General features: G+C 44.6%; 32 protein-coding genes (2 of these 32 only partly in view). 11 read left to right on the top strand and 21 right to left on the bottom strand.

What is annotated here, in order from left to right; all coding sequences use genetic code 11:
* Positions 1–318, top strand: the 3' portion of a protein-coding gene (locus tag K429_RS0111605; protein WP_026367031.1) for a four helix bundle protein. It extends 45 nt beyond the left edge of the window; the window shows 318 of its 363 coding nt (coding positions 46–363); its start codon lies beyond the left edge, outside the window; it ends in the stop codon at positions 316–318.
* A gap of 40 nt (positions 319–358) precedes the next feature.
* Positions 359–1,114: a succinate dehydrogenase/fumarate reductase iron-sulfur subunit gene (locus K429_RS0111600; protein WP_007211613.1), complete on the top strand. Its 756-nt coding sequence runs from the start codon at positions 359–361 to the stop codon at positions 1,112–1,114.
* Positions 1,115–1,207: 93 nt separating this feature from the next.
* Here K429_RS0111600 and K429_RS0111595 read toward each other — a convergent pair whose 3' ends face one another.
* From K429_RS0111595 to K429_RS0111555, 8 genes are all read right to left on the bottom strand, one after another.
* Positions 1,208–3,394: a glycoside hydrolase family 3 N-terminal domain-containing protein gene (locus tag K429_RS0111595; protein ID WP_155923430.1), complete on the bottom strand. Its 2,187-nt coding sequence runs from the start codon at positions 3,392–3,394 to the stop codon at positions 1,208–1,210.
* A gap of 158 nt (positions 3,395–3,552) precedes the next feature.
* The gene (locus K429_RS0111590) at positions 3,553–4,962 is read right to left on the bottom strand and encodes a hypothetical protein (RefSeq protein WP_026367029.1); all 1,410 of its coding nucleotides are present in this window, start codon (positions 4,960–4,962) and stop codon (positions 3,553–3,555) included.
* A 6-nt stretch (positions 4,963–4,968) separates the two neighbouring features.
* Positions 4,969–6,516: a RagB/SusD family nutrient uptake outer membrane protein gene (locus K429_RS0111585; RefSeq protein ID WP_026367028.1), complete on the bottom strand. Its 1,548-nt coding sequence runs from the start codon at positions 6,514–6,516 to the stop codon at positions 4,969–4,971.
* A gap of 59 nt (positions 6,517–6,575) precedes the next feature.
* Complete coding sequence (locus tag K429_RS0111580; protein WP_022208620.1) at positions 6,576–9,596, bottom strand: TonB-dependent receptor; 3,021 nt, start codon at positions 9,594–9,596, stop codon at positions 6,576–6,578.
* Positions 9,597–9,748: 152 nt separating this feature from the next.
* Complete coding sequence (locus K429_RS0111575) at positions 9,749–12,166, bottom strand: glycoside hydrolase family 3 N-terminal domain-containing protein (RefSeq protein WP_026367026.1); 2,418 nt, start codon at positions 12,164–12,166, stop codon at positions 9,749–9,751.
* An 89-nt stretch (positions 12,167–12,255) separates the two neighbouring features.
* Positions 12,256–14,562 carry a glycoside hydrolase family 3 N-terminal domain-containing protein gene (locus tag K429_RS0111570; protein WP_026367025.1) on the bottom strand — a complete coding sequence of 769 codons (2,307 nt, stop codon included), beginning with the start codon at positions 14,560–14,562 and terminating at the stop codon, positions 12,256–12,258.
* A gap of 216 nt (positions 14,563–14,778) precedes the next feature.
* Positions 14,779–18,681, bottom strand: a complete 3,903-nt coding sequence (locus K429_RS0111565) for a hybrid sensor histidine kinase/response regulator transcription factor (protein ID WP_081750870.1) — start codon at positions 18,679–18,681, stop codon at positions 14,779–14,781.
* 87 nt (positions 18,682–18,768) lie between these two features.
* Positions 18,769–21,120 (bottom strand): HAMP domain-containing sensor histidine kinase, encoded by a 2,352-nt coding sequence (locus K429_RS0111555; protein ID WP_026367023.1) that lies wholly within the window; start codon positions 21,118–21,120, stop codon positions 18,769–18,771.
* 100 nt (positions 21,121–21,220) lie between these two features.
* Between K429_RS0111555 and K429_RS0111550 the strand changes: the two genes are divergently transcribed.
* Positions 21,221–23,986 carry an outer membrane beta-barrel protein gene (locus tag K429_RS0111550; RefSeq protein ID WP_026367022.1) on the top strand — a complete coding sequence of 922 codons (2,766 nt, stop codon included), beginning with the start codon at positions 21,221–21,223 and terminating at the stop codon, positions 23,984–23,986.
* On the opposite strand, the gene K429_RS0111545 is transcribed toward K429_RS0111550, so the two are convergent.
* From K429_RS0111545 to K429_RS0111530, 4 genes are all read right to left on the bottom strand, one after another.
* A complete protein-coding gene (locus K429_RS0111545; protein ID WP_026367021.1) occupies positions 23,964–24,848 on the bottom strand; it encodes an AraC family transcriptional regulator in 885 nt (294 codons plus the stop codon). The two genes, K429_RS0111550 and K429_RS0111545, sit on opposite strands and share 23 nt — an antisense overlap.
* Positions 24,849–24,979: 131 nt before the next feature.
* Entirely contained in the window at positions 24,980–25,975 is a 996-nt protein-coding gene (locus K429_RS0111540; RefSeq protein ID WP_026367020.1) for a fimbrillin family protein, read from the bottom strand.
* Between the two features lie 42 nt (positions 25,976–26,017).
* The gene (locus K429_RS0111535) at positions 26,018–26,956 is read right to left on the bottom strand and encodes a DUF5119 domain-containing protein (RefSeq protein WP_007211606.1); all 939 of its coding nucleotides are present in this window, start codon (positions 26,954–26,956) and stop codon (positions 26,018–26,020) included.
* 2 nt (positions 26,957–26,958) lie between these two features.
* Positions 26,959–27,927: a DUF3575 domain-containing protein gene (locus tag K429_RS0111530; protein WP_026367019.1), complete on the bottom strand. Its 969-nt coding sequence runs from the start codon at positions 27,925–27,927 to the stop codon at positions 26,959–26,961.
* Positions 27,928–28,939: 1,012 nt separating this feature from the next.
* On the opposite strand from K429_RS0111530, the gene K429_RS0111525 reads away from it, so the two are divergent.
* From K429_RS0111525 to K429_RS0111490, 8 genes are all read left to right on the top strand, one after another.
* The gene (locus tag K429_RS0111525) at positions 28,940–29,539 is read left to right on the top strand and encodes an RNA polymerase sigma-70 factor (protein WP_007211602.1); all 600 of its coding nucleotides are present in this window, start codon (positions 28,940–28,942) and stop codon (positions 29,537–29,539) included.
* A gap of 61 nt (positions 29,540–29,600) precedes the next feature.
* A complete protein-coding gene (locus K429_RS0111520; RefSeq protein ID WP_026367018.1) occupies positions 29,601–30,602 on the top strand; it encodes a FecR family protein in 1,002 nt (333 codons plus the stop codon).
* A gap of 96 nt (positions 30,603–30,698) precedes the next feature.
* The gene (locus K429_RS0111515; RefSeq protein ID WP_044096797.1) at positions 30,699–34,208 is read left to right on the top strand and encodes a TonB-dependent receptor; all 3,510 of its coding nucleotides are present in this window, start codon (positions 30,699–30,701) and stop codon (positions 34,206–34,208) included.
* A gap of 13 nt (positions 34,209–34,221) precedes the next feature.
* A complete protein-coding gene (locus K429_RS0111510; RefSeq protein WP_007219135.1) occupies positions 34,222–35,988 on the top strand; it encodes a RagB/SusD family nutrient uptake outer membrane protein in 1,767 nt (588 codons plus the stop codon).
* Between the two features lie 17 nt (positions 35,989–36,005).
* Complete coding sequence (locus K429_RS0111505; protein WP_197031240.1) at positions 36,006–36,911, top strand: glycerophosphodiester phosphodiesterase family protein; 906 nt, start codon at positions 36,006–36,008, stop codon at positions 36,909–36,911.
* Positions 36,912–36,923: 12 nt separating this feature from the next.
* Positions 36,924–38,369: a PQQ-binding-like beta-propeller repeat protein gene (locus K429_RS0111500; RefSeq protein WP_026367014.1), complete on the top strand. Its 1,446-nt coding sequence runs from the start codon at positions 36,924–36,926 to the stop codon at positions 38,367–38,369.
* A 36-nt stretch (positions 38,370–38,405) separates the two neighbouring features.
* Positions 38,406–39,305: a glycerophosphodiester phosphodiesterase family protein gene (locus K429_RS0111495; protein ID WP_026367013.1), complete on the top strand. Its 900-nt coding sequence runs from the start codon at positions 38,406–38,408 to the stop codon at positions 39,303–39,305.
* Between the two features lie 10 nt (positions 39,306–39,315).
* Positions 39,316–40,674: an MFS transporter gene (locus tag K429_RS0111490; RefSeq protein WP_007219131.1), complete on the top strand. Its 1,359-nt coding sequence runs from the start codon at positions 39,316–39,318 to the stop codon at positions 40,672–40,674.
* A gap of 352 nt (positions 40,675–41,026) precedes the next feature.
* Here K429_RS0111490 and K429_RS0111480 read toward each other — a convergent pair whose 3' ends face one another.
* The 9 genes from K429_RS0111480 to K429_RS0111440 form a co-directional block, all read right to left on the bottom strand.
* Complete coding sequence (locus K429_RS0111480; protein ID WP_026367012.1) at positions 41,027–44,605, bottom strand: alpha-L-rhamnosidase; 3,579 nt, start codon at positions 44,603–44,605, stop codon at positions 41,027–41,029.
* 87 nt (positions 44,606–44,692) lie between these two features.
* Positions 44,693–46,636, bottom strand: a complete 1,944-nt coding sequence (locus K429_RS0111475) for a RagB/SusD family nutrient uptake outer membrane protein (RefSeq protein ID WP_007211590.1) — start codon at positions 46,634–46,636, stop codon at positions 44,693–44,695.
* Positions 46,637–46,649: 13 nt separating this feature from the next.
* Positions 46,650–50,021, bottom strand: coding sequence for a TonB-dependent receptor (locus K429_RS0111470; RefSeq protein WP_231501845.1), 3,372 nt, complete (start codon positions 50,019–50,021; stop codon positions 46,650–46,652).
* Between the two features lie 219 nt (positions 50,022–50,240).
* A complete protein-coding gene (locus K429_RS0111465; protein WP_026367010.1) occupies positions 50,241–51,188 on the bottom strand; it encodes a FecR family protein in 948 nt (315 codons plus the stop codon).
* 74 nt (positions 51,189–51,262) lie between these two features.
* Positions 51,263–51,823, bottom strand: coding sequence for an RNA polymerase sigma-70 factor (locus K429_RS0111460; protein ID WP_007211587.1), 561 nt, complete (start codon positions 51,821–51,823; stop codon positions 51,263–51,265).
* Positions 51,824–52,051: 228 nt separating this feature from the next.
* Positions 52,052–52,264: a hypothetical protein gene (locus K429_RS0111455; protein WP_131797082.1), complete on the bottom strand. Its 213-nt coding sequence runs from the start codon at positions 52,262–52,264 to the stop codon at positions 52,052–52,054.
* A 160-nt stretch (positions 52,265–52,424) separates the two neighbouring features.
* The gene (locus K429_RS0111450; protein ID WP_026367008.1) at positions 52,425–54,938 is read right to left on the bottom strand and encodes an alpha-L-arabinofuranosidase C-terminal domain-containing protein; all 2,514 of its coding nucleotides are present in this window, start codon (positions 54,936–54,938) and stop codon (positions 52,425–52,427) included.
* 169 nt (positions 54,939–55,107) lie between these two features.
* Positions 55,108–56,676: a glycoside hydrolase gene (locus tag K429_RS0111445; RefSeq protein WP_026367007.1), complete on the bottom strand. Its 1,569-nt coding sequence runs from the start codon at positions 56,674–56,676 to the stop codon at positions 55,108–55,110.
* Positions 56,677–56,787: 111 nt separating this feature from the next.
* On the bottom strand, positions 56,788–57,671 hold the 3' portion of the coding sequence (locus tag K429_RS0111440; protein WP_007219121.1) for a BT_3987 domain-containing protein. It continues 460 nt past the right edge of the window; only the last 884 of its 1,344 coding nucleotides appear in the window; its start codon lies off the right edge, out of view; it ends in the stop codon at positions 56,788–56,790.

Below are 57,671 nucleotides of genomic sequence, written 5' to 3'. Positions count from 1 at the left end.
CTTGTTAAGGACTTATATCAAATAACTCAAGTATTTCCTAAAGAGGAAATCTACGGCATTACTTCGCAAATGCGCAGAGCTGCTGTTTCTATACCTTCGAATATAGCAGAAGGATATGGAAGAGGGCATGATAAAGAGCTTATTCAGTTTTTATATATATCTTTAGGTTCAGCTTCTGAGTTAGAGAGCCAACTCATTATTTGTAATGACATACATTACTTATCTACTCAAAGCTTTGAAGAACTTAACAGCTTAAACAATGAAATCATACGTATGTTGTCATCACTTATTAATAAGCGGAACATTCTCCCTTGTTAACTGAAGCCTTGTCAACTCGTCAACTTAAAAATCAAAGACAATGGATAAAAATATAAGTTTCACACTGAAAGTATGGCGCCAGAAAGGCCCAAAGGCAAAAGGCGCTTTTGAAACATACCAAATGAAAGATATCCCCGGTGACACTTCATTCCTCGAAATGCTGGATATCTTGAATGAACAACTGATTTCTGAAGGTAAAGAACCGGTTGTATTCGATCATGACTGCCGCGAAGGTATCTGCGGTATGTGTTCGCTCTACATCAACGGACATCCTCACGGTCCTGCAACAGGTGCTACTACCTGTCAGATCTATATGCGTCGTTTCAACGATGGTGACACTATCACTGTTGAACCTTGGCGTTCTGCCGGTTTCCCGGTCATCAAGGACTTGATGGTAGACCGTACGGCTTACGACAAGATTATGCAAGCCGGTGGTTACGTTAGTGTACGCACAGGCTCTCCTCAGGATGCCAATGCTATCCTGATTCCGAAGCAAATCGCTGACGAAGCTATGGATGCAGCAGCTTGTATCGGTTGCGGTGCTTGTGTAGCTGCTTGTAAGAATGGTTCTGCCATGTTGTTCGTTTCCGCAAAAGTTAGCCAGTTGAACTTGCTGCCGCAGGGTAAACCGGAAGCATTGCGTCGCGCAAAAGCTATGTTGAGCAAGATGGATGAACTCGGATTTGGTAACTGTACCAATACTCGTGCTTGCGAAGCCGAATGTCCGAAGAACATCTCTATCAGCAACATCGCCCGTTTGAACCGCGATTTTATCATCGCAAAACTGAAAGACTAATCAGCCCTTTCTACATTTGATTAATATCACAAGAACTCCTCTACCGGGAAACCGGCAGGGGAGTTCTTCTTATGTAAGTCTGGGAAGTAACTTTCACTTCAATGATATAATTGTCTTCTTCACCTCTTTCGAATTAGTCCCTATCATTATCTCAAATTTACCAGGCTCCGTGATATATTTCAAGTTCCTGTTCATGAAACTAAGATCTGCCGATGAAAGAATAAACGTCACCTCTTTTTCTTCACCCGGATTTAATTCTATTTGCTGAAATCCCTTTAGTTCCTTAACAGGACGTGTTACGGAGGCAACCAAGTCACGGATATAAAGCTGTACTGTCTCCTTACCTCTATATACCCCGGTATTTTTCAACTTCGCAGACACCCGGATCGTATCCTCCATTGTATATACATTGGCGGAAGTCTTAGGCTCCGACAACTGAAATGTAGTGTAACTCAACCCGTAGCCAAACGGATAAGCAGGTTCAAAATCAATATCCTGATACCGGCAAGAATAGGCAACTGTTTTACTTTCCGGCCTTCCGGTACTTTTATAATTATAATAGACAGGAATCTGCCCCACATGTGCAGGAAAAGTCATAGGCAGTTTACCGGAAGGATTATAATCACCCGAGATGATATCAGCTATGGCGTTCCCGCTTTCGGTCCCCAACCACCAGGTCAGAAGAATTGCATCAGCATGAGGCTCCATATCATTAAAAATCATTGGCCTACCGCCCATCAGTAAAACAATAACCGTCTTACCCGTCTTCTTCAACTCCTTCACCAGCAATTGCTGATTGGCATTGACGGTAATATCAGCTCTCGACTTTGCTTCTCCACTCTGATTAAATCTTTCGCCAACAACCACTACTATAACATCGGCGCGATTGGCAGCCGCACGGGCCTCAGAAAGCCGTAAATCATTTGTTTCCAAATCATATCCATCGGCATAATTGACCGTTACATTGGGAAAACGTCTTTTCAAGCCCTCATACACGGTCACGACTTCTTTCTCTACACCTTCATTCGCCCAAAAGCCCATCATATCCTTTTGAGAATTGGCCAAAGCTCCTATCAATGCAATTCTTCTACACGACGGAGATAAAGGAAGTGCTTGCTTCTCATTCTTCAATAGGACAACGGACTTTCTTCCAGATTCCCGGGACAAATCCCTGAGACGGGTGCTCAATACGATTTTCTTTTCCCGCTCTTCGTCACAATAACGGTACGGATCATCAAAAAGTCCGAGTTGAAACTTTTTCAGCAAAATACGCTTTACGGCTTCATCAACATATTTAATGTCCACAACACCCTCTTCCACCAACTCTTTCAAGTGCTTATGATAAGCTCTCGACTCCATATCCATATCACATCCGGCATGAATAGCAATCTCAGCCGATGCCTTCAGATCGGATGCATATCCATGGGCAACCATTTCTTTGACCGATCCCCAATCGGAAACAATAAACCCGCTGAAAGCCCATCCTTCTTTAAGGATATCGCGCTGTATATATGCATTTCCCGTAGCCGGAATACCGTTTATGTCATTAAAGCTATTCATAAAAGTAGCCACACCGGCATTTGCCGCCGCCCGGAAAGGAGGCAGATAAGTATCGTGTAGCGTCAGGTCAGAAATGTCTACTGTATTGTAGTCCTTACCTGCAATGGCCGCTCCGTAAGCCGCAAAATGCTTGGCACAAGCCATTACCGTATGAGTATCCGCCAAATCATCTCCCTGAAAACCCCTTACCCGTGCTTCGGCCACTCTGCTACCATACCAGGTATCTTCGCCCGCTCCTTCCATAACACGCCCCCAGCGTGCATCACGGGTTATATCTACCATCGGAGCAAAAGTCCAGTGAATACCTTGTGCAGAAGCTTCCTCCGCAGCACCGGCTGCTGTTCTTTCCATCAAATCCAGATCAAAACTTGCCGCTTCACCTAAAGGAATGGGATAGATGGTACGCAGACCATGAATCACATCCTGCCCGAATAATAATGGAATGCGAAGGCGGGACTGCATCGCATAATTCTGCATCTCACGCGTATATTTCACCCCTTTGATATTGAGCATAGCTCCGACTCTACCCGCCTTGATCTGCTCTATTTTAGTAGAATCCTCCACCACCGGTCCTGTTGCCTGCCAATTACCGGTATATTGATTTAACTGTCCGATTTTCTCATCCAGTGTCATCAGGCTGAGTACAGAATCGACCTTCGAACTATAGTCGTACATAGAGTTATTTCCCGACTGGGCACTACATGCCAACCAACACATCATTAATACAAAGAATACTCCTGTATTTCTGTATAAGCAAACGCTTTTATTCGTAATAAACACCATAGATAAAAATGATTTATTGAATAGAACCGTTTCAACTTTAACTTGTCCTAAAGCCGAAACGGTTCTTATATGAATACCTATCAAAATCCAACTATTTACTTCTGCGAATCAAAGTAACGAGTGAGTGTGTAAGCCTGCTTGTTTACTTTCTCCATTCGCCGCAATAAAGGTAACCAGGGAGAATATTCGCTGTCTACAATTCCTTTGTTGGAATCCCTGTTGGAAGGGTCTGTTGTCAAATCCTCCGGATCATTATCCTGATACCTGAACCAGTGCCACCCTACCGAGTATGGATTGCGGAGCAACTGTAAACAGAAGTTTTCGTAAAAAATTCCCCGGTCATCCTGAGTCGGCACATTCCATCCCGCACCGGTTGCATTGGGCAAACCGGAATCTTCTCCTTTCACATACCATTCGGTAATCAGAAAAGGTTTACCCGACCATTCTCCCCAGTTATTCATCCGCTCCTGTTCCGGCTGCCACTGGCGGTAATGATTTATAGAAATAATATCCATATACTTACCTGCTACCTTAAAGATAGCCGGATTGGTAAGTTCCTGATTCTTATCCTGATTAAACCGGCAGCCGAGATACATGTGATTAGGATCTATACGACGCAACACCGAAGTCACTTTCTGCATATACGTCTCGAAGAAGAAGGCGGAAAATGCAAGACGGTCTTCCTCGGTAATATCCGCCACGGTTGCTTCCTTGCCTTTTCGTTCAGCCAACCATTTCCGTGCTGCTAGGTATCCCGGTTCATCTTTAGCCAGAAAGTTAAGATGGCGGTCCAAAGCATCAGTATACCAAGGCAATTCATTGTCTGTAAAATAGCCTAACAGGCAAGGATCATCTTTATACCGTGCCAACGGAGCAAGAGCCTGCTCTACATATTTGTCAAATTCATCATCGAATACCATAGGCAGATTGAATCGATACCCCTGCCAGCCGGCCACCTTATAGGTACCTCCATATTTCTTCACATGTTCATGCTTATAGTTCCCCATAGGGTTGACAATCAGTGTATAGACCAATGGAGCTTGACTGGTACGGATATCTTCCACTGCCGACCAGGCTCCGGCACCATTAAATCCATACGAACGCAACATTTCCGTCTCTGCCTTCACCCACTGGGCACGCGTTCCGAATTTCTCCTGAAATGCAGACTGTTGCTTCTTCGAGGTTCCAGGCCCAAATGCTACTACTGCCCGGTGATGGAACGGATACCCTTCGGGATCAATAATCCACCATCGCCCATTGATCTTCTCTGTACGGAAAAAGCCGGTTGCTTCCTGGCGGTTCGTCTTATACCCTCCGAACACAGACAGAGCTGGCTCCTTTTTCTTTTTGAATCCTTTCAGGTTATCCACAGTATGCGCCTCGTAAGGTGTCCAGTTCTCCACAGTGCTGTTGGCACGTGTCTGTACCTGGACTGTTTTACCAGACTGGGCAAACAGCACTGAAGAAGCAAAAAGAGATAACAAGAGTGTGGTTACTATTTTCATACTCATTTAATATTGCGGATTCTGTGGGAAAGTTCCCATTGCATCTATTTGTGCCTGCGGGATCGGCCAACGCACCATATAATCTTTCATTGTGGTACCCTGAATACTACTGGTTGTACTACCGAAGCGATGGTATTTATTCACCTGTTCCACCAACTTACCGATACGCTTGAGGAAGAACCAACGTTTGCCTTCAAAGCACAACTCACGCGCATATTCATCCATGATAGCCTGAAGATCAATAGTAGTAGCCTCTTCAAGTCCGGCACGCAAACGTATAGCATTGAGATATTCCAGTGCCTTTTCCGTATTTCCTTTTCTCCAATGTGCTTCGGCACCCAAAATATAAGTATCCGCCAGACGATAAGCTATAAACGGCTTGTAAGACAAGGCGCGTTTGGCCGGTTTACTCAGATCCCGATACTTCATCAAGCTCCATGTATACTGGCGCAGCTGAGTAGAATACGGGGGATCACCCGGTAATTTCTTTTCATAATAGGCAGAAGCAGGATTGTTCCCGTACAGCGTATCCGGATAGAAATAGAATTGTAAACGCTTATCTTTATCCTTGTCATACAATGAACGGAGATACTCATTCGGATACGTCCACCCGTAAGCATTTCCTCCATAGTTAGCTTCCTCAATGATAGGCGCTACAGGATCTCCCGGAATGGTGATCTCATAGAAACGGGCTTGGAAACAAGCTCCCAACACATGACCATCACCTCCAGCCAGTGTATGGCTACCTCCAGATACCTCATCGAACTGCCACGCCATCAGACTCTCGCTATGGTTTACATTATTACCGAATATTTCGCTGATACCTACCAGTTTATGGTGCCCGCCTGTAATTATCGCATCAGCCTGCGCTGCTGCCGTAGTGTAATCTTCCTGCCACATAGCCGACTCAGCACGCAACTGACGGGCCAAGCCCAACCCGATAATTCCCGGATCTACTTTATATTGCAAGTGTTTGATGGCATAATCGAGATCGCGGTCAATAAAGGCATATACATCTTTCTGGCTAGCCGGTTTATACTCTACTTCGTCAAACGCATTGTCCGGAGTTGTCGGTATGCTATCCAACAAGATATTGTCGTAAGTAGAAATCAGCCTGAGGTACGCCCAAGCACGAATTACACGGGCTTCCGAAACGATTCGCTCACGGGTTTCAGTTTGCATACTAATACCGGGTGCGGCATCAATAATGGCGGAAGCACGATCAATCATCTGATAGGGACGGTTCCACATCTCAGCCGGCATGGCATTTGCACGCATATTGGAACGATACATTTCCGCTTCATTCCACGTACGCACCATAGCCAGGTCGGTAGCACAATAAAACCAGTAAGCTCCGCGTGCATCCGAATCATTAAAACGGAAAAAGCGGCGAGAGAGGCCATATAGTCCATTCAGACCGATTTCCAATCCTTCTTCACTCTCATAGAGCGTTGAACTATTAATCTTGTCGAACTGTGTTTCTTCCAGCCAGGAATCACAAGAGGTATTGACTACCAGTAATCCGATGATAAGAAATAATATATAATTTTTCATTATGGTTATATCATTAAAATGTTGAATGTATGAAATTATATCTCTTGACTGCCTTCCGATCAGAAACCAAGCTGCAAGCCGAAAGTCAACGTACGGGCTTCGGGATACTTGTCAGCGGGCTGTTCGGGACTGTACGACTCATAATCTGTCAATGTTAACAGGTTTTGTCCGGTAAAGTAGAACCTGACATTGCTCAAGTGTACTTTTGCAAGCCATGTCTTCGGCAAGGTATATCCTATCGTTATATTCTGTAAACGCACATAAGAGGCATCCTGACGGGCTATACTTCCCATTTCGAGGGCTCCATTGGTTGTGGGCCGCGGGAAGTTACCGGTAGGATTTTCCGGTGTCCAGTAATTCACCTTCACACCGTTGAACACTGCACGCATATTACCACCATAATTATAATCTGCCAGGAACGGATTGTATTTGGTTATTCCCTGTACAGTATAAATATCCATGGAGAAGTCAACATTCTTATATCTTACCGATGCATTGAAAGAACCATTCCACTTAGGGAATTGTGAAACCAGTATTTTGTCATCATCGTCCAGCTTGCCATCGCCCGTACGGTCTACAATTTTAATATCTCCGGGTTGAGCATTGGGTTGTGCTGAATTAGGAATCTCATCAATCTCATCTTCCTGCCAGATACCGGCTACTTCGTATATTTTGGATACATTGATAGGCTGCCCGATATACCAATTATTAATAGGATAATCATCTTCTTTGCCGTCACCATCCAAGTCACCGAACAGTTTTATAATTTTATTGCGATTGCGTGCAAAAGTCATTCCCAATTGTACATCCCAATCCTGACTCTTTACCACAACACCTTCCAACTGTATTTCAAGACCTCTGTTCTGAATCTCTCCGATATTGTCCTTGATGGTAGAATATCCGGTAACCGAACTGATAGACCGGTCTATCAGCAAATCCTTCGTACGAGTATTATACCATTCCACAGTACCGGACAAACGATTATTGAAGAATCCAAAGTCCACAGCCAAATTCAAGGTTGTAGAAGTCTCCCACTTCAACTTAGGATTCGAAAGAACAGCTCCCGGCGTATATCCTGTCAGTTTCTTCGTGGTGTAATAATCCCACTGGTCGGCAGATGCAATACTACCATAAGGCTGTATAGCTTCATTTCCTACACTACCATAGCTACCACGTAACTTCAAGTTCGTAAGTTGCTCAAAGTTTTGCATAAACTCTTCCTGATACACATTCCATCCCAATGCCATGGCAGGAAAAACAGCCCATTTGTTTTTAGCACCGAACACAGATGAACCGTCACGACGTCCGCTTATGGTTACATAGTATTTCGAAGCAAAATCATATTGCATACGCAGAGCGGTAGACACAAGACGGCGTTGAGACGCACTTAAAGTAGGTATTACTTTCCCGGCCGCTTCAATGCCATAGACACCCAATAAGTCATTCGGAATCAGCGATCCATCCATCTGATTGGAATGTTGGTTACGCTCATTCCAGCTCTGAATCAACGTACCGGATACGTGATGTTTGCCAAACTGATTATCATACGAAAGGATGTTATCAAGCGTCCATTCATTCTCATCCTGATTTTTAATAGTACCACTTCCCATACCTGTGTAACTTCCTGCCTTCGAATTGGCTGTACTATAGGTTTCTACCTTTGCATTCCAGCTACGACGGCTCACATTCAATCGATAGGTCAGTCCTTTAAAAATCTTGAAGTCAAAGAAAAGATTCACCAAGTCATTACGGCTCTTAGTGGTCGATGTTTTTTCCTGCAAGTCAATCAGCGGATTCCAATTCTCCTGCAATCCGGTGGGATGCATATTAAGGTTACCTTCAGCATCATAAACCGAGCCTAAAGGTGAACAAGTTACAGCATCACGCAACAGGCCGGCTACCCCCGGATCATTCTTGGTCGAAATGCTCAGGCTGGTATTTAAACCGACTTTAAGCCAACGGGTAATCTCCTGATCGAGATTAAAGCGAAGCTGCCCCTTTATAAAATCCGTAGCAGGCACCACACCGGTTTGCTTCATAAAGTTACCACTCACAAATACCTTTGTTTTCTCACCTCCTCCGGTCACCGTGAGGTCATGATTCTGAATAGTACCGGTACGCATCAACTCTTTCTGCCAGTCAATGAACTGTCCATTCTGAATAGATTCGAGTTCTAATTGGCTGAATACATCAGAATCGGCACCATACTGGTTATTATTGGTGGTGCGGTAAGCCTCACGTTTATACTGTATAAATTCTTCAGGCGTGTAAACATCAAAGTTACGGTCGACGTTTTGGATACCATAATACCCCTGATAACTTACACGCGCTTTTCCCGCTTCTCCTCTTTTGGTGGTAAGTAATATGACACCATTTGCTGCACGTGCACCATAGATAGCCTGAGCGGCAGCATCCTTCAGAATTTCCACAGATGCAATATCGTTCGGATTCACATCATTAATGGAACCGATCACCACTCCGTCAGCTACAACAATAGGAGTAGTTCCTCCCGAAATAGAGTTTGTACCACGTATCTGTATATTCGAACTACCACCGGGGCCGGCATTTTCTGAGGTTGTAATTTTCAAGCCGGCAGCTCGTCCGCGAAGCATTTCACCAATATCCAGGGTGGCGGCTTTCGTCATTTTATCTGTCTTTATCGTGGTTACAGAGCTGATCACATCACTCTTTTTCATCACTCCATATCCCACAACCACCACATCATCAAGAGTATTTGAATCTTCCTGCAACTTTACAGTGAAATGATTCTTTCCGTTTATCGCAATCTCTTGTGCATGAAAGCCGATGTAAGAAATCTGTAAGGTTCCTTGCAAAGGTGCATTCAATGAGAATTTACCGTCAAGATCCGTAATCACACCTATAGACGAGGATCCTTTCAGTACTACATTCGCGCCAATCAGTGGTTCGCCTTTATCGTCGGTCACCAAACCGGTGATCTGCTGGTTGGCTGTTCCGGATGAAATGTTCTGTGCAGAGAGTGGCATCGCAACGATGACCAACACGGCACACATAAGAAGATGAACATAAGTTCTCTTCACAAATGTAAAAAGTGTATTCATAATTAATTGTGTATTAATCAAATTTTCAGTATTAGTTTCTCTACTCATAAACTCAAACGAGCTCTTTTAATCAGTTTCATTGTTTCTCATGGTTATAAATTTAAGATAAATAATGGGATTAATTTATTGTATTGAACGTTCATTATACAGTTTCAGGGTTGCATCATTTCAAACTTTCCTTTCAGTCGGATATCTTCGGAACTGCTACCAATCAGGACCTCAAACTCACCGGGTTCTACGATCCAGTGCATATCTTTGTCAAGCATTTCCAGATCCTCGGGAAGAAGAGTGAAATGAATACGCCTGGTTTCCCCCGGTTGCAAGGTGACCCGTTGGAAACCTCTCAACTGAGAATCATAGGTAATCACGGAACTTAACTTATCACGCACATACAACTGCACTACTTCATCACCCGCCCGCTGTCCGGTATTTGTCAGATCCATAGATATTTCTATCTTCCCCTGCACTCCCTGTTTGTCAGGGGTAATATGCAAATTCTTATATTCGAAAGTGGTATAACTCAATCCATATCCGAAAGGATAAAGAGAACCTACTACCGCTGTTTTACCATAGCCATTGGGACCGTCACCCGGTTGTCCGGCATGTGAACCCGGCTTGAAGGGAAAGTTCAACTCAATCTGTCCCAAAGTCTTAGGAAACGTTACCGGCAACTTTCCTCCGGGATTATATTCTCCGAAAAGAGTTTCCGCTATCGTCTGCCCACCGATGGAATTTGGGAACCAGGCTTCAAGAATAGCAGGTATGTAGCGATTCTCCCAATTAATGGTAAGCGGCTGTCCGTTGATAAGCACCAGAACAATAGGTTTCCCGGTTTCGTACAAAGCCTGCAAGAGTTGCAGCTGGCGTCCGGGCAAAGCCAATCCTGTACGCGATTTACTTTCACCTACCCGGTGTTCGTCCTCACCCAATACGGCAATTACCACATCACTCCGGCGAGCTTTCTCCACAGCTTCCTGAATTTCCAAGCGTTCTTCCTCCGTCAAAGGAGTCGGAATGATTTCACTTTCCGGCCAAGTGGCATCCACTACTTCGCATCCTTTGGCATAATGCACAGTTGCCGCCTGTCCGACGTAATCTCTGACACCCTGCAACACGTGGGTTACCTGCAAATTCTGCGGCCCATAGCGACTAACGTAAGCGGTAGTATCCGTAGCTAAAGGACCCGTAACCAAAATATTCCGAAGATTACTCAATTGGAGAGGCAAGAGATTGGCTTCATTTTTCAATAGCACCAGTGATTCTCTGCCCATCTGTTTCTCAAACTCCCTGGTATCAGACGAAGCGACAATCTTGTCAGCTGCTTTTGTATCCGTGACATACGGACTGTCAAAAAGCCCTAAGCGGAATTTAACCCGCAGTACATCTGCTACATTCCGATCCAGTGTCTGCATGGATACACTTCCTTCTGCAACCAGTTCACGCAAGGGCAATACGAAATCGGAAGGTTGCGTAAAATTCGTTTTCACGTTGAGTCCTGCTTCTACCACCTGCTTCACTGCTCCTTTCATATCCTGAGCCACACGATGCTTGCTATAGACAAACTCAACTGCTTCACTGTCGGAAACTACATAACCGTCGAAACCATATTTTTCTCTCAGCAACTCAGTCAGGAAATAATAACTGCCGGATACGGGAATACCGTCCCAATCATTATAACTGCTCATCACTCCCATCGGATGAACCTCACGTATAATCTTCCTATAAGGATAAAGATGCAACTGGTGCATTTCGCGGGGAGCGACATGCGGGTCGGTACGTGCATGTCCATCACGTCCACCTTTGGGGACACTGTACACAGCAAAATGCTTCAACGTTGCAGCAACTCCCTGCGACTGGATACCTGCCACCATTTCCTTGCCCAATGTGGTTACATGAAAAGGTTCTTCACCGTAACATTCAAGTACGCGCCCCCAGCGCGGATCGCGTGCCAAGTCCAGAATAGGGGCATATACATTGGTGTAACCCAAAGCTTTAGCTTCACGGCCTACAATCTCTCCCGCCTGTCTGACAAGAGCAGCATTCCAGGTGGAACCGATGGCAATAGGAGCAGGAAGCGGAGTCGCGCGGTCGTGATTGAGTCCATGAATCCCCTCGTTGCTGAAATCAACAGGAATGCCAAGGCGTGTTTCTTCAATAAACCAACGTTGCACTGTATTAATGGCTTCAGCATGTTTACTGAAAGGGTACGAATATTGAGTCTTTACAAGCCCATTGAGATGTTCGTCGATATTGGCAATACCATCTTTCCATAACTCCTGTTTCCAGGCAGGAGTGGGCAATTCGTCTTTAGCGACTCTCTTATATCCATATAAGGTAGCTAATTGACAGGTTTTCTCCTCAACGGTCATCTGCGAAAGCAAATCGGCAATGCGAGCTTCGATAGGAGCTGTCGGAGTTTCGTAGATGTCTTTCTTCCCGTTTTTATTCAGATCTATCCAGTCTTTATGATAGATCGTTTTAGACTTTTGCGCCAGTACCGGTTGAGATACAAAGGCACTTAGAAAACAAGCGATACTTATTATAATCAGTTTTTCAGTAGGTGTTCTCATAGACTTATTTATTGTTTTTATTTTCGGCAAAGATATGGGGGAGAGGGACTTGCTACTCCCCCAATTCATCTAAAAAGGTGCACTATTCATCATTTTATGGTAAACAACTCCCTTTGCAGGTCAATATCACGGGAAGAATTCCCAATCATAACCTCGAACTCACCTTTTTCCACACCATAGTTCATATCGATATCGTAAAAACTAAGTTCTTTGGCGGTGATATTAAAAGTGACTGTCTGGCTTTCTCCGGGTTGCAAAGTAATTTTATGAAAGCCTTTGAGCTCTTTCAATGGACGTACTACCGAACTGTAGCAATCGCGTATATACATCTGTACCACTTCCGTTCCGGCTCTTTCACCTATATTCCGGACTTCAACAGAAGCACGCAAGGTATCCTGTTCATTCATCGACCTGGCAGATAACTTCACAGGGCTGAATTCAAAAGAAGCATAATTCAATCCATATCCAAACTCAAACAGATTAGTACTTTTTCCCGTACCGTACGGGAACCATTTGCTCGTTTGCTTGTGGTTATAATAAGTCTGAACCTGACCGGCAGAACGGGGAATAGTGATGGGAAGCTTTGCTTCAGGGTTCACTTTCCCGTATAAAATTTCCGCAACAGCCTGTCCGCCAAATGAACCGGGCTCCCAGGCCTCAACCAATGCAGGAATATTTTCAGCAATCCACTCAGTGCCTAACGGACGACCGTTGACCAATACGACAATAGTGGGAACTCCCGTAGCATAAATCTCCTCTACCAACTGTTGTTGCAAACCTACCAATGACAATTCATAACGGTCCACATTCTCACCGCAAGTTTTGTCTTTCCACATATAACGCATGGAGTTCTCACCCACCACTACAATAGCCAGATCGGCTTTTCGGGCTCTGTCTTTCGCTTGCAACACACGAGACATTTCCATAGTGCGCAAATTGGTGGCAAAAGGGAAGAAATCAAAGTCAGTCTGGGGAGAAACCATTCGCAATCCCTCAATGACTGTAGTCACGCAGGAGTCCGGCTGTTCAAAAGCCCAGTCACCCAAAATAGTCTGGTTGTCAGCATTGGGGCCGGTTACAAAAACCTTTTTATAACGGTCGCTATCCAAAGGAAGCAGATTATTATCATTCTTCAGAAGCACAATACTTTTTCTCGCCATTTCGAGTGCTGTTTCACGATGTTCGGCACTGAACAGAACTTGGGAAACTTTCTTTTCATCTATATAAGGATTCTCAAACAAGCCCAGTTTGAATTTGGCAGTCAGTATCTTGCTGACAGCATCATCTACGCGGCTCATGGGGAGTTCCTTTTCATTAACCAGTTCTATAATGGCATCCGCAAACTCAGGACCATGCATGTGCATATCCATTCCATTCTTTACGCTTTGCAGATACGCGTCTTTCAGTGTAGCGGCAGTGCAATGCTTTTCGTGCACTTGCTCAATATCCATCCAGTCGCTCACTATAAACCCGTTGAATTTCCAGGCATCTCTCAGGATATCCTTCATCAGGTATTTACTGGTATGGCAGGGCACTCCGTTAAGTTCATTATGTGCCATCATGAAAGTATATGTGCCCGCATCCAGACAATCTTTAAAAGGAGGCATGAAAACCTCGTGCAATGTACGGTCGGAGATATCGCAAGGAGCACCATTGATACCATTGACAGGTTGGCTTCCACCGATAAAATGTTTGGTACAGGCCAGTACTTTATCCTGTCCGGTAAAATCACTTGTCTGAAGTCCTCTGACGGTAGCTGCTCCCATCTGTCCTACAAGAAAAGGGTCTTCACCAAAGGTCTCTCCCACCCGTCCCCAACGGGCATCACGAGCCACTTCTACATTGGGAGTAAATGCCCAATGGGTACCGGTGGCACGCATTTCAAGAGCAGTCTGGCGAGAAGCTTTTTCAGCCAGTTCCGGTTCGAAGGTTGCAGCCTGTCCGATGGGAGTAGGATAAATGGTAGCTCCTCTGTAGAGTCCGGTACCATGAATGGCATCAATGCCGATAAGTAAAGGGATTTTAAGGCGCGATTGCATGGCATATGATTGTAATCGATTGGCTTCTTCACTGGTAATTACATGCAGAAAAGATCCGATAAGCCCTTGTTTGGTCATTTCAATCAGTTCGGTAGAATGCAGATCAGGATAAAATCCTTTGGCATGGCTTTTCTTCATTTCCTCCACCGTCATGTCTTTTTCGGCAGCTTTCATGTGTTCTATACCAACGTATTGTGACATCTGTGCTACTTTCTCCTGCAATGTCATACGATTCATCAAATCATTCACCCTTTTCTCCACAGGTTGGGAAGCATCCAGATAAAGCGGATCTTTATCCTTATCAGAGCACCCTGAAAAGAAAATCGGAAGCATCATAACTAATAAATAAATTCTCATATATAATAAAGGTATTAAATTTATCCGGCCTTACATAAAACCATTCGATTTACAGCTGCAAATGTAGCGGGAAGGGAAAAAAAAGAGGTACATTATACGTCATTCCAGGTGCACAGATGTTCATATATTGCCTTCTACAAGGCTTATATGACACAAAAAGCGGTGTAACCATTAAAATCACACCGCATTTTTATTTCTTTTATTCAGTAGCGTTACTTATTCTCTTTTTGCCAGATACTCTTTGGGAGATACACCATAAAATTCCTTGAAAATACGACTAAAGTATTTCGGATTGTCAATTCCCACCTTAAAAGCAACATCCGTCACCGAGTACTCTCCCGAAAGGAGAAGCGCAGCCGCCTGCTTGAGCCGGAAAATCCGGATAAATTCAGTGGGAGACTTACCGGTCAGTTGGGTAATCTTATTATATAGCAACGTACGGCTCATGGCGAGTTCACTGCACATCATCTGAATATTTAATTCCGGATTATCTATATTAGTCTCTATCAACTTCAAAAGCTTTTCCATAAATTCATTGTCCGCCTTGTTCGACAATTCCACGGCATTGTTGTTTTTCAGTTCTTCCAGACATTGCCTTTGGGCGGCTTGCCGCAATTCAAAGATATTGGCTATTTTGCTTCGCAATACTTCTTTGTCGAAGGGCTTGGCAATATAGTCGATAGCTCCCAGACGCATACCTTCCAATATGCTTTTCTTATCCGTAACTCCCGTAAGCAGCAGGAATGGAATATGAGAAGTCTTTATATTACCTTTCACCTTCTGGCAGAACTCAAACCCCGTCATTCCCGGCATCAACACATCCGAAATAATAAGTTGAGGTGAGAAAGCATCTATACCATCCAAAGCTTCAACGGCATTATTGAAGGTCTTTACATGATAGACATCACTCAACGACATCTCAATGTAACGGGACATTTCGGGATCGTCTTCCACCACCATAACGCGATTTACGTGAGGATCGCTAACAGAGACGTCATGACCAAGTGGAACATTCTCACTATTTTCCGAATGATCCACTGCATTCTCGTATGTCAAAGGAAAGGACAAAAAGAATTCCGTACCTTCATCCACTTTGCTTCGGAAAGAGATTTTGCCCTGATGCAGTTTAACAAGCGCTCCTACCAACTTCAATCCGATACCACTGCCTATTTCACCGGAATTTATTGCATTATCCGCTCTGAAGATATGTTTGAAGATATGCCTCTGTTCGCGGGCGGAGATTCCGATACCGGTATCCTTGATGCGCAAATACCACTTATGCTCGTCTACCGATGCTTCAATACTAATCTTTCCTCCATAAGGAGTATATTTGATTGCATTGGATAGAAGATTATCCAATATACGCGTTATCTTCTCCTTATCGAACCAGATTTCCTGCCGGGTAGAATCTTCCAGTTTGTTTTCTATATGAATATACTTGTTTCCTGCTACTAATTTAAAGGAATCCAGTCGATGACGCAGGAAAACCTCAAGCATTTGTTTGGAAACGACCAATCGGCTTGCATTCAGTGATACACGCTGAAAGTCCAGTAGTTTCTCCACATAATGCGCCAACTTGGATGAATTATTCAAGGCCATTTGCAACAACTGAGCGCCTTGTCCCGAAGGCGGAATCTCATTCTCCAAGTCCTTCAATGGAGCCTGTATCAGGTTGAGCGGTGTCAACAGATCATGAGCCGTGGTGACAAAGAAATCTATTTTGACTTCTGTATTCCTCTTCTCCTGCTTCTGTTTGATCATCCTGTAAATATAGAAAAGAAACAGGGAAAACAAAGCCAGATAGACCAGGCGTGCCCAAATCGTATTCCACCACGGTTCAGCCACCGTAACATAAATTATCCGCTCCTTCTGATCCATTCCATCTATCACCGATTTTACATGGAAGACGTAACTGCCCGGTGCCACCTTAGAATACGTAGCCACATGAGTCGAAGCCGGAAGCGACCACGAAATATCATGCCCTTCCAGATAATAAGAATACTGTGTCTTTTGCGGTGTCTGATAATTAGGTGTAACAAAATGGAAAGAGAAGAAATTCCTGTTGTAAGGCAATTCTATCCGGTCTGTCTTATAGATCGGTTCACGCAACAGATTTGATGCATCCGTACAATATACCGGTTCGTTGAACACATCAAACTGATAAACGATTGTCTCGTAATCTGTGGGAAGCTTCGTCTTTCTTATCTCATCCGGCTTGAACAAAATAGCCCCGTCGGTACTTCCCAACAGTATATCTCCGTTACGGCAAACCCAACAAGCCGACTTATTGAACTGATTGGATGGTAAACCGTCCTGTTTGTCGAATACTTCGATAACACCCGTATCAGGAGACAGTTTATTCAGACCATTTTCCGTGGCAATCCACAAATGACCTTCCGCATCGGGAGCTATCCCATAAATATAGTTAGATGAAAGATGGTCGTCCACTGTGTACTGGCGTATGGAATCGTTTTCCATATCATAATAATACAGTCCATAGTTTCTTGTTCCCACCCAGTAGGCTCCATCCCTGATCCGATAGATAGTTGTTACTTCTTTGGTGATAGCTGTTGATTTTATCTCACTGGTTTCTTTGTTGAGAATAAAAAGTCCGCTATACAATCCCATCACCAGCAGTCGGTCCGACTGTCTTTCAAACTGATTCACCTTACTTATATTATACTTATTTACCAGCCCGGTCTTTATATTCAGTGAAGTGATATCTCCCATAATTCCTCCAAACCACAACAGATCACCATCCGGATAAATGGAGTAAATATAATTGGTGGAGATAATAGGATTCCGGTCCTCAACGTGATATCTTTTCACATCTCCCCTTTTCCAGTCGATGCAGGCAACACCGAAAGAGTATCCTCCCGCCCATATACGTCCTTGCGAATCTTCGGCAATGGTGAGTATCGCGTTTCCTTTTTCACCGGAAATATTCCTGTTAAAGTAATGCGTCCAGGTGTGCGTGTGCACTGAGAGCATACTGACACCACTGTTTGTTCCAAACCAGAAATTACCTGAAGAATCTTCCAGCACTGCATTCACCACATCATTTCCGATGCTTTGCGAATCACCTGTCCGATGCTGGAAATAGTCAAAATTCAATTTGTAAGAGTCTTGAAAAGAGATTCCCCCGTGATAAGTTGCCACCCACAGATTGAACTGATTATCGACAAAAAGTCCCCGCACATTATTCGTAAAGATAGAAGTGGAAGACGTTTCATTGTAGGCATATTGTTTATCTATTGTCAGGTTAGCCTTATCTATGACAAAGACACCTTCCAAATCCACTCCTACGGCAATTTTATCCGGTGTATAGGAAACAATGGAGCGTATGGGCTTCGTAATTGGCAGAGGCAATTTCTGTAAGTCCTCCATTTCTAAGGAACGGCTATACAGACCTGCATCCAGGGTACCGATCAGTATTCTGCGATTTTCCATATCCACATAGGTCGATAATACATTTTTCCCTTCCAGACAACGGAAGCGTACTTCCATAGGACCGGTTTTGGGGAAGATGCTTATATAAAGTCCGTCACGGGTAGAAATATAATATCGGTCATCATTCTTGTTCACTTGATTTACAGACAACTCTTCGGTTCCGGGAAGCAGTAAAGCCATTCTGTCCGGCAAGTTCAACTTCAAAACCCCTTTGGAGGTTGACAAGAAAGCTGTTTCAGGGGAATCGAACATAACATCATTCAGAATAATAGAATGATTATTGAAGAAGTCACGTACAGCATATATCAGTTCAAACTCATCCTTCCGTTCGTCATATTGAAAAAGAAGCCCTGCTTCGCTAAATACCCAGAGTGTACTATCCGGTGAACAACGCAGATAATTTACCCCTATCCGGTTATACCCCTGGTCGGGAAATAGATTCAAAGGATAATGCCTGAAATTTTTCCCATCAAACCGGTCTACCCCCAGTTTGGTAGAAATCCACATAAAGCCATGCTTATCTTGCTGGACAGAGAAACACCTTCTATTACTCAGACCGTCATCTTCTGCTATCCGGTGGAAAAAATCAGAAGAAAAAACGGAGGTAATGCAGGATAGGAGTAGAATAAGTAGAATGAATCGTTGCGTTCTGATTTTGTATGTTCTCATATTTAAAGATTAATGCCACAAATATACAATACCCTGAGAGCGATATCAAATGTTTCGGCTATTATTTTAAAGAACCCGTCAGAAGTCTTATACCTCATCCGCCAAAGATAGAACAACCGTAAAACGACTTCCTTTTCCTACTTCAGACCGTACCTCTATACGTCCGCAAAGCTTCTCAATAATGACTTTACAGATAGAAAGTCCAAGCCCGCTTCCTTGTTCAAACTCGTCAGTCTTATAAAAACGGTCAAAGATCATCATGAGTTCTTTCTCATCAATACCTTTCCCGGTATCCTGTACATACACACTGACCTTCCGGTCTTTTTTATCCACTTTGCATCCTAATGTAATAGAACCACTCCGGGTAAACTTATCCGCATTGCCCAGGAAATTGGAAATGACCTGAATAAAACGCATACGATCTATATTGACAGGCAAAGAGAGATTTTCATCCAAAGCCAGATGAAACTGCAACGAGGGCTTGATTAATGCCTGATAAGCCATATAAATCTCTTTCACAACCGTTGCCATATCCCATTCTTTTATTTCAAGATCCATGTTGCCGGAATCCAGACGTGATATTTCCACCACATCATTGACCAATTTCAAGAGTAATTCGTTGTTACGGTTAATGATCTCAAGCATGGCCTTCTTCTCATCCGGTTCAATCTCATCGCCACCCTCGCCAACCAACAAATTGGTGAAACCGACAATGGCATTCAGCGGAGTACGGATTTCATGGCTCATATTATTCAGGAAAGATTGTTTCAACTCAGCATTTTCAGCCATCTGCTTAGCCTGAATAAGCTGTTCTTCATGCTCTACCTGTATCTGAATATCCTGCATAATGCCCGCCAGCATTATCCTTCCCTTTGCATCTTTCAGACTGCGACACCGAAGTTCATACCAACGATAATCTTCTTCACTGAAAGAGAAACGTACACGCCGAACCTGCATATCCGTAGATTGATGCAGCGTTTCGTACAATGAATTCAGAAGAGGTACATCATCAGGATATGCATACTTCAAGAAATCGGTTCGTACAAATGTTCTCTGTTCCATTCCCACCAAACGCGTATAATTCTCATCAAACTCGATATTCTCTCCCTGTATATCCCAAAGTGAAATCCGCCCTCCATCTGTAGAAAGCATCAACCGCCTATGAGTTTCCTCAAGCATCTCCATATTCTTACGTTCCACACGCGAACGTCGGCGCATACGTAGCAGACTGATCAATACCAGAATAAAAGTAAGTATAAACAATCCGGTCAGGAAATAAAGCTCCTTCCGATACCGGTCATAGAAGGAGTAATTGATAATACGGACATCTTCAGGTACATTTTTCACATCAAAGTCCGTATAGGATGAAAAATAGGTCCAATCCAGTACATACTCCTTTTCCATATCCCTGATTTTCGGCATACCAATTTTCTCCTTATTCATCAGACGAACAGAAAAATCAGCCGCAGTACGCGCAGAAATCTCATCAGTAGCCATGTAGCCGCCCACAATCTTGGCATCCTCCCCAAATCCCTGGCGGATGCAACTAAAAGAGGGAATATTTAAAGCTTTAGTGATCGGAAGCGACATCTGATCAAACTTATCCAACAGAAAAAACTCTCTCCTCTGTCCGCTTTTTGATTTTTCCATGTCTACAAACAAAGAAGTCCCTTTGGTATAACGGAAAGGGCAAAGACTAATGGTTAACTCATCCTTTTCAATATGACTGTTTACCTTGGCAGGCATCAGATTATAATGCTCAACCATTTCCTGCAATTTTCTGTATTCAGATTCCACAGAAAAGGCAGACTCATAGCCTAAAAGCCTGATTTCCTTTCTATCAGCAAACCGGGTTAACAAATCAAACGATTTATATCCAAGAGGAGTCAGATCAATATTATAAATGACATCTATCCCTACATGTGGTTGTAAAGCCCTTATAAAATCAATGTTACGCTTAAAATCCGGTGCATCACGCAGCACATATACCTTTCTACGCTCATATTCTTTTATAAGTTTCTCATCGGGAAAATGTACGTTGCAAGCTACTACAGGAATGGAAGAAAGTAGCCGATGGCGGGTAGAAAACAAAGCAGACGCAGCTTGATCGCCCACAGTGAGCATCAGTGCTATCGGTTTATCTCTAATTACCTCAAGATATACCTCCATATTTTTTATCCCATCTTCCGGCGTAACCGTATTGAAATCCAGATAGAATTTTTCAAATATCGGTTCTATGCCTTGTTTTCTGAACTCCTTCACCAAGAGTTCTTCAAAGTTTCCGTAACAATCATACTGGGGAGAGGAAGAATAAACAAGAGAAATCATTTTTTCTATCCGGTGGTTAATAGTGTACCACCGTTTAAAATTGACTCCGCACCAAAAAGCACACAGCAAAAAGATAAAGGCTAAAACATATTTTAGTTTGTCGGTTTTCATTGTATCACTTATATTGAGCAAAAGTAGCATAATATCTATAAAAAAAGAAGATTTTATGACGAAAACTCTCTAATTTTGTGACTGCCATAAAAAGACAGACATGAACGTGCACAAAATCTGGTTACTATTGCTATTCTTACTGATTCCGACTATTCTATTCGCCCAAAAAACAAGGACAGTCAAAGGACTGGTGTGCACTACATCAGAGACAAAAAAAGGAGAAGAACCTCTTCCCTATGCAAGTCTTGTTATCCTGGAAGGCAAAGATTCCACCTTTGTAAAAGGAGTTGCAAGCGATGCGGACGGTCGTTTCAATCTCCAGTTCACTCCTCAAAAAGGAACGCAATATTTACTGAAAGCCTCTTATACGGGAATGCAGTCTGTCTTCCGCAAACTGGACAGCAACGCTTCAACAATCAACCTGGGCAGCATTTTACTGGAAGAAGGTATCGAATTGGACGAAGTGACAGTAAACGCCCGGATGCGCGACGTAGACCAGGTGGGAGATACCACCGTCATCAATGCAGCAGCTTACAAAACACCGGAAGGTTCGTATCTGGAGACACTTGTCAAACGTATTCCCGGAATGGAATACGACAGCGAAACCAAAACACTGAAATACAACGGACTGCCTATTAACGAAATCAACGTAAACGGTGAAGCTTTCTTCTCAGGTGACAACAAGATGGCGCTGGAAAATCTTCCTGTGGAGTTAATTAGCAAGATAAAAGTGTACGATAAGAAAAGCAAGCTGGAAAAGCTGACGGGTGTCAGCACGGGGAAAGAGAACTATGTGCTCGACCTGCAAACCAAAGAAGAATTCAATGGTACCCTTCTTGCATCGGGAAAAGCCGGATACGGCAATAACAACAAAAAGGATTTCAACCTGCAAGGCAACTACTTCAAAAATAACGGAAACAATTTCTCAGTCATCGCCAATTCCGGTAACCTCCATATGCGGACCAGCTACAAGGACAACATACAGGAGAACGTTGCCATAAATTTCACCCAAAAGTACAATCAGAAACTAACACTCAACGGAAATGTATCCTATCACCACAACGAGCAGGGCAATATTTCGACATCCTACAACGAGCAATATCTGACAAGTGGCAATAAGTACCAGTATTCTTCCGGCAACAATACGAACCGCAATCGCAATATGAATTCATCATTGGGCTTAAACTGGCAGGTCGATACCCTGACTTTTGTCAATTTCTTCGGTAATTTCAGCTTTGTCCGGAATAATAATGCCAATAATAACCGCCAGGCCACATTCAATGAAAATCCTCATCTGGATATCCTCGATCCTTTCAGTCATATCAACAATGTACCCGATGAGCTGAGAATCAATGACATCGCCATGGGATCACTAATGCAAGGAGAGCAACACCGATATTCCTTCCATGCAAATATCATGCGCCGGATCAATAAAAAAGGAAGTTCTATCGGCCTGACTGCACAATACAATGATAGCAAGAATGACAACAATAACTTCTCTATCTCATCAACCACATATTATCAACTGAAAAACAGTGCAGGAAACGACTCCATACTCTACCGTAACCAATACTCGTCGAACCTGTCCCCCAATCGTCAACAGGGCATCGGGCTGATGTTCAGCCATCCTTTTTCCAAAAAGTTGCACGCACAGATTTCATATAACCTCAACTACAGTAAGCAGAAGAATGATCGTAATACCTACGACCTGTCCGGCTTTATGGAAGAAACGGCAGTACAACCCGGCTATCTGCCCGAAAGATATGAGACGAGCTACATCGACAGTCTGAGTAACCGGAGCCATAGCAGTACCCTGCAACACGGAATCAACCTGCACTTTAATTATTCCGACACCATTTGGAACATCAATGCCGGAGTATCCGTACAACCCGAGCGGCGCAGCCTGAACCAGAAAACAGGTCTGCATAGAGCTGATACCACCCTCCACTCAGTCGGCTTCCAGCCTATGCTCTTCATCTCATGGCAGAAAAAGAAAAATAGGATAACCCTGAATTATTATGGAAATACCTGGCAACCATCATTATACGATCTGATCTCACCAACCAACAACAGTGATCCGCTCAACATCACGCGGAGCAATCCTAATCTGAAGCCTACTTACAATCAGTCTGTACGATTGGAAGCACAAAATACGAAGGAAGGACTTTTTGCCACACTAAACTGGAACAACAGAATCAATAGTCAGACCCGTGCAGTGATCTACAACCAGCAAACCGGTGGACGTGAAACTTATCCGGTAAATATTAACGGCAACTGGAACATAAGCGGTGTGTTCCGGTATCAGAAGCGCATCAAGGACTTTAATCTGAGTGCAAATGCCGGAGGCTCCTTTGCACAGGATGTCAACCTCATCAACGAAAACCAAAGCGAGCAACCTGAACGCAGTGCCACGCATAACACCGGCCTCAACAGTGACCTGCGCCTATCCTACCAACCTAAATGGGGTAATCTGGACTTAAACGGTAGGTGGAACTTCCAACATTCTTCCAACTCACTTTTAGAGACGGATACATACACACGCAATTATACCTTCGGATTGAACGGTTTTGCCGATTTGCCGGGAGGTATACAACTAAGAACAGATGCAAATTATTCCTTCCGAAACGGTACGAACATAAAAAAGGGAGAAGATGACCAAATTGTCTGGAACGCAAGTATCACATGGCGATTCCTGAAAAAGAAACAAGCTGAGATATCAGCCAACTGGGTGGATATACTCAGCCAACAAAAGAATTATTTCCGAGGCACAATGGCCGACGGACTTTATGAAAACCATACGCAACAGATAGGCAGCTACTTCATTGTCTCAGTGAAGTATCGCTTCAACCAGCCTCTTCACAAATAGTTTGCGTTTCTTGTGGAGGAACAGACTGCACTGAACGTAGGCCACGGGGTGAAGTCCCGAAATTCTTCTTGCAGAAGTTAGAGAAGTGAGGTAAAGACTCGAAACCATATTTATAACAGATCTCAGAAATAGTGGCATCCGTATAGCGGAGTTCGTAAACAATGTTCTCTTTACGTTTCTCCATCATCCATTCATAAACAGGTTTATGGAATACAGAATTGAAGATACGCCGGAAGGTAACAACAGTGTATCCGCCTAATTGGGCTAATTCTTCTACCGTCTTCACTTTCAGATGATTTTGCAGGACAAAATACTCAAAGCTGGACGTATAACGGGAAAGAGTATGTACCAGTATCGAGAGATCATAATCGGAGTAATATTCTCCTAAAAGAAAGGCAAGTTCTTTTCGCTTGAACGAAAGCAGTTCCCGGCAAATCTTCTCTTTCGCCAGATAGGATTTGGAAGCGTCCAGAAAGAAACGCAATTCCGGAATAATCTTTAATGGGGTGAATATCAGCGGTGGAGTTATTTCTTTCATAATGTATTTATAACGTTCCTCACAGAAAAACTCCGGCTGATTAAAACGATAACAAACACATTCCACATCCGTCAGAGCAAGGATCTCATATTTTGAACCAATGGCTTGAAGAATAAATTCCCCCGCACGCAGTATGGTTCCGGCATACTCCTGGCTATTGACAAGTACTTCTCCTTCCAATAAAAAAATCATTATATTTTCTTCGCATTTTTGAGCTGGAAGGTGGAAGCCTCTTGAATGAGAGGCATAAATGATAGCATTACCCACAGCCTTAGGGCACTGCTGGCACGATATAGCCGCACCACATGCAGAGTAAGTTTGCATTGCAGATTGAATGTTTTTTTGTTTGTTTTGTGCAGCAAAAGTAAGAATATTCCGGGAAGAAACAAAAAAATCCCCGAAGACTTTGTGGGAAGAAAGTCCTCGGGGAGGGAGATTATAGGATAATGAAAGATTTATTCAACAGAAGCAGGAGTAACAGGGGTATTAGGAGTCACTTCATTACCAGTATCTTCAGTATTCCAATTATTGACATCAGTATCGAGATCAATAGCCTCTCCACCTACAGGCAAAGTCAGCTTATAACGAATATTTTGTCCAATTTTCCATGCTTCCGTCCCTGCAGGGAGAGTAACAGCCTTTGTACCAGTAAAGAAAGTATGATCTCCCGATTTTGTCGTATAAGTTACTTCTATAGTTATACCAGCAACAGCTTGAGGCAATAACATAAGTGAACCGTCTGTATCATCTAATTTATAATAGCCACCCTCTAGTGTAGACGAAGAAGCAATAGAATAAGAATAACTTTTATCTTTCGTAGCATTGGTAGTATCCCATACTCCATCACTTTCATTAAAAGTATATTTAGCAGTTCCACCTAAAAGTCCCTTAATTTCTATTTTGGATATAGTATAAGTATAATCAGTACTTTCGGGTTTATAAGAGAAATTTACACGAGTTAAAATATGCTTAAATTTAAGTGTATATGCCCCATTATCTACAGGTTTAGTTACATCAGAATGGTGGGCCACAACTAAATCAAGCTGACTTGCAGGCGAATCATTTACAGCAAAAGAAAAAGTAGGATAATTAGTCCCTTCAGTCGCAAAATCTGTTATCGAAGAGGGATAAGCAAAAAACTGCATTTTTTCATCTATAGGCCAATAATAAGCCTTCGCTGCCACCCATGTTCCTTTTTCACCCGTGTATTCAACTCCATCCATATAAGCACTGCCCAATCCTCCGGTTGAAATAGTTGCTGCATCAACAATATAAGCATTTACTTTAAAAGCCTTAAAGTTGTCGTTTTCTGTCACAGCTGCTCTTGTAGTCTTGCTAACTACTGTCCCAAAGTTAATCTCCGCCTTTTCACCAGCCTTCTCAATCTCTTCATTCTGTGAGCAACCTACGATTGCCAACGCAGCAACTGCTGCCAATAAAATCTTCTTCATAATCGTTTGTTTTATAAGTTAATATTTTGTTCGTTTTGCTTTTCAATTTACAGGTAACTCAACATTCGTTTCGTCGTCCCAGTCTCCTACATCACCGCCAATACCTCCGCCTCCACCGGGAGGAACTTCCACATCCTCCACTTCAATTTCCTCTTCAATCGGTATCTCGATATCCGTTACCGGATCTTCTTCTTCCTCGGGTGGGGGAGGAACTACAGCCGCCGTGATGTCAACCTTGGTTTCTTGAACCGTATTATCCACCTTAACTAGCAATAGCTTCATTACCACCCCTCCGGTAAAACGTGTATTCGCAGACTCCGATACAGAAAAAGCAGAGAAACTACCACGTATCACATCCTCTCCTTTATGAGCCTCCACATAGATAGGAGCAATGCTTGCCGTACATGAGCCATTACTTACGCAATATGCCCCATTCATTCCATCCACATTACAAACAATGCTTGCCACGTTCTTCAATCCTTTCACCTTTATTTCAAAAGAATAGTTCTTGACTACCAGCTTCGGTTGAAACTCCATCAAAAGCACATCTTCACTCTTTTCTATCCTCATATCATTCATACTTACTACATATAGAGGGTCCGGTGACCACACCATCTTCTCACTTGTTTCAAGCCCTTTGCAATAATCAGTATAAGCCTCAATCGTCTCATACGCATCATCATTGCGAATCAACACACTCTCCGTATTGTAATTGTAGATCACCATGTCATAACGTCCGGGCGGCACTTTCACCTCTCCCCCTTCCACCGAGAGATAACTCTCCACCTTTCTACCTTCTTCACTCTTCGGGTAGAAAATCACCCTCATCCCTTCGGGCAACTTATCCACTCCCTTCCAGTTAAACTTTATCTTTACTCCGCTGACGGGATAATCATCCAGTATGTCTCTGAAATCACATCCTGCTAACAGCACCGACAGCACGAACAGAAGTAAAAGAAACACATATTGCGTACACCTCATAGCTATCGCCTCCTTCCCTTAATGAGCCACACCAAAGAGATTTTGGCTTTTGTAGGCCCCATAAAATGATAGCGTCCGCTGCTCGTCCATATCAAATCGCCTTCGTAAGTGGTGTATTTGCGGTATTCTGTTGCCAGATAACCAATGCCCAAACTAAATTCAAGAGCCAGATGCCGTGCCAGCTGATGACTATATCCATACGTCAGACCGGAAGCTGCATAGTAGTTTCCCCGATATCCTTTGTCTTTGTCAAATTGAAAATCGTACACTCCCCCTTCGGCATATATTCCCAGAAAATGTCCTGTCAGCCGCTCACGATTCTTACGTTTTCCAAGCCAGCAACGTGCCTCAACGCCTCCCGAAAGAAGCTGGTAACAAAAGCCATGCTTGCTATTCGACCACCAGGGACATTTATATTCCATATTCAAAGACCACCGCTGCCCTACGGGCAATTCCACCTCCACATTCGGAGCCAAAGCTAAATCATAAAGTATATTGTTCTTCAATGCAAGCACTGTTCTGTGCGGGGTTTCCCGCTTACTTTCCACTTCAAGCCAAGGAGCGAAAGCCATAGTTTCCAATTGCTCCTCCGGCAAAGTATTCGCAGGCAATGTTAATGCAGCTACCGGCAAACTGTCCTTCATCTTCCCTGTCCGTTCTATCTTCCGGAACTGATGTTCCGATAAATAAGCGTAAGATCTGCCACCATCCAAATAGCGTAACAGCTTTCTCAGCTTTTCAAAGTTCCCGAAGTGATACCGGATCAACATCAACACATCTTCTTTATCCGGCACTTGCGGGTCGTCCATCACCCATTGGTAAATTTTGCTCCAGGTTTCCGGCTGATTCATCCGGTCCGATACTCTACAAGTATCTCCTTTCGCCGCATATCTTCCAGCCCGCGCCTCTTCTTTGCCTGATATCAAAAGAAAGAGTATCAAAAGTATATATAAACCGACGCGAACCTTCATAACTTTGCTTTGTATGGAGGCAAATATATATTATTATAATTGAAGAAATTACACGTTTTACAACTCTTTTCGGGGGATGAAAGGTTCTGTGAAACGAATGAAACAGATTTGCAACTTTTCCCTTTCCTTCATACCCTTCCACACTCCCGTATTTCCTTATCCATCAGCCTTAGCGGGTGGAAGGGTATATCCACATATTTTCTGCAACATTGCCAACGGATATTTTTCAATCACGGGTCATTAGCTATTCAACTAATCTAGAATACATTATATTATTTTGCATAGGACATCCATAGCGTTTGATTACTGTCAGTAAGTTTACTGACAGTAATCAGCATGCTTGCTGACAATAGTCAAACGACTTACCGACAGTAATCAACATGCGATTATCCATATAGCAAAATAAACGTATCTTATACATGTATGTCACCTATGTACTATGGTTATTCCCCTTTCCGCCCGATAATCATTTAGCCACTATCCATCCCTATATTATCTCAAAAAGACAGTTCGTGTGCGAAAACAGTGAATATCCGTGAAAGAATTATAAAAGGAATGTCAAACACTAACAGATATTTGGAGGGAATAGGATGAACCCCTATATTTGTCATGTGATTTTTTTCATAGTATTAGATTTAAGGTTAACAAAGGTTGGAGTACAGCGGTACTCCTTTTTTTATGCCCATACCTTAACCGTAGTCATTTGAAAACTATATAAGAGTCTTATCAGTGTGTTTCTGACAAGCAAGGACAGCAAAAAACAAACAAATAGATTATTTCATTTTTGTACACTTTTACTACAAACAGGCTCTATTAATCAGCATCTTACAAAGGAAAAGTGTACAAAAAATAAAGCTGTATAAAATAGCATTTAGATACCAAGCCATACGGTTACAAGCCACCAACAAATCAAAAAGAAATCCCGCTATTCGGTAATTCCGGAAATTATTAATAATATTGCAACCTGTTACGTAAGCACAAGGCATACCTTTGAAGCCTAAATCAATAATATATGATTGCAAACGAAAATAGAAGTGAATTGCTACAATCACTGAAGGAGGGTTCTTTTTCTGCATTCGAGAAGTTATACAATCTGTATAGCGGCAAACTCTATAACTTTATGATGCGTCTCTCTTCCGGCAATCAGTATATGGCCGAAGAAGTAGTGCAGCAGACATTTATCCGCCTGTGGGAAGTGCGTGAGAAAGTGGATCCTACCGAAAATTTCGTTTCTTACCTCTGCACCATAGCCCGTAATCTGTCGATGAATATGTACCAGCATCAGACAGTGGAATACATCTATACCGAATACCTGCTGAAAAGCAATCCCGACCGGGATCATCAGACAGAAGAAAGCACAGACCTGCGCTTCCTGAACGACTATATCGATTCGCTGGCCGAAGAACTGCCCCCTTCGCGCAAGAAAATCTTTCTGCTCAGCAAACGTCAGGGCTATACCAATAAAGAAATAGCTGAGAAGATGGGTATTTCAGAAAGTACAGTCGCCACGCAACTGTCACTTGCCGTGAAATTCATGCGCGAGCAATTTGCAAAGCATTATGATAAGCTGATTCTTGTCTTATGGGCCTTTTTTGTTAACGAAATGCAATAATGCCCGATACGTTTGGATACGAAAACAAGGATAACTGTATACTATATAAATAAGTAAGAAGATGGAGAAAGAATATTATAAGAACTTAGCCGAGAAATATTTCGCAGGAGACATCACAGAAGCGGAAATCAGCGAACTGGCCGGATGGATACGCAACAACGTACAACTGTCCGACTGGTGGGAAGAGGAATTTGAGAAATCCGACATTGACATCCCTCTCGCCCTGCGCGACAAGATGTTCGCACGGATCAAGGCGGAAGTCCTCAATGAAACTGTCCGTATCCCTGATACGAAACCTGCCGGACGTCCTCCGCGAAAAGCTCTCGTTCCCGCTTGGGCAAGATGGGCAGCTATGATCTGCATCCCCATTTTCATCGCTTTCTTTACTTACAACATCCTGAGTATTTCGGACACCAATATCCAATCACCCTTTATTGTGAAAGCCGATAAAGGAGACAAAGCCACAGTGGTATTGCCTGATGGAACGGACGTTATCCTCAACTCCGCTTCCCAGCTCAGCTATCTGAGAGATTTCGGCAAAAACGAACGCCGGGTGCAACTGGACGGTGAAGGCTACTTTAAAGTAGCACACGATACCCGTCATACTTTTATTGTCCAAGTGGGCGAACTGGAAGTAAAGGTCCTGGGCACCGTATTCAACGTCTGCGCTTATCAAGATGAACAGGATGTAACCGTGGTGTTGCTGGAAGGAAAAGTCGGTGTGCATACTCCTTCTTCCTCCCTGATCATGAAACCCGGAGAGAAAATGAACTATAATAAATCCACCCACAAATTCACTACCGAGAAAGTCTATCCCGAAGATTACGTGACATGGACCAAAGGCAGCCTGTATTTCCAGAATGAATCTCTGGACAATATCATGAAAGCCCTTTCACGCGTTTATGACGTCACGATACACATCGACTCTCCGCGAATTGCAAAAGAGCGGTTTACCGGAACAATACCCGGTGGTGGTATACAGAATGCTTTGAATATTATAATGTTAACCTCTCCGTTCCGTTACGAAGTAAAGGACTCTGTCATTGTATTAAAAGAGAAATAAGCTCCTCTTTGTTAATGTGAGTTAAAAACAGAGAGTCGCTTGGACAGCAGCATGAGAGAACCTGTATACCTATCAAACCCTTTTAATTTATTTGATATGAAAGACAGGAAAACCAAAAATCTAAGAACTATGCGGGCTCTCTGCCTCTCTTTGTTCTTGAGTGTATCACTGAGCCTTTTCTCGCAGATCACCGTCACCGTGGAAAATACTCCGCTGCGTGCCGCACTGAAAAAGATCGAGCAGGTCAGTGATTACAAATTCTTCTACAATGAAAAACTGGCAGGACTGGATCAGGCAGTCACTTTCAGCGTAAGTAATGCCACCATCGCCCAGACCATGCAAAAAGTGCTGGCGGGAAAAGAACTGACTTACAAGATGGAGAGTGACAATGTAGTGGTATTGCTGCACAAAGAGGCTGTCAGCCAGAAGACCAAAACCATTACCGGAACAATAGTCGATTCGTCCGGGGAACCGGTTATCGGTGCCAGCATTGTAGTGAAAGGAACCACCAACGGCACTATCACCGATGTAGACGGAAACTACTCATTGTCAAACGTCCCGGAGAACTCTACCGTCAGCATCTCTTATATAGGTTATCAACCGTTGAGCTATCCGGCATCCAGCAAGGAACTTTCCAGAGTAATATTAAAGGAAGATGCCGAAATGCTGGATGAAGTAATCGTTGTCGGATACGGTACCACCAAAAAGGCAAATCTCTCGGGTGCCGTAGACCAAATTTCCTCTAAAGAAATAGAACACCGTGTCAGCGGCAATGCGGGACAAGTGCTGCAAGGTATGATCCCCAACCTAAATGTTTCGTTCAGCGACGGCTCTATCAATTCAAAAGCTTCTTTCGATGTACGCGGTGTAGGCTCTATCAATGGTGGCAGCCCTCTGGTACTTATCGACGGAGTGGAAGGAGATATGAATTATATCAATCCTAAAGATATCGAATCCATTTCTGTTCTGAAAGATGCCTCTTCCGCTGCCATCTATGGTGCCCGTGCAGCTTTCGGTGTAGTGCTGATTACAACAAAGAACCCGAATGCAGGGAAGATACAGGTGAACTACTCCAATCACTTCGGCTGGAGCAACCCTACCATCAACACGGATAACTTCATTACCGACGGTCTGGAATGGGCGCGTCTGAGCGATAAACTGAGTCTTTTGGAAAACACCAGTACTTATTTGGGATATACTGAAGAAGACTATGCCTATATGGAAGCCCGCAAGAAAGATCCCTCACTCCCTTCGACCCTGATAAAGACCGTTGACGGCGTGGAACGCTATGTACACTATGGGAATACGGACTGGTGGCACTACATCTTCCAGGATAACCAGCCGTCTATGGAGCACAACCTGAATATCTCCGGCGGTAGTGAGAAAGTACGTTTCTACCTCTCTGGAAGGTTCTATTCAAGAGAGGGAATTTACCGCATCAACCCGGACAAGTTGAAGAGTTACACTTTACGCAGTAAGATTGACTTTCAGTTGACTTCCGCCATCAAGATAACCAACTCTACCAACATCTATTTCAGTGATTACGACTATCCGGCAACCAACAACCGTAATGTAGGAGGTAGCGACAACAGTGAGGACTGGAGAAAATATACTTTCCACGCTTCCCCGGTATTCCATCCACGCAATCCGGACGGAACCATCCTGATTAACGGTGCTTACACTCCCGGTCGTGACATAGCAGACGGTACGTTTGCCGACCTGACATACGGAAAGAGTAAAGGTGTGGATCAGGAACATGATGTTTCAAATACCATCTCACTACAGGTGACTCCTATTAAAGATGTGATACTGAATGCTGACTACAGTTTCCGGAAAGGCAGCCCCGTATCCAAACTGCTGCTAGTTTCCACTCCACACACCAACCAGCCGAACGGTGAAGGAACAAGCCGCTACATGCCCAATAAATCACTGTATAAGGAAATGCATTGGTCAACCCTCTATCAGGCATTCAATGCTTTCGGTACCTACAGCCATCTGTTTGCCAAAAAACATGACTTAAAAGCTATGATCGGTTTCAACCAGGAATGGAGGCATTGGGAACGTACCGTTTCAAGACGCAGTTCGCCTGCATCCGAAGAACTGGGTTCCTTCAACCTGGCAACCGGAGAGAATGTACAAGTACAGGGAAATGCGGACGAATGGGCCATCCGTGCAGCTTTCTATCGTCTGAACTATGACTATCTGGGACGCTACCTGCTGGAATTCAACGGTCGTTTCGACCTCTCTTCCAAGTTCCCGCACGATAACCGTCTGGGTATCTTCCCATCGGGCTCTTTCGCATGGCGTGTAAGTGAGGAGCCTTTCTTCAAGCCTTTGAAGTCTGCCATAGACAATCTGAAACTGCGCGTATCTTATGGTACATTGGGTAACCAGAATGTAGGTCCCTACGACTATATAGCTAAAATGAAAGTTACACAGGGAGATTATCTGGTAGACGGCTCGTACCTGAGTTATCTGACTGCTCCTGATGCCATTTCCTCAAATTTCACCTGGGAGAAGTCACAGACCATTGATTTCGGAATTGACTTCTCTCTGTTCAACGGACGTTTCTCTACCTCTTTCGACTGGTATCAACGTGATACGAAAGACATGCTGACACAAGGCAAAAAACTTCCGTCCGTATTCGGAACTTCCGAACCACAGGAGAATGCCGCCAACCTGCGCACACGGGGCTTTGAACTCTCTGTGAAATGGCAAGACAAATTCCTGTTGGCACACAGGCCATTCGAATACAGGGTAGGGTTCACTCTTGCCGACAACATCACTGAGATTACCAAATTCGATAACCCCGACGGCCAGATAGACCAGTTCTATAAAGGCAAACGCCTGGGCGAAATCTGGGGATATACAGTTGAGGGCTTCTTCCAGACAGATACGGAATACCTGGATCATGCAGACCAGACGAAAGTAAACAGAAGAATCCAGCGCAACTATCTGATTAATCACCCGGTAGCGGGAGATATCAAATTCAAAGACTTGGATGGAAATGAAGAAATATCTCCGGGCGACAAGACCTTGTCCAATCCCGGCGACTTACGCATCATCGGTAACACATCTCCCAGATACTCCTGTTCTCTGAACCTGGGATTCAATTACAGTGGTTTCGATTTTTCCGCCTTCTTCCAGGGAATAATGAAAAGAGACTGGTGGCCGGGAAAAGACAACAGTTTCTTCTGGGGACCGTTTACCCGTCAGTATGAGAATTTTTATCCGAAGAGCATCGAACAGAACTCCTGGACACCGGAGAATCCGAATGCATATTTCCCTCGCCTGGCCGTGTATGCAGCCAACGAAGGCGGTGACTACGAAGGAGCCCAGCTAAGGGTTTATTCGGATAAATATCTGCAAAACGCGGCTTACGTTCGTTTGAAAGATATCACTTTAGGCTATACGTTGCCTAAAACACTTTGCAGCAAGATCGGTTTCTCCAGCATCCGGGTTTATGTTTCAGGCACTAATCTCCTGACATTCTCCCCGTTGTACAAGCATAATGAGGATCGCACCGTAGATCCTGAACAATTGGGCGATGGCAACGCCTATCCGTTCAGCAAGACATTTGCCTTTGGTTTTGATTTTAAATTTTAAAGAGGAAACAGCTATGAATACATTCAATATATTAAAAGTTTGTGTGGTGTGTGCGATAGGCATAAGTGCCGCTTCATGCAACAACTCGTTCATGGATCGATATCCCATTGCGGAAATATCACCTGAAAACTCCTTCAAGTCTGCACAAGACCTTGAATTGTACACAAATGGTTTCTATGAGAACCTGCCTAAAATCAATGATATCGTCAGAGGAGACAATATCTCGGACAACGTACTCTACAGCAATGTACCTATGGAACAACGGAGTCCGGAAAGAGATATTCCATCGGAAGCCGGCAGTAGCGGTTGGAGTTGGAGTACTCTCCGGAAAATAAATATCTTCTTCGACAACTATACACGCTGCGAAGACAAAGTAGCCGCACTGAAGTACGAAGGCGTGGCACGTTTCTTCAGAGCCTGGTTCTATTTCGATAAGGTAAAGAGTTTCGGTGGTGTACCCTGGTATGATACGGAGATTCAGACCGATGATGAAGATCTGCTATACAAGCCCAGAGATTCACGCGAATTTATAATGGACAAAGTGATTGAAGACCTTGAGATTGCAGTAGACCGTTTAGGCACTACCCGCAAACCCGACCAGATTTCCAAATGGACTGCGCTGGCCTTCCTCTCACGTGTATGCCTCTATGAAGGTACCTACCGCAAATATCACACGGAACTGAATCTGCCTGATGCCGGTAAACTATTGGAGAAAGCATATAAGGCGGCAGAAAGAGTCATGAACGAATCGGGATACACTTTATATTCCACGGGTAACTCCGATATTGATTACAGGGATTTGTTTGCTTCCGATGATCTGAAGGAAACAGAAGTTATCCTGGGCAGGCGTTATTCACTGACATTGAACAAAATGCATAATACGAACTACTATTTCCTCTCAAAAACCCAACAGGATGTAGGTTTGACAAAAGACTTTGTAAACTCCTACCTGCTAAACAACGGCACGGCATTCACCTCGCAAACAGGGTATGCAACCATGATGTTCAGCGATGAAATGAAGAACAGGGACAAACGTCTGGCGCAAACCATCCGTTCCGTCGGCTATACCCGGATTGACAGCGACAAGCCGTTGCTACCTGATCTCGAAGCCTCCATGACAGGTTACCAGATTGCCAAATTCATCTCCAAGGAAGCACAGGACGGAGACGGAGCTTCTTATCAGGATGTAGCCATTATACGTTATGCAGAAGTCCTGCTCAACTATGCGGAAGCCAAAGCGGAACTGGACATATTGACTCAGGACGATATAGACAAATCCATCAGGCCGATACGTACAAGAGCCGGAATGCCTAACCTGAATCAGAACATAGCCAACTCTAACCCCGACAAGATACTGGCAAGTGAATATCCCAATGTAAGTGGAAACAATAAAGGGGTAATTCTGGAAATCAGACGCGAACGCCGTGTAGAACTGGCACTGGAAGGATTCCGCTATGACGACCTGATGCGCTGGAAAATGGGAAAACTACTTGAGCCCCACTTCACCGGTATGTATTTCCCCTCATTGGGCGAATTCGATCTGGACGGAGATGGAACAATCGATCTTTTGCTCTATGATGATAAAGCTCCGGAAAGCAAAGCCAAACAAAAGATTAAGATTGGCGGTGTTATCCAGCTCACAGAGGGAGATCATGGTTATCTGGTCGGCTTTCTGAATATCACAAAGAAATTTGATGAGACGCGTGATTACCTGTACCCGATACCTTCGGGCGACATCATGCTGAATAAGAATCTGGAACAGAATCCGAATTGGAAATGATTAAAGCGGAACGAATCATGAAAATAGACAAAGTCTGCATAATCGGAATATTCTTTTCTCTGTTTCTGCTCACAGGATGTGGCAGCGACGAAAGTGAACCTTCTACTCCGCCCGGACCTCAACCTTCAGAGGTTGAGTATCCGGAAGTCAGCGAAGATCAGCGGGTTTCCATCACCACTTCATTGCAGAGCAAGGATCATGTACAAATATGCGCCCACCGGGGATATTGGAAAGATGCACCGGAGAACTCCGTCAAAGCCGTCACATTGGCTATCGAAAACCAGATAGACATGATAGAGCTGGACGTCAGAACATCGAAAGACGGAGAAATGGTACTCATGCACGATGCCACAATCGAACGCACCACCAATGGTACCGGTAAAGTATCAGAACTGAACTACAAGGAGTTGCTTTCATATAACCTTTACCATGACGGAGCACTGACAGAAGAAAAAATACCGCTCTTCAAGGATATATTGTTAGCTGCCAGAGGCAAAATCTATATAGATATAGACGTGAAGATCTCCGACTATAAAGCCGTATACAATCTGGTGAAGCGCTATGGAATGCTCTCTCAGGTACTGTTCACGGTCTATGATGTGTCTACAGCCAGAAAAGTGATCAATCTTGACAGGAATGCCATTCTGCTGCCGGTGATTTATGAAATGCAGGATATGGAGAATTACCTGGCAGTCTGCAAACCACTTCCGGTGGCGCAGTTCAATAGTGCAGCCTTTACAGAGGATATACTGGCTAAGGCATCCGGAAACGGAGTCTCCCTGTTCAAGAATATCTATATAAATACGAGTATCACCCCTACCTCGGACAATTACAAACAGGTAAAGGCATTTCTTGCCAAACAGGGAAGTATCATACAAACCGATTACCCGGTGGAATTGAAAGAGTATTTGAAAAACAATTAAAAAGATACACAGATGAAAAATACAATCATAATAATGCTGACCGCCCTTTTATGGATATCGTGCAGCGATGACGAGAAAGTAAATATAAAGCCGGTGGCTGCTTTCAAGACGAGTGAAGTCACAATAGAAGAAGGACAACATGTAGCCTTTACAGACTTGTCTTTTGATGAAGACGGACAGGTGACCAAATGGGCCTGGGACTTTGGCAACGGAGTCTCTTCTGAAGAACAATCACCCACTGTGGAGTATACCACAGCCGGAGAATATACAGTGAATTTATCCGTCTGGGATAACCTGGGAGTTCAGAATGCAAATACTTTCAGCAAAACAATCACTGTAAAAGAGAAATCAACGGCTGACATGGCACCTGAAATAGTATGGGAGTTCCAGACACCATGCGGTTTTCAGGATGTTTCTCCGGCCATTGATGACAATGGAAATGTTTTCGTCGGCTGTGATGCGAACAATGCCCGAGGCGGACAAAATATCTGGGTGATTAACGGGGGGATAGAGGTCTGGCATTACTCTTCCGGTGATGTAATCCGTTCTTCGGCGGCAATAGCTGATAATGGTACCGCCTATATAGGCAGTTACGACAAGAACTTGTATGCATTCGCCGCTCATTCCTCCGATCCGTTGGGTAAGTTCGACCTGGGTGCAACGGCCAAGTTCAGTTGTCCGGCTATAGACAAAGACGGTACAGTATACTTCTCTGCCAATAGAAAGTTATTTGCCATCCATGCCGCACCCGGCATGACTGAAAAATGGAATGTCGACTGTGAAGGTGTTACACAATCTACTCCCGTGATTGGCAGCGACGCGGTATATATGTGTTCCAACAGTGGCAAGTTATACGCTCTTGCTAAAAATGACGGAGCGAAAAAGTGGACTCTTGAATATGGAAAAACTTGCACTTCCGTTCCCGCTATCGGAGAAGACGGCACCATCCATTTATGCGGTGAAACGGCCGACGGTGGAATAGTAATGGCTGTAAATCCGGATGGTACCGTGAGATGGCAACAAAAGTCGGCTGCCACTTTCCCAAATTCCGGTATCTCATTGAGTATAGACGGACAATTGTATGTGGGTAACTCTGACGGCGATATGCTCTGCTACTCTCAGGAAAGCGGTGATTTGATCTGGAAGTTCAGGACTCAGGGACAAATTCGTTCGGTACCCGCCATCGACAATGACGGAAACATATACTTCGGTGACGGTAAAGGCTATTTCTACGTGCTGAGTTCAAAAGGTAAACTGAGTTATAAGGAAATTCAGTTAGGAGCAAATATCTGGTCTTCTCCGGTCATTGATAAGAATGGTATAATCTACATCTGTGCAGATGTTACAAAGTCCTCGGAACCGGGCAAAGTATACGCTTTGAGAACTCATGCAACCGGAGCACAACAAGGCTGGTCTATGCGCAGCGGAGATTACCGGAGAAGCGCACGCAAACAATAACAACGAATCATTTAAACTTCAAAAAGAAAAGATAAGATGAAAAGAATAATATCACTTTCAATACTGCTGACCGTCTTTCTGGCAGCATTTGCACAAGGGCGCTTCAAAGAAATAGAAAAGTGCTTCAATGAACCTGCAAGCCGGTCAATACTCATTGTTTCCCATCGTGCCGACTGGCGCAATGCACCCGAGAACTCTTTGCAAGCCATTCAGAACTGCATCGATATGGGCGCAGACATGGTAGAAATCGACTTAAAAAAGACAAAAGACGGGCATCTGGTTTTAATGCATGACAAGACCATAAACCGCACCATGACCGGTACAGGAAGTCCGGATGAGTATACTTTGGCTGAACTGAAAGCCATGAGATTAAGAAACGGTGCCGGGATTAAAACCCGGCATCAGATACCGACTTTTGAAGAAGTCATGAATCTGTGCAAAGGCAAAATCATGGTGAATGTAGACAAAGGCTATGATTACTTCAAGGATGCGTACGAGGTACTCAAAAAGACAGGTACGGTAGACCAATGTATCATGAAAGCCAGCCTGCCCTACGAACGGGTGAAAGCCGAAAACGGAGAAGTGCTGGATAAGATGATCTTCATGCCCGTGGTCCAACTGCATAAAGAAAGTGCGGAAGCTACCATCGACGGATACTTGGAACACATGAAACCGCAGGCTTTTGAACTGGTATTCAACAATGACAGTCCCGAGGTACAACGACTGATAAAAAAAGTACGTGACAGCGGTGCAAAGATTTTCATCAACTCCCTCTGGCCCGAACTCTGTGGCGGACACGATGATGACCGTGCCGTAGAACTGCATCAACCGGATGAAAGTTGGGGATGGATCATTGACCAGGGAGCAAAGCTGATTCAGACGGATCGTCCCGCCCTACTGCTTCAATACCTGAAAGAAAAGAAACTACACGAATAAGAGGAAAAGCATGTTGAAACATATCATTGATTTTTACAAGGTGTCGGCTCCGGCACCTTGTAACGGGGATTCTTTGCCCGAACAGAAGCAACGGTTAAAACGATTGCAATGGTCTACCTTTCTGGCAGCAACCCTTGGATACAGCATGTACTATGTATGCCGGCTGAGCCTGAACGTCGTCAAAAAGCCGATTGTAGACGAAGGTATTTTCTCTGAAACGGAATTAGGTATTATAGGCTCTGTACTATTCTTCACGTATGCCATAGGCAAGTTCTCCAACGGTTTCCTTGCGGACAGGAGCAACATCAACCGGTTTATGTCAACAGGTTTGTTAGTGACGGCATTGATAAATCTTTGCCTGGGTTTTACTAATTCATTCATATTATTTGCCATCTTATGGGGTATCAGCGGTTGGTTTCAATCTATGGGAGCAGCATCCTGTGTAGTAGGGTTATCGCGCTGGTTTACGGATAAAGACCGAGGCTCGTTCTATGGTTTCTGGAGTGCCAGTCATAACATCGGAGAAGCGATGACATTTATCATTATCGCTTCCGTTGTGAGTGCATTGGGCTGGCGGTACGGATTTCTGGGTGCAGGGTTAGTGGGGTTGCTGGGTACATTGATAATCTGGCGTTTCTTTCACGACACACCACAGAGCAAAGGGCTTCCTCCGGTCAATGCCCCGAAAGAAAAGAAAGTGATGAGTGCATTGGAAACAACGGAGTTCAACCGTGCCCAAAAAGCTGTACTGAGAAGCCCTGCCATCTGGATATTAGCATTGAGCAGTGCATTTATGTATATCAGTCGTTATGCGGTAAATAGCTGGGGGATTTTTTATCTGGAAGCACAGAAAGGTTACTCTACGCTGGATGCCAGTTTCATTATCTCTATCAGTTCGGTATGCGGCATTGTAGGAACCATGCTTTCCGGGGTGGTATCCGACAGGTTATTCAAAGGGCGCCGAAATGTTCCCGCACTGATATTCGGATTGACAAATACACTGGCTCTCTGCCTTTTTTTGTTGGTTCCCGGTGTTCACTTCTGGCTGGATGCTCTGGCAATGGTACTTTTCGGTATTGGCATCGGAGTACTGATTTGCTTTCTGGGTGGACTGATGGCTGTTGATATTGCTCCGCGAAATGCTTCGGGTGCAGCTTTGGGTGTGGTAGGAATTGCAAGTTACATCGGTGCGGGGTTACAGGATGTGATGAGCGGTGTATTGATAGAAGGGCAAAAGACTGTAGTAAACGGAACGGATGTGTATGATTTCACATATATCAATTGGTTCTGGATTGGAGCTGCACTGCTATCTACTTTGCTTGCGTTACTGGTGTGGAACGCGAAAGCGGATACTGCTACAACAAATTAGGAAAGTAAGCCTTTAAAACATTTCAGCAACATACTCCTTTATCTCTAAAAGTGGAAATAGAAAAATCCTGCATATACAGCGGCATGTATATGCAGGATTCCCGTATAATATACTTCATTTATGCAATTGCTTGATGAAAAAAGTCTGTTCCTTGTTCGCAAGAAGTTAACTTTAAATGACATAACCCAATTTACTCAATCGTTTCAAACTACTGAAAGCGGTACTCGAAGACTCAATTCCCTGATTCCTGAGAAAAGACAAACTGGTAGGAGAACCAAGATTCATATTTAAACCTATCAGCACTTTTTTGTCCGTGCGGTTAAAAGTTGCCCACAATCTTCAGTTTGTTTTTTCAATGAGTTCCTTTAGATCTGGCTATCTCACCTTTCTTCCTCTTCTTCCCCGCCATCGGATATTCCTTCTTCACCTCAAACGAATAGCTACCGGGAAGAAGCTTCAAGACTACCTGCCCGCTTCCTTCACCAATATATTCTATTCCCTTGCATTTTCGGATAAGTTTCTCCCCTTCGCGGACATCTCTCAACGATGCAGCCGGCAAATACAGCGTAGCCGTAGTATTTCCAGGCACCGTAAAAGCGTAATGGATCATGCTTCTTTCCTCTCTCCAACTACTCTCAATACGTCCGTACATCGAGTCATAATATCCCCGGGCATACTTCATCTTTCCGGTCGGATCGGGCATCGGTTTCAGAATGAACTGTTTGAAACCGGGATAAGCCTCATCACGTTGTATTCCTAAAGAATAATTGTACATCCAGGCACCCACGGCACCAAAAGAATAATGATTGAAAGAGTTCATGCGATTGTTACCACCGAAACCATCCGTGTGAGTGTAAGAGTTCAGACGTTCCCAAATGGTAGTCGCGCCCTGTTCCACGGAGTAAAGCCACGAAGGATAATCTGTCTGTTGAAGCAGTCTGTAAGCCAGATCGTTCAGCCCGTAATCGGATAAAGCCTTACTGATCCATGCCGTACCGATGAAACCGGTCATAAGAGAGTAAGAAGGACACAGGCGGCCTCTATCAGTGGTATTCTCCCGTCTGACTGTCTCCGCAAGATTAGCAATCACCTTATTACGGTTCTCTTCATTAATAATGCCGAAAGCCAATGGAAGCACATACGAAGTCTGTATATCGACAGGTTGCCCCTTCTTGTCAGGGATGAAAGCGGAGAATATCGTTTTCCCGCTTTCCGGCTCTATATAGGTCTTATTGAAGAAATCCCTTCGGGCGGCATGCAAGTCGCGGAACCATGCGGCATCGGATGTCTTACCCAAAGCCGCCGCCATCTTCGTCATCAATTCCAGGTCGTGGATGAAATAGGCTTCCCATACCAGGGACTTATCATTCTTCTCATCCTCCAATCCCAGCCAGTCGCACAGGTCACCCCATGAACGGGTCTGCACGATCAGGTTAGTTTCCGTCTCAATCGTTTGGTCAATGATATATTGAATATAACGCTTCATGGCTGTGTAGTGCTCGCTCAGCAGTGCGGTATCTCCGTATTGCTGGTAGCACTCCCAGGGAACCGTAATTCCGGCACTGCCCCACAGCATACCACCGAAACCACCACCCAGCGGGGCGATATCCGGAAAGCGCCCGTCCGTCCGCTGCACATCGCGCATGGCACGCATGTGACGGCGCAGGAACTGCGGTACATCCGCCAGATAAGTGGCGGTACGGGAGAAGACAGAGATATCCCCACTCCATCCCAAGCGCTCATTGCGTTGCGGACAGTCCGTAGGAATGGAAAGGAAATTGCCGTAAGAAGACCAGGTGATATTCTTCCACAGCTGGTTCACCCGTGCATTGGAAGTTTCGTAGTGAGAAGCCAGTTCGTGTATAGAGCTTAGCACTATCCCTTTCACGGATTCCACAGGCAAGGGTTTGTCAATACCCGTTATCTCTATAAAGCGGTAGCCATGATAGGTGAAACGGGGAGAGATGGTTTCCTGCCCGCCTTTAGCGATATAAATATCCTGAGCCATAGCGGCACGGATATTCTCCAGCATAATCATGCCGATATTCCCCTCGTATTCCGGCAAATCGGGATATTTCACTTCCGCAAAGCGCAGAGTGATTTCCGTTCCGGGCTGCATGCCCGACAAACTGATACGGGGGACTCCTACCATATTCTGCCCCATGTCGTACACAAACACGCCGGGGCGGACTTCTTCTACTGAAAGAGCCGTCAGTTCATTGATTTGTTTCACCGTCTGGCCGAATTGCCCGATAAGTTCAAAACCTGAATAATCGTTCACCCACGGCATATTCGGGTTTCCCGCCTTACTGATATGTCCTTCCAAAGCAACCTCATGAGCCGGTTTCCAGGCAGATGCATCATAAGATGCCGTGCTCCATCCTTCCACTGCCGGTTCTCTTAAAGCATCATACACTTCGCCCTGAAAGAAACTTCCGTAAGCGACGGGGCCTTTGCCGAAATACTGCCAGGACAAAGGATCGGTCACCACAACATTGGTCCGACCGTCCGCATACGTGATAACCAGCTTTGCCAATAAAGACTGGCGGTCACCGAAGAAGTTCCAGTTATCTCCCGTAAAAGTAGCGCCACCGCTCCACCAGCCTTCTGCCAGCAAAGCACCCAGGGCATTTCTGCCGGAATGGACGTACTTTGTCACATCAAACGTCTGGTACAGATGAGTTTTGTTATACTGGGTAACTCCGGGATTAAAATAATCATCCCCTACACGCTTACCATTGAGATAGACCTCATAAATGCCACGTGAAGTAACATACAGGCGGGCTTTTACAATCTCCGCATCGGGAGAAGAGAAGACCGTACGAAGCATCGGTGCGGAGTTTCCTTCGGGAGTGAATATAGTAAGAACACCGGAAGTGCCGCCGGCTATCCGGCTATTTCCTTCCCGGCAAGTAGCAATCACGTTCGAAGGGCTTCTGAAGTTGGCAATCTCCATTTCCGGGAAAGTAGCGGATTGCCCGGCGGGAACATCAAAGCCGATGTCGCCCACTACCGGGAAAGCGATGAAATCACCTCCCTGCCCCAGCGGATTCAGATTTATCCAACCAAGTTCTTCAGCATTATCCACATAGAATCTTGTAAAACCCAGATCAGAAGTAAGGCTCACCGTATGCCGGTCATACTTATTACTTTCATTAATCAATGTCAGGGGGATGGGAAAGCTCTTGAAAGGAACATCTTTCCGATCATCCGGGTGGTATCCTACACGATATACATTCAACATCGCCTCTTTACCCGAAGCAAGCGAATCCAAGTCCAGTTCTATTTTTATGTAAGACTCATCTTTCCCATTCTGCAACTGATACAGGTTCTTATTCTTATCCATCAGACGTTGATCATTCGCTCCGTAGACAAAGCCTGCACGGGTACTCTTTGTCTCCTTATCCAACCGGAGTGCAACGTTCAGCCTGAACACCGGAAGATAGTGGGAATAGAGCACCATGTCTTCATCTCCGCCACCTATCCACTTCGCATCACTCCATCCCTCATACGGATTGGTTTTACTCATCAGTCCCGTTTCAAACCAGGAGGTCGAGGAAGATTGCTCACCCTTCTGGTTCCATACGTTTACCGTCCAGAAATAGCAGGTAGTGGGTTGCAGGGGAGCACCGGCATATTCAATGTTCAGCGACAGGTCACTCGACACTCTTCCGCTGTCCCATACCGTTTGTCCAGCTTCGTCAGTCACCGTTATCTGATAGGCTTTCTGCGAATACCCCCTTTCGGTATTCTGTATTACCATCTGCCAACTGAAGCGGGGCTTTTCCACATCTATACCCAATGGCATTTCGGCATATTCCACTTTGAGCTTTTCAATAGATACAGCATGTTCCGTAGCCGCATACAACAGAGCAGGGCAGGAAAGACAGATAAGCAAAACAGATAAAATGTGAATTCTACATCTTTTCATACGTGATGTTTTTGGGATTATAAAGGAGATTAGGCAAGCAAAGATAATAAACTTGCCCAATCTCTTCATTATGAGACACTCATTTTATTACTGGCCGGATGCTATTTGCTCTTCTTGTGAAGCAATAGGGGTTTCATTCAGCTCATAACCGGAATATCCATAGTTCTGATTTACCCGGCCATACAAGTTCGCATCAATGGCGGTCTGCGGTATAGGCCAGAATATATTGTACTTCCCTATTTTGTATTCATCATTATGAAGCGTTTTCACACCCTTATTGTAATAGTTATTATATTCCGTGATTCTGTGCCACCAATAACTGTTACTACTTTCGTCTGCAAGATCTTTCGGAGAGGTGTAATTCCCTTCCTGATTCTCTTTTATAAACGAAACACGTACAAGTTCCACATGCCTGAACTCTTCATACATCAGCTCACGGGCCCTTTCATCCATAATCACGTCCAGCCCGTCCAGTCCATTAAGTTCGCCGGCATCGAACAAATCCGTACATCCGGCACGTTCTCTGATCTTATTTACATCAGCGGCAGCTTTCGCATATTCCTTCTTCCAGTAGTAAGCCTCCGCCCTCAGCAGATAAGCTTCCGCAAGACGATATACATACCAGTCGCCCGAACCTCCAACGTAGTCCGTACCCGAATATCCATTGGCTACTTCCCTCGCCGTATCTTCTACCCATAATTTATAATACGGATAATCGAACCAGCAACGAATGGTATCCTTGCACAATAGCGTGCCGTCATCCGCATACTTCTGTATAGGTTTCAGATAATAGACAGCATCATCCGTACCCAATAATTTAGGATCATTATATTTCAGATCCTCCATCACGAACCAGTTACCGGCTTCCCGGCTGTGTCGGAGATCATTCTTATCACCCCACATGGATTTTTCCGCATGATAAGTAGGTCTTGAAAACGCTTCACCACGTCCATAGATCGCCCTGCAATCTAAAAAGTCAGGATATTGTGCCAGCATACCCGCCGTAGCAGACTGTCTCGTCATACCGGACTGCGACTTACTGGGTACCAGGATACCTCTGTTCACATCTGTTTGCGACCAGAATGGAGTCATATTATACAGGTAATTCGTATTGAGCCGGCTTTCTGAATTATCATATCTGTTCACCATGAGCATGATGGTCTCCTTATTGGAAGCATCCGCCTTATTTACCGGTCTATGCAAATCCCAGATCACATTGCGTGTCACCGGATGATGTTCCGGATAAGGATTCTCCCACTTGCCAAATGTATTTTCCATCAGTTCATATCCGGAAGCGTCAATAAGGGCATTGGCCTGTTCAAGCGCCTTGTCAAAATCCCCGGCTGCCATGTAATACTTAATAAGCAGCATCCGGCAGGCTCCCTTGTTTTCTTTACCATAGTCAACTTGATCTGGGATATGCCCTACGGCATATTCCAGATCTTTAATCATTTGCTCGATAACCACTTCCATCTTTGTGGAACGAAAGTCGAGTTTCGGAGTTGTGACTTCTTTCGACAGGAAGGGGATATCACCAAACTGGAAAATCAGATGATAGTAACGCCAGGCACGCTGGAAATAAGCACTGGATAGCATCTGTTCTTTGGTGGTCTGGTCCAAATCCAACTCGGAAATGCGCGAAATCACCACATTGGCAAAGCTGATACCTTGTGTACCCATATTCCAGAACCAATTAATCATATTCGTACCGAACCAATTGTTCTCGGAAATAGGAGTCACATTCGAAAGGATGTCCTGGCACCCGCTAAAGTCGGATACAGCCGTTACAGCCACATCCGAGAATATCATTTCCGTAGCCAATGCAGGCCCGTTATCCTCCATATAATAATAACGCATCTGTCTGTGGCAGGTAGTGAGCGCAGCTTCCAACCCTTCTTTGGTGGATAACGTCACACTGGGTTCATAAAATGACAATGGTTCCGGTTTCAGCCAACTGTCCGAACATCCCGTTAATGCTAATGAAGATAACCCGAAGGTCAGATATATCGCTTTTATTAGATTTGTTTTCATGATAGTTATTTAATTAAAATGTTATACTTGCACCGAAAGTAAATGTTCTGGGGAGAAGTCCCTTTGTTTCCGGGTCCCAATAATCCCACTCTTTGTCAAAGGCCCAGACAGCCACATTCCTGACAGTTCCGTATATACTGATCTCTTTAGCCATCAGTTTCCGTGCAAACTGTTGGGGCACCCTGTAAGAAACAGAAATATTCTCCAGGCGGATAAAGCCTTTGTTTATCACCTTCTTGGGGTTGATATTCGAAGGACGTGTCGACTTCAGACGGGCATACGAATTTGATTTGTTCTCAGGAGTCCAGTATTCGCGCTTATAGGTATTCGAATAATCACCCAGATTATCAAAGAAGTTCAGATATTCCGTTGTACTTTGCTTATGTCCCATCTGAGAATAAAGATTGAGAGAAATATCCCAATTCCGGAACAAAGTAAATTCATTTCTGAACGACCATCTGAACTTAGGTGTTTCCTGACCTAAGAAGACCTTATCCTCCTGGGTAATCTTATAATCTCCATTCACATCCCTGACTTTTGCATCACCCGGTTGCTGCCCGTACTTTGCGGCTTCTTCCGCTTCATCTTCCTGCCAGATGCCGATGAATTCATGATCCCAGATGGCCGAAATATCTTTCCCTACAAACCAGCCCCTGTTCACATCGTCCACTTCTTTACTTCCTACCACTTCTCCGGCCTCGTTCAATACATCTTCGTAACGGTAATACAAATGCTTAATCGTATTCTTGTTGTGTGAAAGCCCGAAGGTAGAAGACCAGGTAAAGTTCTTATTGCGGATATTAACCGTATTCAATGAGAATTCAAACCCTTCATTATTAACCTGTCCCAGATTGGTTACGATATCCGTATAACCTGTAAAGCCCGGCAAGCTTCTGTCTACCAACAAGTCCGTTGTAGGCATATGGTACCATTCAATGCTACCATTGATACGGTCATTTAGGAAACCGAAGTCCAGACCGACATTCCAGGATGTGGTAGTTTCCCATTTCAAATCCGTATTGGACATTCTTTCAATCTGCAATGAAGACACTTCATACAGACTCCCTTGTGGAGTGACATAAGTATATTTGCCGGCCGTACCTCCATGCAATTGGGACAAGGCTTGGTAAATACCGATATCCCGGTTTCCATTCTTACCCCAGGACAAACGCAGCTTACCGCTACTCATTGACGCCCACTTGAAAAACTTTTCATTCGTGAAACTCCATGCCACGGCTATGGCGGGGAATGTAGCCCAGGGATTGGAAGCACCGAAAGCGGAGAAACCGTCGCGACGAACAGATGCGGTCAGCATATAGCGGTTGTCATAAGAGTAGAATAAACGGGCCATCAATGCGGCACCCGTATGTTTCGTATCATTGGCACTGATTTCTTTGTTGCCCGCAGTCTTCATGTTATGCCATTCCAGTACATCCGAAGGGGTAAAGTCGGAAGCTACCATTGACTCTTCCCATACTTCATATTTCTCGGCACTCTGAAGCAAGGTCAAGTCTATATTATGTTTCTTGGCGAAAGTATAGTTCCACTTCACCATATTGTCCAGTGTCCAATCTACGGAACGGGCCGTCGATCTGCCTGCAACTCCGTTGTCTTTGTCAAAGACGCTTTGCGAACTGTTCCAGTATCTTGAATGGTTCCAACTATACCGGGGTGCAAAGTTGAACTGATATGAAATGTTGAAAGGCAGTTTTAATTTAGCATAGAAATTCGCCGTCACATTCTGGGTACCTGCATCTTTGGATGACATGGAGTTATTGTAAAGGCTGTTCACACCCGTTACCTGATTCTTTTCTCCCATAGGCCAGGGATTCAGCGTACCGTCGCTATAATATGGAGTAGAGTAAGGAGAATTAGCGATCTGTCCTTCCCAACTCACCGTCTGGAAACCTTCTTCCCGACTCTGCAAATTCAGATTGACACCTGCCTCCATGAAGTTACCTATCTTTCCATCCAGTCGCAAATTGGTACGATAATTCTTAAACCGATCTCCTACCACCAATCCTTCGCTGTCCAGATAACCTAAAGACCAGTAATAATTCAGGTTGGACGTCTTACCGGACAGACTTACATTGTAGTCCTGTCTCAATCCGGTTTGGAAAGAGGTATCATACCAGTCGTATGTTCTACCCGCATAATAGTTTTCGCGCTCTATCTCTCCCAGACCGATGCGTTGCAACCAGATGTCTTCCATATTCGTGGAACCCTGTCCTATGGCATCATAGTTACGCCATTGCGCTTCGGTAAGGTTATACTTATTCAGGTTTTCGGTCGTGGGCTTAACGTAATAGCCTTGATTCCCGAACCCGTTGCTGCTTGCCGCATAATCTGCACGATATTGCAAATACTCATCCGCACTATACACCTCCCGGTTAGCCCCCATAGTCACAAAACCCACGCTTGCATCGAACCGGATAGTCGGTTTCTCCTCCGTTCCTTTCTTGGTAGTAACAAGTACTACGCCGTTAGCCGACTTTGCTCCGTAAACGGCTGCCGATGATGCGTCTTTCAAGACATCTACAGACTCTATATCCACCGGATTTATTTCAGAAAGATCACCCTGAAAGATCATACCGTTCAGAACAATCAATGGCCCGGTTCCACCTTTCAGAGAACGACGTCCACGCACTAACATATTACCACCGCCTTTGGCATCGTTGGACAGATCCACGTTCAGTCCCGGTGCCGCGCTACGCAATAAATCCTGCATGGTAGCCGGTTTCTCTTTCGCCATCTTTTCAGCCTGCACATGGGTAATGGCACCTGTCAGGTCTTTCTTCTTCATACTGCCATAGCCGATTACAACGACTTCGTCCAGTAAATTGGCATCTTCACGCAGAACCACACGCAACAGTTTCAGATCCTTCAGCTTCACTTCCCATGAAACATATCCTATATAGCTAAACTGAAGTACATCGCCCACATTGGCAACCAGCGTAAACTTACCTTCAAGGTCTGTCACACTGCCTTGGCTGCCACCTTTCACCAGAACGGTAACCCCGATCAAAGGTTCTCCCGATTCATCGGTAACCACACCCGTTACGCCGGCCTGACGTACATCAGTCACTGCCTGTCTGGTCAGAATGATATGGTTTCCCTCCATCTTATAGCGGATAGGAGAGTTTGCCAGCAATGTATTCAGTACTTCCGACACCTTTGCATTATCCGCCCGGATACTTTTGCGCGCCTCTACGTTTACATCTTCTTTATAGATGAACAGATAATCCGTCTGAGACTCTATTTCATTCAGTATAGATTCAAGTTGTACATTGGTTCGATTGATTGTCACCCGTGCATTTTGTGAGTGACTATTCTTCGCCATCAGGCTAAAAGCACAGAAGAACAAAAAGAATATTGATATTCTCATAATTCTAAATAATAATGTTAATTGCGGATTTTTAGGGCAATAAATATCCGACAAAGGAATGTTTTTCATATCTTTGTAAATGAGTTATTAATACGATTTATAAATTGAATTGTGTTAATCAGGGCCGGTGGATGGGGCAAACATCTATCGGCTTTCTTGTTTTCCATCAGTATTGTTCCATAGGCTAATCTTTTGTTTTAATCCGGTTAATACTACGATTTACTTTATATAAATGACGTCATTATCTTTATCTCTCCGGTAAGTAAAGGCTACATCCTTCTGCAAAACACGCAATGCATAGTCCAGCCCGTCGGATATACGGAACTTACCGGTCAGCGCCACGCCTTCTATGCTCTTCTTATCCAACTGAATCTTCAGATCATAATATCTTTCCAGATCTTCCATGATCCGGGCAAAGGGTTTATTCTTGAAGCAATACAAACCTTCTTTCCAGCGGTACACATTATAATCATCAATCTTGCTCACCACCAGTTTGCCATCCTTCAGAGTCGTTTTATACTGGGGAAGAAGCACTACGGCAAGCTTTTCATTAGCAGGAGACTTCACCCTCACCTTTCCCTGCATCAGAGAAGCCTCAAAAGTGCGCCCTGCCGAATAGGCCTCCACATTGAACTTTGTGCCCAGTACTTCCACATCCATTGCATGCGTCCGCACCACGAAAGGGGATTTCTCATTGTGTGCCACCTCAAAATAAGCCTCTCCGTCCAGTATCACTTCGCGTTTGCCTTTCATGAACGAGACAGGATATTTCATCGTCGTTCCGGCGTTCAGCCAAACGTTTGAACCATCGGGTAAATCGAGGTTCACACGCTGGCCGGCCGGCACGGTAATAGTTTGCATGGCTACATTCATATCCTCCTTATCTTCTCCTATTGAAAACAATGCAGCCGTTATGCCTACCGTTATCGCGACAACAGAAGCTATCTTCAGAAACTCTCTGACGAAATGGTTTCTTTTCTTCCTGAGTGTAGTTTGGCCGTCAGATGATTCGAGGCGCCCCGAAAGAATGATGGCATTGAACAGCTTGCGCTCCCGGCGTAACAGCTTGCTGTTCTCCTCGGAGGCTTCCGACCATTCTTTCACCAATCTCATTTCTTCTACGGAAGCACGACCTTCGAAAAAACGATATAATAAGTCTTTATCCATACATACTTTTATTTGTGTATCTATAGTAATAGCGAACCACGGGAAATATTCCCTAGTAGAAAAACAAACTTTTTTCAGTTGAGGTAAAAAAAGAGTAAAGAGACGGGCAGGTAATCTTTCAGGGCCAAGCGTAACTCCCTGGTAGACTTGGATATATGAAACTCTACGCCTTTGGTTGTCATTTCCAGTAAAGCTGCGATTTCTTTATGAGACTTATTCTCATAACGGCTCATCCTAAAAATACGCCTGGTTTGTTCGGGCAAGCTATCCAGAGTCTTATCAACAATCTCCTGTATCTCTGCCGTAAAGACCTCATAAGGTTCAAAGTCCTCCAATGTAACGATTCTACCGGACAGTTCCCAGGCATAGATTTGGGAGATTTCATCCGAAACGTCCTGCCGGATTTGCTGGTGCCGCAGATGGTCAATGCATTTATGTTTGATAGTGGTCAGTACATAAGCCGGAATATTGGTATCGGCAGGCAGGCGGTCTTTATTTTCCCAGTAATACATCATGGACTCAATGACAAAGTCTTCGGCAACGGCTTCATCGTGCACATAGGTACAGGCAAAGTGAACGAAGCGCTGCTGATAGTCAATAAAGAACTTATTAAAAAAATTCAGATCTATTGTCATTGACCGTCAAGTATATTAAATTAAAAAAGGTACGATAATGCAAATATAAGCCTTTTCATTCATAACCGGACAAAGCCGGGCTTAAAAAGCAAAGCCTGTCCAGGAGATGAACCGTCCGGAATACGAAGTTACATTGTGACATTTTGCATTCCTAAGCCATCGAGAATCATTTCTTTAGCCCCGAAGCACAGGTACATCGGAAATATACAAAAGAAAATTCGCATCTGCTTAACTAATAGAATGATATAAAAATACGGACAATCCTGTTATGTTGAAAGTAGGTCCGTTTTGCCCGGAATAGATGCTCCGTTTCAGAAGAATAGATGTTCCGTTCAACAAGAATGCATGTTCCGCTCGTCCGGAATGCTTGTTATACTCAACAAGAATACTTGTTCCGTTCATCCGGAATACCTGTATGATCTGTTCAAAACCTATACTCATTGCATAAAGCTTGTATAAGGATAAGAAATCATGCAAATCTGCCGCATGTATATGCATTCCATTCTGCGGTACAATCCTATTTCAGGCTTTCAGCAAACGGCATAAGTCAAAAAAAAGGCGCTTTTGATGACGTATTGCATCAAAAGCGCCTCTATGCTTATCATTTCGCCTTCACTCTCAATATAGTATATGAGAATGGCGGGAAGGTATAATCGAAGCTCTTTCCAAATCCTTTGTATTCGCTTTCCTTCGGAGAGATCTTCATTGGTTCTTCAAACGAGTTCTCATCCATGTCACTGGCTGCGGACAGAGAAATCACTTTACCGGTCTTCTCCACGCTATCCACTCCATCCAGTTTGATCCGTAACGGATAGGACTGAGCCTCTGAGTTCACCACTTTCACGATCACCTCACCGGTTGCCTCATCATAACCGGAAGAGAAGAACTGAAGCGGAGTCGTCTCCGGGGCATGGGCCAATATCAGTTTGCCATCCATGAAGAGTTCGCTCTTCTGAGGAGTAACCACCAGTTTCGCGTCGTACCATTTATCGGTTTCGAGACTGTGAGATACCCGGTCGCCTGCCACACCGGAAGTGCGTCCACCTATAACTCCTTCTACAGCCGTCGTACCATTGTTCCATCCGGCAACGTTATATACAAAGCCTTTGTTACTGTCCTCCGACAAGCCGAAATAGAGGAAGAAACCTTCGTTACCGCCTTCTTTGCGAACCTTGAACTCCAGTGTAAACTGGTTGCCATTGAAGCCATCAACAATGTATTTCGCCGGTTCTCTCAGAGATGTTTGCTTCAACAGACCGTTATCCAGACTCCATTCGCCTTCTTTCTTCACCGCCTTGTTAAGATCAAGATCAATAGGCGCTCCATCTGCTCCGGTCAGTTTCACATCCTTGAATTCAACTTGTGTATGCCAGGAGCCGAAGCCGAAACGTCCTTCATTATAATCGGCTATCCGTGGAGTGCTCATAGTCATATTACTCTTCACATTGTACGTCGGACGGTTTTCAGCCGCCATCTGTTGCACATAGTAAGAACTGCGTCCAAGTACCTGGTCCGTATCCAGCCAAATAAGGTTGACAGCCCACGAACGGTCGTTCCGGTTCTCCAGAAGCGGGGCATACGAAGTCATCTTCACCAGGTCGCCGTTGCGCTCCATACCGGAGATAAAGGCGGCTTCCGAGAGGGCGGCACGCATGTTTCCACCGCCTACATTGGCGTTACAAGCATATTCACCTACATAGACATCGTATTTTCCACGCGGATGGTTATCAAAGATAGTCGTGTTCTGGAAGAAGAATTCCGGATTCACGTACCAGTGCGGGTCAATCATATCCGTTTTGGCAATCTTACCCGTTCCACCCAAACCGTGATTGGAAATCAGGATCAACTCGGGATATTTCGCTTTGATAGCTGTATAGAAGATATCGAAACGCTTGTCATACTCATCGCCCCAGTTCTCATTACCAATCTCTACGTATTGCAACGGGAAAGATTCGGGATGGCCCTGTTCGGCACGCTTGGCACCCCATTCGGTAGTCACGTCGCCGATGGCATACTCTATGGCATCCATGCAATCATCCAGATAGTAAGCTATCTTACTCTCCGGTGAAGCGTCTCCCATGCGATACTGGCAACCCAGACCGACGTTGCAGACGAACATTGCCTTTGCATCGATATCTTCGCAGAACTGCAACATTTCGTGATAACCGAAACCATACGAGCAACGGTAGCCCCAGGTACTGTATTCTCCCGACCGTGCGGCAGGATCGCCCAGAGACTTCTTCCATTCGAAACGGTTCTCCAACGAGATACCTTCTACCACACAGCCACCGGGCCAGCGTACAAAGGCGGGGTGCAATCCCTCCAAGATTTCAGCTACATCTTTCCGCAGTCCATTCGGACGGTCGTGGAAAGTTTTTTCGGGGAAGAGAGAAACATAATCTACATAGACTGTACCCGGAGCATCAAATTCCAAAGCAAGCTTTCCTTTGGCAGAAGTTGCCGTAGGTTGCATTGCCAGGCTCAGGTCGTTCCATTGTCCGGCAGCAGTTATATCAACAGGAGCGGAAGCCAGCACTTCGCCTTGCTCGGACAGCAACAGGGCAGTCACTTTTCCCTTGTAATCGGAAGCAGGGCGGATAATGGTACGCAACTGATAAGAGTTGTCTTTCACCAGATTCATCCCCCAGTATCCTTCGTTTATCAAGCGAACAGGAGTTGAAGCATTTTTAATGGTTACCTTCAGATTGTTCGGAGCCGTGGAGAACTTGGGTTGTTCCTTGGTCAGTTTCATTTCCGCAGCATCCTTTGTGCTCAGAGTCCAGCCCGGCACCGGTTCGGTAGTCCAGCGAAAACTTCCTTCTCTCACTTCACCCGAAATGTGATTGCACACTTTCTTCGGATGCAGCACATCGCCCTCGGCATAGTAACCTTCGGGCATTTCCAGTTCCTCGAAACTACGGTTCTTCACCAGTTCGGCATACAAGCCGCCGTCGCCCGCATGGTTAATCTCTTCGAAGAAGATGCCATACATGGATGGCGCTACTTCAGCACCTTTCTCTTGTAGGTTGATTACAAGTTCTTCCTTCGGCGCAGCGTCCTTGCAGGAACTCAACAAAAGGGCAACTGCGGCGAAGGGTAAAAAAATCTTTTTCATAAGCCTGTTTATTTATCGGTATTAGATATATATATAATGTTCCACATGCAAAAATAAACTATATCTTCCAAGAACAGGGTATATAAAAGCATCAAATAGGTGGACTTTTCAGTTCATAATCGCAATTCTCAGCTAATTTCGGGACTGATAACTAAAGTTTTATTACGCATCAGTTTCCGGAAACAAATGTTGTCACCGAACGGGCAGGGATCACCGCTACCTTTTTATTCTTCAACTTTCCAACAGGCAAAAGGTCTTCTCCGGCTACATCCGACGTACGATAGCCTTGCCATGACTTCACCTTCGGATCGTTTACATCGACAGTGAACTCCTGTTCCCGGTCGGCATAGTTGATGACGACCATTGCCCACTGTCCGTCAGTATTCCGATAGGCAGAACACATCAATCCCTGCTGATCGGTATCGCCATCCCGGATAGCTTTTCCTTCTTTATCAGTAGTTTCAACAGACATACGTACAGCACCCGGACGTATGAAGCGGCTGTAGTTCCCCAATATCCACATCAGCTTGGAGTCTTCCACCCTGCCGTCTTGTAAATCGGGGTCTGTATACTCACGGATCAATCCGTCTTTGTAATCACCGCCAATGGCACGCCACCATTGCCAGCTGCGAGCACCTGCATAAACAATGTCGTGGTGAATGATACGCGCTACATAAAGTGCGGTCTTCATGGTTCGGTCAAATCCATGTCCACCGCCGATTTCCTCGTCATTACCCATAATGCAGGTTTCGGACTGCCAGAAGTCCACACCGTATGTATCCAACATATTCCGCAACCGGAGGCGATAATCACGCAACATGTTCAGCGGGGTAGTAGTCCAGTAGCTATGTCCTGAAATAAGAGGGAGCACATTCGGGGTATCGCCCAGATAAGTATCCACACTATCGGGGCAGAAGAAAGATTGTATCTCATATCCGCGTTCATGGTCGGTCATATGGGTAGCGAACATACAGCGGTAATCTGATGCTTCACAAATGGTGATTCCCGTATGGATACCTTCCTTTACGAACTCTTTACTGATAAGACGTACGGCCCGGGCTATCTCTTTCTTTGTAGCCGGAGTACCTTCCTGCTTGGGACCGATCCAGTTCCAGTGTCCATCCGGTTCATTGAAGGGAGAAAGATAATCGAACTTGATGCCATCTTTCTTTTCAACTCCCTTTATCACGTTTGCCAGGAAGCGGGCAAAGTCTTCATAGTGTTCATCCTTCAGATTCAGTGTACCATCGCGTCCGGTATTAGTGGCAAGTCCGTTTTGAGTGAAATAAACGGGAGGGGAATTCAGGAAAGCGAGGAATTTATTGACTCCGCGTTCCTTCGCCAACCGAAGGAAGTTACGTTGACCTTCCTGTTTATCCCAGTTATAACTCCCGTCCGGCTGCAAGAAACATTCGGTACGCATCCAAGGAGAACCAATCTGGCTGGCGTCGCCCTGCTCCGTACTCCCTGCACCCAGATTGAACCGCCACAGGGAAAGACCGATACCTTTGGGCTTCCCGTTCGCGTCGTTTTCAGTACTGAATAACCAGTCGGCTATCTGTTTTTGTTTCTCTTCGGGCCATTTTCCCAAAACATGCATACTCCAGGCATCCGAAGCACCGAAATGTTCCATCACCTGCAAGGGTTGTCCGGTAACAATCCTGTAATTTATGTCCGCACGCTGTGCACACGAAGCACATACTACTGTAAAGACCAGTAATAACACTTTGTATCTCATCCTTTTCTATTTTACTGAATAAAAAAGAGATAGTTCGTCTTTCTCTCTTTCGAGGGAAAAGAGTCCCTATCTCTCTTTCACTATTGTTACAAATCAGTTATTGCAATCTGCTTATTCCAAAGCATAAGCATATATTTCGGACAAAGAAGCATTGGTACCTCTATAACTCTCTTCGATGGATACCTTGAAGTAACGTCCCTTCGTCGGAGTAACGCCGAACACCTGTCTATCAAGTATTTTCTCCATAGAGAATCGTCCTACTTCTGTCCAGTTCTCCTTGTCAGAGCTTACATAGAACTTACCAGACTTGGTGTCCGTATAGCTTTCATTCTGCCTTTGCATCAAAGCAAACTGGGTGAAAGTATGTTCTGTTTTTGTATCTACGATTATTTCAAACGGGAAGCTAACCCAGTTTCCTGTCTGCCATGTTGAGTGCCAGTAAGTCGCAAGATTATCATCCAATGCACATCCGGCTTTGCCGCTTGCACCTTCACCTGTCAGTTCTTCGGTATTGGCTTCTGCCGTCCAGCCTGCGCGATCCAGTTTATGTCCCATCACACGGAAAGCCAACGGAGATACCACCTTCGCCGCAGAAATCTCAAATTGAGAAACTTCTGCAATCTTAACGGGCAGCATATAATCACCCGGTACCAGTTGGTCACCATTTATCGTGACTTCCAGTTCCATATTCGTAGTGCCATTGGGAAGGGTTACCATCTCCGGAACAGTATAAGTTCCTTCAGGCAGAACCTTGAAGTTAGTTCCATTGTCTGCATTGTACTCGGCAATATATTCCTTATCAACTACAAATTTACACTCCAAATCCCATTTATTATCTGTATCAAGACCGAATTTTACTTTCTCCGTAAATGTAGAGACAGAACCATAATCCAACAGTTTCACTTCTACATCCGAATTGGCAAAGCCAATGGCAGGCGTAATCACTCCTGTCAGTTTCAGGAACAATTCATTCTTTTCGGCATTGATGGAGTCTG

It is taken from the genome of Bacteroides sp. 14(A), from assembly GCF_000526555.1.
In the GTDB taxonomy this organism is placed as follows: domain Bacteria; phylum Bacteroidota; class Bacteroidia; order Bacteroidales; family Bacteroidaceae; genus Bacteroides; species Bacteroides cellulosilyticus.
Note: the sequence above shows the minus strand (reverse complement) of the source record. Positions and strands in the feature narration are given on the sequence as shown.

Coding starts and splice junctions, on each gene's coding strand:
- K429_RS0111600 (WP_007211613.1), top strand. CDS start 359: ATGGATAAAAATATAAGTTTCACACTGAAAGTATGGCGCCAGAAAGGC.
- K429_RS0111595 (WP_155923430.1), bottom strand. CDS start 3,394: ATGATGTGTTGGTTGGCATGTAGTGCCCAGTCGGGAAATAACTCTATG.
- K429_RS0111590 (WP_026367029.1), bottom strand. CDS start 4,962: ATGAAAATAGTAACCACACTCTTGTTATCTCTTTTTGCTTCTTCAGTG.
- K429_RS0111585 (WP_026367028.1), bottom strand. CDS start 6,516: ATGAAAAATTATATATTATTTCTTATCATCGGATTACTGGTAGTCAAT.
- K429_RS0111580 (WP_022208620.1), bottom strand. CDS start 9,596: ATGAATACACTTTTTACATTTGTGAAGAGAACTTATGTTCATCTTCTT.
- K429_RS0111575 (WP_026367026.1), bottom strand. CDS start 12,166: ATGAGAACACCTACTGAAAAACTGATTATAATAAGTATCGCTTGTTTT.
- K429_RS0111570 (WP_026367025.1), bottom strand. CDS start 14,562: ATGAGAATTTATTTATTAGTTATGATGCTTCCGATTTTCTTTTCAGGG.
- K429_RS0111565 (WP_081750870.1), bottom strand. CDS start 18,681: ATGAGAACATACAAAATCAGAACGCAACGATTCATTCTACTTATTCTA.
- K429_RS0111555 (WP_026367023.1), bottom strand. CDS start 21,120: ATGAAAACCGACAAACTAAAATATGTTTTAGCCTTTATCTTTTTGCTG.
- K429_RS0111550 (WP_026367022.1), top strand. CDS start 21,221: ATGAACGTGCACAAAATCTGGTTACTATTGCTATTCTTACTGATTCCG.
- K429_RS0111545 (WP_026367021.1), bottom strand. CDS start 24,848: ATGCAAACTTACTCTGCATGTGGTGCGGCTATATCGTGCCAGCAGTGC.
- K429_RS0111540 (WP_026367020.1), bottom strand. CDS start 25,975: ATGAAGAAGATTTTATTGGCAGCAGTTGCTGCGTTGGCAATCGTAGGT.
- K429_RS0111535 (WP_007211606.1), bottom strand. CDS start 26,956: ATGAGGTGTACGCAATATGTGTTTCTTTTACTTCTGTTCGTGCTGTCG.
- K429_RS0111530 (WP_026367019.1), bottom strand. CDS start 27,927: ATGAAGGTTCGCGTCGGTTTATATATACTTTTGATACTCTTTCTTTTG.
- K429_RS0111525 (WP_007211602.1), top strand. CDS start 28,940: ATGATTGCAAACGAAAATAGAAGTGAATTGCTACAATCACTGAAGGAG.
- K429_RS0111520 (WP_026367018.1), top strand. CDS start 29,601: ATGGAGAAAGAATATTATAAGAACTTAGCCGAGAAATATTTCGCAGGA.
- K429_RS0111515 (WP_044096797.1), top strand. CDS start 30,699: ATGAAAGACAGGAAAACCAAAAATCTAAGAACTATGCGGGCTCTCTGC.
- K429_RS0111510 (WP_007219135.1), top strand. CDS start 34,222: ATGAATACATTCAATATATTAAAAGTTTGTGTGGTGTGTGCGATAGGC.
- K429_RS0111505 (WP_197031240.1), top strand. CDS start 36,006: ATGAAAATAGACAAAGTCTGCATAATCGGAATATTCTTTTCTCTGTTT.
- K429_RS0111500 (WP_026367014.1), top strand. CDS start 36,924: ATGAAAAATACAATCATAATAATGCTGACCGCCCTTTTATGGATATCG.
- K429_RS0111495 (WP_026367013.1), top strand. CDS start 38,406: ATGAAAAGAATAATATCACTTTCAATACTGCTGACCGTCTTTCTGGCA.
- K429_RS0111490 (WP_007219131.1), top strand. CDS start 39,316: ATGTTGAAACATATCATTGATTTTTACAAGGTGTCGGCTCCGGCACCT.
- K429_RS0111480 (WP_026367012.1), bottom strand. CDS start 44,605: ATGAAAAGATGTAGAATTCACATTTTATCTGTTTTGCTTATCTGTCTT.
- K429_RS0111475 (WP_007211590.1), bottom strand. CDS start 46,636: ATGAAAACAAATCTAATAAAAGCGATATATCTGACCTTCGGGTTATCT.
- K429_RS0111470 (WP_231501845.1), bottom strand. CDS start 50,021: ATGAGAATATCAATATTCTTTTTGTTCTTCTGTGCTTTTAGCCTGATG.
- K429_RS0111465 (WP_026367010.1), bottom strand. CDS start 51,188: ATGGATAAAGACTTATTATATCGTTTTTTCGAAGGTCGTGCTTCCGTA.
- K429_RS0111460 (WP_007211587.1), bottom strand. CDS start 51,823: ATGACAATAGATCTGAATTTTTTTAATAAGTTCTTTATTGACTATCAG.
- K429_RS0111455 (WP_131797082.1), bottom strand. CDS start 52,264: ATGAGTATAGGTTTTGAACAGATCATACAGGTATTCCGGATGAACGGA.
- K429_RS0111450 (WP_026367008.1), bottom strand. CDS start 54,938: ATGAAAAAGATTTTTTTACCCTTCGCCGCAGTTGCCCTTTTGTTGAGT.
- K429_RS0111445 (WP_026367007.1), bottom strand. CDS start 56,676: ATGAGATACAAAGTGTTATTACTGGTCTTTACAGTAGTATGTGCTTCG.